Consider the following 57207-nt stretch of genomic DNA (forward strand, 5'->3'; position numbering starts at 1 on the left):
CCCCTGGCATGAGACGGCCGATGAGCGTTGCACATTATTACGAGACCATGGACTACGGCCCCGCTCCCGAGGCGGACGGCGAGGCGCGCGCGTGGCTGAAGACGCACGGCGCCGTGTTCGACCACTTCATCGCCGGCGCGTTCACGGCGCCGAAGGATGGCGTGCACATCCCGACCATCGAGCCGGCCACCGGCAAGCCGCTGGCGCGGCTCGCCCAGGGCTCCGCCGCCGACATCGACGCCGCCGTCGCTGCGGCGCGCCAGGCGCAGGTGCCATGGGCGAAGCTCGGCGGCCATGGCCGCGCGCGCCATCTCTACGCGCTGTCGCGAATGCTCCAACGACACGCCCGGCTGTTCGCCGTGCTGGAGGCGATCGACAATGGCAAGCCGATCCGCGAGACCCGCGATCTCGACGTGCCGCTCGCGGCGCGCCACTTCCTGCACCATGCCGGCTGGGCGCAGCTGCAGGAGCGCGAGCTGTCCGACCAGGTGCCGCTCGGCGTCGTCGGCCAGATCATCCCCTGGAACTTCCCGCTGCTGATGCTGGCGTGGAAGATCGCGCCGGCGCTCGCGGTTGGTAACACCGTGGTGCTCAAGCCTGCCGAATTCACTTCGCTTACCGCGCTGCTGTTCGCCGAACTGGCGGCGCAGGCCGGCCTGCCGCCGGGCGTCCTCAACGTCGTGACCGGCGATGGCGCGACCGGCGCCGCCCTCGTCGCCCATCCGGATGTCGACAAGATCGCCTTCACCGGCTCGACCGAGGTCGGCCGTCTGATCCGTGAGGCGACCGCTGGCACCGGCAAGTCGTTGACGCTGGAGCTCGGCGGCAAGTCACCATTCATCGTGTTCGACGACGCCGACATCGACGGCGCCATCGAGGGCGTGGTCGACGCCATCTGGTTCAACCAGGGCCAGGTGTGCTGCGCCGGCTCGCGCCTTCTGGTGCACGAAGGCATCGCCGAGGACTTCCGCCAGCGCCTCGTGCGCCGCATGGAAACGCTGCGGGTCGGCTCGCCGCTCGACAAGGCCATCGACATGGGGGCGGTCGTCGCCCCGGTGCAGCTCGAGCGTATCAAGGCGCTGGTCGAGACCGGCGTGAAAGAGGGCGCGCAGAAGTATCAGGCCGCGACAGCGCTTCCGGCCGATGGCTGCTTCTATCCGCCGACGCTGCTGTGGAACGTGCAGCCGGCATCGACGGTGGCGATCGAGGAGATCTTCGGCCCGGTGCTGGTGGCCATGACCTTCCGCACCCCGGACGAAGCGGTCGCCCTCGCCAACAACACCCGCTACGGCCTCGCCGCCAGCGTGTGGAGCGAGACCATCGGCCTTGCCCTCGACATCGCGCCGAAGCTGCTGGCCGGCGTCGTCTGGATCAACGCCACCAACCTGTTCGATGCTGCCGTGGGCTTCGGCGGCTATCGCGAATCCGGCTTCGGCCGCGAGGGCGGCCGTGAAGGCATTGTCGAGTATCTCAAGCCGCTCGCCTGGGCCGGGCGCAAGCCGCGGCAGGAACCCGCGGCGTCGACGCCCGCGGACGACAAGGCCGGCTTTGCCGTGCCCGCGCTCGACCGCACCGCCAAGCTGTTTGTCGGCGGCAAGCAGGTGCGCCCCGACGGCAATTATTCCCGCGCCGTGGTGTCAGCCAAGGGCAAGCCGCTCGGCGAGGTCGGCGAAGGCAACCGCAAGGACGTCCGCAACGCCGTCGCCGCGGCCCGCGCCGCCGAAGGCTGGGCGCGCGCCACCGCGCACAACCGCGCCCAGATCCTCTACTACCTCGCCGAGAACCTGTCGGCGCGCCGCGACGAGTTCGCCGCGCGGATCGCCGCCATGACCGGCATCAGCACGCCCAAGGCCAGGGCCGAGGTCGATGCCAGCATCAGCCGGTTGTTCAGCTACGGCGCGTGGGCCGACAAATACGACGGCGCCGTCCACGCCCCACCGCTGCGCGGCGTCGCGCTCGCCATGCACGAGCCGATCGGCGTGGTCGGCGTCGCCTGCCCGGACGAGGCACCGCTGCTCGCCTTCATCAGTCTGGTCGCACCGCTGATCGCCATGGGCAACCGCGTCGTCGCCATCCCGAGCGAGCGCCACCCGCTCGCCGCCACCGATCTCTATCAGGTGCTGGAGACCTCGGACGTGCCGGCGGGTGTCGTCAACATCGTCACCGGCGGCCGTCATGCCCTCGTCAAGACCCTCGCCGAACATGACGACGTCGACGCTCTCTGGGTGTTCGGCTCGAAGGAAGCGTCCGCCACCGCGGAGCGGCTGTCGTCCGGCAATCTCAAGCGCACCCTCGTCGACCACGGTCTCGCGCTCGACTGGAGCGATGCCCGCGCGGCCGAGGGCGAGATCCTGCTGCGCCACGCGGTGCAGGTGAAGAACATCTGGATTCCCTACGGCGACTAGCCGTCCGGGAAGCCCGCCGACTGGCGATCGCAACCCCGGCCACCGCGAGCCGGGGACGATCGCCCGACCAGAACGAAACAAGGAGGACACATGCTCAAGGCCATCGATCCGCTGCTCAATGCCGACGTGCTCTACGCCCTGCGCGCGATGGGCCATGGCGATCGCCTGGTCATCTGCGACACCAATTTCCCGGCCGATTCCATCGCCCGCCAGACCGTGTTCGGAGAGCTGCTGCGCATCGACAATGTCAGCGCCGCGCGCGCCACCGCCGCGGTGCTGTCGGTGATGCCGCTCGATACCTTTGTCGACGACGCCGCGGCCCGCATGGAGATCGTCGGCCAGCCGGCGGAAGTGCCGCCGGTGCAGCAGGAGGTTCAGGCCGCGATCGACCGCGCCGAAGGCCGCTCGTGGCCAATGGTCGGCATCGAGCGCCATGCCTTCTACGAACAGGCCAGGGGCGCTTACTGCGTCATCGCCACCGGCGAGCGCCGTTTCTATGGCTGCTTCCTGTTCACCAAGGGCGTGATTCCGCCGGCGGGAGAATGACCATGGCCGGCAACGGCGTCGCCATCCTCGGCATTTTCGTGGCGGACCTTGCGTTCCGCGCCGGCAGCATGCCCGCCATCGGCGAGACCATCGCCGGCTCCGGCTTCGCCATGGGGCCGGGCGGCAAGGGCTCGAACCAGGCGGTCGCCGCCGCCCGCGCCGGCGCCGGCGTCACCTTCATCTCGCGCATCGGCGGCGATGCCTTCGGCGAACTCGCGCGCGCCACCTGGGCGAACGAAGGCATCACGCCGCGCGTGACACAATCAGCTGCAGCGCCGACCGGCACCGCCTTCATCTATGTCCACGAGACGCGCGGCGACAACGCCATCATCGTGGTCTCGGGCGCCGCCGGCGAACTCGGCGCCGCCGATGTCGATGCCGCCGCCGACGCCATCCGTGACAGCCGCGTGTTCGTCACCCAGCTCGAGCAGCCGATCGAAGCCGCCCGGCGCGGCCTGCAGATCGCGCGCGGCGCCGGCAGCATCACCATTTTCAATCCGGCGCCCGCCGCGACCTTCGACGACGACCTGTTCGCGCTCAGCGACTACATCGTGCCGAACGAGAGCGAGGCCGAGATCATCACCGGCATCGCCGTCAGCGATCTCGACGCCGCACGCCGCGCCGGCGACGTGCTGCTGGCGCGTGGCGCCGGCACCGCGCTGATCACCCTCGGCGAACGCGGCTCGCTGTTCCACAGCCGCGAGCGCTCGGTGCATGTGCCGCCGTTCACCGCGGGCAAGGTGCTGGAAACCGCCGGCGCCGGCGATGCCTTCGTCGGCGGCTTCGCCGCGGCGCTGGCCGGCGGCGCCGATCCGCTGGAGGCAGCGCGGTTCGGCTCGGCGACCGCGGGCATCTCCGTGACCCGCGCAGGCACCGCACCAGCGATGCCGCGCCGAAGCGAGATCGAGGCCCTGTTGCGGGAGCGCGTCCCGTCGTGATGCGGAACGACCCGATCAAGCACTTTTTCATCTGGCCGGCCGTGCTGGTTGTGCTGGCGATCGCGATCTTTCCGCTGATCTATTCGCTGACCACGAGTTTTCTCAGCTACCGCCTGATCCCGCCGCTGCCGCCGCGCGTGGTCTGGCTCGGCAACTACACGACGCTTCTGCAGGAGCCGCGGTTCTGGAATGCGATCCTGACCACGACCCTGATCGCCTTCATTTCGGTCGGCCTGCAATATGTCATCGGCTTTGCGGTGGCGTTGGCGCTCAATGCCCGTGTCCCCGGCGAGCGGCTGTTCCGCGTCGCCTTCCTGCTGCCGATGCTGCTGGCGCCGGTCGCTGTCGCGCTGGTGGCGCGCATGATGTTCAACCCGACCATGGGCCCGCTCAACCAGTTGCTGACGCAGTTCGGCCTCGCAAACCTGCCGTTCCTCACCAATGGCCGCTGGGCGCTCGGCTGCATCATCGCGGTCGAGATCTGGCAATGGACACCGTTCGTCATCCTGATGCTGCTCGCCGGCCTGCAAACCTTGCCGGAGGACGTCTATGAGGCCGCCGCGCTGGAGAACGCCAGCGGCTGGCAGCAGTTCTGGGGCATCACCTTCCCGATGATGCTGCCGATTTCGGCAGCCGTCGTCTTCATCCGCCTGATCGAGAGCTACAAGATCATGGATACGGTGTTCGTGATGACCGGCGGCGGTCCCGGCGTCGACACCGAAACGCTGACGCTGTTCGCCTACCAGGAAGGCTTCAAGAAATTCAACCTCGGCTACACCTCGGCGCTGAGCTTTCTGTTCCTGATCGTCATTACCATCATCGGCGTCACGTATCTGGCGCTGCTGCGGCCCCACCTGGAGAAGCGGCGATGAGCGCGCCATCCCTCACCGGCCTGTCGGGCCGCGGTCGCTGGCTGGTGGCGCTGGGCTGCGCACTGTGGTGCGCGATCACCATCTTCCCGCTGTACTGGGTGGTGGTGACAGCGTTCAAGACGCCGCCGGGCGTGGTCGGCGGTCCCACCTACTTGCCGTTCATCGACTTCACCCCGACGCTGCAGCCGTTCATCGATCTCTATCAGGGCATCCGCGGCGAATTCTTCCGTACCTTTCTCAACTCGACCATCGTCGGCCTGTCCGCCGCTGTGATCGCCACCGCCATCGGTGCGATGGCGGCCTATGCGCTGGTGCGCTTCGAGTTTCGCGTGCGCTTAAGCTCCGGCCTCGTGTTCCTCGCCCTCGCGCTCGGTGGCTATCTGCTGTTCAACGCCACCCTCGGTCTGACCCGGCCGCAGGCGCTGCTGCTGGCGTTTCCGATCGCGCTGGTCATCGCGATCCTCGCCAACCGCGTGCCCGTGCCGGGGCCGGTGCTCGGCAACGAGGACATCCTGTTCTGGTTCGTCAGCCAGCGCATGTTCCCGCCGATCGTCACCGCGTTCGCGCTGTATCTGCTCTACAGCGAGATCGGCCGCATGGGATTTCAGCTCATCGACAGCTTTATCGGCCTGACACTGTGCTACGTCGCATTCTCGCTGCCGATCGTGGTGTGGCTGATGCGCGACTTCTTCGAGGCGCTGCCGATCGAGGTCGAGGAAGCGGCGATGGTCGACAACGTGCCAACCTGGCGGATCTTCCTCGGCATCGTCGTGCCGATGTCGATGAACGGCCTGCTCGCCACCTTCATGATCACCCTCGCCTTCGTCTGGAACGAGTTCCTGTTCGCACTGTTCCTGACCAATTCGAAGTGGCAGACGCTGCCGATCCTGGTCGCGGGGCAGAACAGCCAGCGCGGCGACGAGTGGTGGGCGATCTCGGCGGCGGCGCTCGTCGCCATCGTGCCGATGATGATCATGGCGGCCCTGCTCGGCCGCATGATGCGCTCCGGGCTGCTGCTCGGAGCCATCAAGTAGCAACGACAACAAGACGTGCAAGGGAGAGGACACCATGTTGAGACGAACGTTTCTGATGCTTGCGACATCGCTGGCCACCGTCTGCGCGGTCGGCCAGGCCGAGGCTGCGTGCAGCCCCGATTACTCCGGCGTGACGCTGACGGTCGCCTCGCAGACCGGCCCCTACATCGCCTCCGCGCTCAAGCTCGGCGCCGATGAGTGGAGCAAGAAGACCTGCGGCAAGGTCAATGTCGTGGAATTCCCGTGGTCGGAGCTCTACCCGAAGATCGCGACCTCGCTGACCTCGGGCGACGCCACCTTCGACCTCGTCAGCTTCGCGCCGGCGTGGCTGCCCGACTTCGTGCCGTATCTCGGCGAGATGCCCAAGGACATGCAGTCCGGCAAGGACTGGGACGATGTCGAGCCGGCGTACCGCGAACGGCTGATGGTGTGGGAAGGCAAGATCTACTCGCAGTCGATGGACGGCGACGTCCACACCTACACGTACCGCAAGGATCTGTTCGACGATCCCAAGGAGAAGGACGCGTTCAAGGCCAAGTACGGCTATGACCTCGCGCCACCCAAAACCTGGAAGCAGTACCTCGACATCGCCGAGTTCTTCCAGCGCCCGGACAAGGGCCTGTGGGGCACCGCCGAAGCGTTCCGCCGCGGCGGCCAGCAGTTCTGGTTCTTCTTCAGCCATGCCGCCGCCTACACCAACAACCCCAACTATCCCGGCGCGATGTTCTTCGATCCCGAAACCATGGACGCGCAGATCAACAACCCGGGCTGGGTCAAGGGACTTGAGGAGTACATCCGCGCCTCCAAGCTCGGCCCGCCGAATGCGCTGAACTTCTCGTTCGGCGAGGTCAACGCCGCGGTTGCCGGCGGCCAGGTGGCGGAATCGATCGGCTGGGGCGACACCGGCGTCATCGCCGCCGACCCCAAGCAGTCGAAGATCTCCGGCAAGGTCGGCTCCGCCGTGCTGCCGGGCTCGGACGAGATCTGGAATGCCAAGACCAAGAAGTGGGACAAATTCCCCGAGGTCCTGCCGGCGCCGTTCATGGCTTTCGGCGGCTGGCAGATCGCGGTGCCCAAGGCCGGCAAGAACCAGAAGGCGGCGTGGGACTTCATCAAGACGCTGACCAGCCCTGAGGTGTCGGGCCAGGCGGCGATCACGGGAGGCACCGGCGTCAACCCGTACCGCAAGTCGCACACCGCGAACCTCGAGCTGTGGAGCAAGATCTTCACGCCGGTCGAGGCGAAGGAGTATCTCGGCGCCCAGTCGGACTCGATCAATGGCAAGAACGTCGCACTCGACATGCGCCTGCCCGGCTATTTCTCCTACACCGAGGTGGTGGAGATCGAGCTCGGCAAGGCGCTGGCCGGCCAGACCACGCCGCAGGCCGCGCTCGACGCGGTCGCCAAGGAGTGGAATCGCCTGACCGACGAATTCGGCCGCGCCAAACAACTCGCGGCCTATCGCGCAGCGATGGGCCTGCCGCCGAAGAACTAAGTCCGCGACGAGACCGTCCCGGGTGGCGCCGCCGCGCCACCCGGGTATTTCCCTGCGAAGAGAAAGCCGAGCGATGGCGCACGTCGAGATCGACAATATCAGCAAGTCCTACGGGGCCTACAAGGTCATCGAAGGCCTCGACCTGACCATCGCAGACCGCGAGTTCGTCGTGCTGGTCGGCCCGTCCGGCTGCGGCAAGACCACGACACTGCGGATGATCGCAGGCCTCGAAACCACGACCGGCGGCGCGATCCGCATCGGCGATCGCGACGTCACCCACCTGCGCCCGGGGCTGCGCAACTGCGCCATGGTGTTTCAGAACTACGCGCTCTACCCGCACATGAGCGTCGCCGACAACATCGGCTATGGCATGAAGGTGCGCGGGGAGCCGCGCGCCGAGATCGACAAGGCGGTCAAGGACGTCGCCCGCGTCCTCGGCCTCGATCCCTATCTCGACCGCCGGCCCAAGCAGTTGTCGGGCGGCCAGCGCCAGCGCGTCGCGATCGGCCGCGCCATCGTGCGCAGCCCCGACGTCTTCCTGTTCGACGAGCCGCTCTCCAATCTCGACGCCAAGCTGCGCATCGAGATGCGCACCGAAATCAAGGCGCTGCACCGCCGGCTCGCCAAGACCATCGTCTATGTCACCCACGACCAGGTCGAGGCCATGACCATGGCCGACCGCGTCGTGGTGATGAACGGCGGCCGCATCGAGCAGGCCGCCGATCCCATCACGCTGTACGAGAAGCCCGACAACCTGTTCGTCGCCGCCTTCATCGGCGCGCCCAGCATGAACTTCCTGCACGGCGAACTCGTCTCCGGTGACGGCGGCCTGCAGTTCATCGGCCCTGCCGGCACGGCGCTGCGACTGCCCAAATCGCGCGAGGCGGCCTATGCGCGCGCCCTTGGCAGCGCCGTCGTCCTCGGCGTGCGGCCGGACCACATCCTGCATCACGATGCGCCGACGGGCCGAACCATCCGCATGATCGTCAGGGATGTCGAGCCGCTGGGACCGCACACCCTGGTGATCGGTTCTGTCGGCGGCACGCCGTTCACGGTGCAGATGCCGGTCGGCGTCGCCGCCGCGCCGGACCAGCCGTTCGACGTCGCGCTCGATCTCGATCGCGCGCATCTCTTCGACAAGACCACGGGACAGGTCATCACGCCCTGACAGTCATGCCCGCGGCGGCAGCGCCCTATCCCCGCACGCCGGCGAGCAGCGCTGTCGCGCCAAAAGCGCCTGCCGCGGCGGCGAGCATGATTCCGCCCCAGAACACGAGGTAGACGGCGACGGCGGACCGCCAGTTGCGGCTCTGGAACAGATAGACGGCCGAGCCGATCGGCACGAACGTCACGGTGAGGGTGCTGGCGACGCCGCTGCGCCGGATGCCACGCTGCCGCCCATCGGCGATCTGCCACCACGACGACAGCACGACCACGCCGACAAGCCGGATGGCATCGTTCCAGGTGAAGCGCGATGGCGTCCCCGCAGGCCACGCCCAGACATCGATGACGAACCCTGCGGCAATGAAAATGACCAATGCCAGATAGATCGCATTACGCTTCGTCATGCATTCCACTCACACAGCGTCCCGCCACCCGCATACCTCCATCGTGTCGTATCGCGCGTGCGAGGCTCAACATCATACCGGCGACCATCAGCCGCACATGTCTGCACAACATGGCGATGCCCTGCAGCAGATGACGAGGTGCGGCGCAGCGCGAAAGTGGTGCACACATGCGTCATCATGATGACCGCTGATGCAGACGTCACGTCGCGTGTCCGGCTCCCCACTTTCGCCGCGATCAAAACGCCAATGACAGGCCACCGGGGCGACTCCGGTTTCGACACCAGACATATTCAGAGAGTGAGGCTTCGCAAATGAAGACGTTCCTGATCGCCGCCACCTGCGGATTGTTGATCTCCTCGAGTTCGGCGTTCGCCGCATGCACCCAGGCGGACCTGACCAAGAAGGCCACCGACCTGCAGGCCGCGATGACCGCCTATTTGCAGAAGAACCCGGCCAAGGCCAACGAGGTCATGACCAGGACCCAGGCCATCAGCGCCAAATATCAGAGCGCGGCGAATGCCGAGGAGGCCTGCAAGGCCTATGACGAACTGACCGCGAGCCTCAAATAGCCTCCATCGGTTCCTCTTGCGTTTGCGCCGCCGGCTTCATGAGGCCGGCGGCGCAAATTTGTTGGAGGATGCGTCATGCCGACGACAAACCGTACTCAGACGGCGCCCGGCTCTGCCGCCACCACCGCCGTGAACTTCGTGAAGAACTCGCCGGCGAGCTTTTTCGCCGTCGAATCGATCAGCCGGGCGCCAAGCTGCGCCAGCTTGCCGCCGATCTGCGATTCGACCTCATAGTGCAGGATCGTCTCGGTCTCGCTCACCTTCTCCAGGCGCACGACGGCCCCGCCCTTGGCAAAGCCGGCGACGCCGCCGGACCCTTCACCGGCGATGCGATATCCGTTCGGCGGATCGAGATCGCTGAGGGTCACCCGGCCCCCGAAGGTCGCCTTGACCGGACCGACCTTGATCACCACCGTCGCCGTCATTTCCGTCGGCGACGCCATGTCCAGGCTCTGGCATCCGGGAATGCACTGGCGCAGCACTGCCGGATCGTTGAGGGCATGCCAGACCCGTTCAAGGGCGGCCGGAACGTGCTGGCTGTCTTTCATCTGCATGGCATCACCATCCCCTCGAATTCCGATAATCAAACCGCACAGTAGCGCTCCTGCATGGCCTTGTCGGCCAGCAACGCCGCGGCACTGCTCTCGTGAACCACCTCGCCCTGGTCGATGATGACGGCGCGATCGGCGAGCCGCAGCGCCCATTCGACATTCTGCTCGACGAGCAGCAGGGTGACGCCCGCATCACGCAGGCGGCGGAATAGCGCGCCCATCTCCTCGACCAGCACCGGCATGATCCCTTCCGACGGCTCGTCCAGCAGGATCATTTTCGGCTTCGCGATCATCGCGCGGGCGATGGCCAGCATCTGCTGTTCGCCGCCCGACATCGTCACCGCCTCCTGACCAAGCCGCTCCTTGAGGCGTGGAAAACTGTCGGCGATCTCGTCGATGGCGCGGCGCTCGTCGATCGCCGCGCGGCTCGCCACCAGACCGAGCTGCAGGTTCTCGCGAACGGTCAGCCCCGGCACGATGCGCCGTTCCTCCGGCACATAGGCAAGGCCGAGACCGAAGCGTTGATGCGCGCGCAACGCGGTCAGGTCGACGCCGTCGAAGCGGATGTCGCCGCTCGTCTTCGGCATCAATCCCATGATCGAGCGGATCGTGGTGGTCTTGCCGGCGCCGTTGCGCCCGACCAGCGCGACGATGGCGCCCCTCTCCACCGTGAGCGAAATCCCGTGCAGGATGTGGCTCGCGCCATACCAGGCGTTCAGCCCCTTGGTCTCAAGCATAGCCATCGTTCTGTCCCAAATAGACACGGCGGACCTCGGCATCCGTCTGAATGTCGCGCGGCGTGCCGTCGGCGATCAGGCGGCCGTGGTGCAGCACCAGAATCCGGTCGCTGAGGCCGAGGATCATCTTCATCTTGTGTTCGACCAGGAGGATGGTCCGTTCTGCGGCGAGCTTTTCCAGCAACGCCACCATCTCCTTGGTCTCTTCCGGGCCCATGCCGGCCGTCGGCTCGTCGAGCAGCAGCACCTCGGGATCCGAGACCAGCGCGATGGCGATCTCGAGCGACCGCTGCTGGCCGTGAGCGAGAAGCCGCGCCGCTTCTGCGCGCTTGCCGGACAGACCGACGGCGTCGAGCGCGGCGTCGGCCTTTTCGGCGAGATCTCGCAAGCGGTCGCGATGGGTCCAGATGTTGTAGCGCGACCGTCCGGCCTGCGCGGCGACGCGCACGTTCTCGTGCACGCTCAGCTCCGGGAAGATGCTGGTGATCTGGTAGGATCGGGCGATCCCGAGATGCACGAAGGCATGCTGCTTCGTTCCCGTCAGGTTGCGCCCCTTGAAGTGGATCGAGCCGCGCGACGGGGCCAGCGCCCCGGACAGGATGTTGAAGAACGTGCTCTTGCCCGCTCCATTTGGCCCGATGATCGACGTGACCTTGCCGGGCATGAACGCGGTGGTGACGCCCTCGAGCGCGACAAATCCGCCGAATGTGCGCCCCACTCCGTCGACCGCGAGAATCGGCTGCGTCATCGCGCGATCCTTTCCAGCAGGGTGCCCCACAGTCCCCGTGGCAGGAACAGCACGAACAGCATGAAGATCGTGCCCACGATCAACTGCCAGTGCGAGGTCCACAGCGAGAACACATCCTCCATCAGCAGAAAGGCGAGCGCGCCGACGAAGGGGCCGAAGAAGCTGCGCGCGCCACCAAGCAGCGTCATCATGACGATCATGCCGGAAGTCTGATAGTTCAGGACATCGAGCGGCACGAACGCGAGGTGAAGCGCCGACATCGCCCCTGCCAGCGCGCAGATCGATCCCGACAGCGCGAACGACAGCAGCTTGGTGCGCTCGACGTCATAGCCGCATGTCCGGGCCCGGCGCTCGTTCTCGCGGATCGCCTCGATCGCAGCGCCGAACGGCGACTGCAGGATGCGCGACACCAGCCACAGCGCCAGCGCGGCGAAGATCATCAGCACATAGTACTTGTTGACCGGATCGAGAAAGTTGATGTGGGCGCCGAACACATCGATATGGTCCACGGTGAAGCCGCGCAGGCCGTTCTCGCCGCCGGTCCAGGACGAGGCCTGCAGCGCGAGGTAATAGACGAGCTGCGCCAGCGCCAGCGTGACCATCGAGAAATAGATGCCGCGCGTGCGCGTCGACAGCACGCCGATGATCAGTGCCAGCAGGCCGCCGCCGAACACCCCGAGCGCAACCGCCATCAGCCAGGGCACGCCGAAGCGGCCGATGGCGATGCCGGTGATGTAGGCGCCGGCGCCGAAGAAAGCCGCGTGGCCGAACGACAGCAGGCCGGTGTAGCCAAACAGCAGGTTGTAGCCGACGGCGAGAACGCCGTAGACGAGCACGTTGACCGCGAGCGCCTGCGACGGCAGCAACCAGGGCAGCAGGCAGAGCGCCGCGATCGACAGGGGGACACGGCCCGCCGTGAGCGCGGCGCCGAGACCGGACGGCTTGCGTCCGTTGGCGGACAGGGAGGCCGTCATCGCCGGGGAGGTCATGAATCTGCTCCGTTATGCGAACTTGCCGAACAGGCCTTGCGGCCGGATCAGCAGGACGATGGCCATCAGTGCGAACATCACGATGGTCGCCATTTCCGGGGCGAACAGCGCCGTCATGCTGATGGCGACCCCGACCAGGAGGCCGGCGACCACCGACCCCAGCAGCGAGCCGAGACCACCGATCACCGTGACGACAAAGGCTTCCGCCAGCACCAGCGATCCCATTTCCGGGCTGACGCTGCGCATCGGTCCTGCGAGCACGCCGCCCAGGGCCGCGAGGCCGACGCCGAGGCCGAACACCAGCAGCCAGACCTTGCTGATATCGACGCCGAGCACGCGCATGATGGTCGGATCACGCGCGCCGGCGCGCACGACCAGGCCGAATTTCGTCTTCTCCAGCCCCAGCCACAGCAGCACCAGCACCACCATCACGACGCCGATGACGAACAGGCGATAGAGCGGGAAGAAGCCGACGCCGAGATCGACGACGCCGGTCAACTGCGACGGCGTCGGAAACGGAATGCCGTCGCTGCCGAAGATCATCCGCACCGCTTCCACCAGCACATAGCTTAGGCCGAAGGTCAGCAGCAGCGGATCGTCGATCGACCGGCCGTACAGCGGCCGGATCAGGACGAATTCGATCAGCATGCCGAAGGCGCCGATTATCACCGGCGCCACCACCAGACCCCACCAGAAGCTGCCGGTCAGGGACGCGACCCACAGGCCGGCATAGGCGCCAACCATGAACAGCGCGCCGTGGGCGAAGTTCACCACGCCCAGCATGCCGAAGATGATCGACAGGCCGAGCGCGGTGATCACCAGGATCGCGCCGAGAGCAACTCCGGAGAAGAGCTGCATCAGGATGAGTTCGGTATCCATCACAGGTCCAGTGTGTCAGGCCGGGAAGCCGAGCTCGGTGCAGCTGCGCAGCACGTCTTCGGACGGCGCATCGTTGGCGACGATCCGGAACAGGTCGGCATCGCCCTTCATGTCCGCCTTCTTCTTCGATTCCAGCACCAGCACGGACTGGACCGACTGATGATCGCACTTGCGATAGTGCTGCGCGCCCTTGGCGACGTCGTACTTCAGCCCCTCCAGCGCCGCGATCACCTTCTGCGTCTCGGTGCCGCCGGCCGCCTGCATTGCCAGCAGCAGCGCGCTCAGCCCGGTATAGGCATAGGCGCCATAGTCGGTCGGCACCGCACCGCCATTCGCGGCGCGGTAGGCATCGTTGAACGCCCTGGCGCTCGGCAGGCCCTCTTCCAGGCCCCAATAGTAGTTGGCCCCGCCGACCACGCCCTCGAACACGTCGGGGCTAACCGCAAGGCGCTGGTTGTGCAGCAGCACCGGCACGACGATCTTCATCTGCTGCTTCATGCCGAAATCGACCGCCTGCTTGATTGAGTTGGCCTGGTCGCGGCCGAAATTGCTGATGCACAGCACGTCCGGACGCATCGCGCGCAGCCGCGGCATGAAAGTGGAGTAGTCCGCTGCGCCGAACGGATGCAGGATTTCGCCGACGGTCTCCGCGCCGATCGCCGCCTGGGCCCGCTTGAAGCCGCGCAGCATCTCATGGCCATAGGCATAATCGGCAACGAGATGGGCGACCTTCGTTCCCTTCTTGAAGGCATACCGGGCGACCGCGCCCGCCGTCATGTGCGGGTTGAGCGCCTCATGGAAGGTGAATGGGCTGAAGTCCTTGACCTCGTTGATGGTGTCGGACTGGCTGATCGACACATAGATCATTCCGCGCGCCCGGGTCACTTCGTTGACCGCGAGCTGCACGGCGCTCGACAGTGAGCCGACGATGGCATGGACCTTGTCCTTCTCGATCAGTTCGAGGGTGCGGGTCGCCGCTTCGCCGCCATTGAGCTTGTCGTCCCGGACCAGCAACTCGATCTTGCGGCCGCCGATGCCGCCCTTGTCGTTGAACTGCCTGACCGCGAGCTCCGCGCTCTTGACCTGATCCTTGGCTTCGGCCGCGAACGGCCCTGTCAGCGGCATCGGAAAGCCGATGCGAATGCTGTCGTCGGCGGCGCGCGCGACCCACGGCGCCGCCAGGGCACCCGCCCCGACGCCAAGCGCGACCAGCGCATCGCGCCGCGAGATTTTCTGCCGCCCGATTGTCCGGATTACGTCCGTCATGGTGTCCTCCTCCATATGAGTTTCGGCTTTGTCTTGTTGGTCAGATGCGTCCAAGAGCCTTGAGGAGCCGCGCCGGTGTCATGGGCACCTGCGCGACCGATGCCCCGAATGGCGCCATCGCGTCATTCACGGCGTTGAGAGCAGCGGCGGCGGCCGCAGCCGTACCCGCCTCGCCGACGCCCTTGGCGCCCAGCTGGGTGTCGAGGGTCGGCGTTTCGACATGTCCGATCGCGATATCCGGCATCTCGCAGGCCATCGGCACGAGGTAGTCCGCGAGCGAGCCGTTGATGAGCTGGCCGTTGTCGCCGTAGAGGCACTCCTCGAAGAAGGCCGCGCCCAGTCCCTGCACGACGCCGCCGCGGATCTGCTCGTCCACCAGCAGCGGATTGATGATCCGCCCGCAGTCCTCGACCACCCAGTGCTTCAGGATCTTGACGAAGCCGGTGTCGACATCGAGCTCGACATGGCATCCCTGGATGCCGTTGGTGAAGGCGAACGGATAGCCCTCGGGCGCGAAATGATGCGCCACCGACAGCTGCGCCTGGGTGCCGGGCGGCAGCGTGTCGGACCGGAAATAGGCGATGCGGGCGATCTCGGACAGGGCGAGACGCGGCTGCGCCGTCGCGGCATCGACGATCCAGCCGGCATGAATATCGAGCCTGTCGGGCTGTTCCTGGAGAATGGCGCCGGCGACGGCCAGCACATTGTGCTTGAGCTTCTTCGCCGCCTGCAGCGCCGTCTCGCCGCCGATGCCGGCGCCGCGACAGGCCCAGGTGGCGCCGCCATGGGGCGTGACTTCCGTATCGCCGGTGATCACCCTCACCCGCTCGCGCTCGACGCCGAGATGTTCGGCGACGATCTGGCCGATGATGGTCTCGGTGCCCTGGCCCTGCTCGGTCACCGAAATCAGGCAGCGCACATCGCCGGACGGGGTGATCTTGATGATGGCGCCGTCCTGCGACGAGATGCGGGCGCCGCCGACGCCATAGAATGCCGGGCTCGGATTGGTGATCTCGACAAAAGACGCAATGCCGATGCCACGATGAATGCCGCGCCGGCGCAGCTCCAGCTGCTCCGCGCGCAGGCGGTCGTAGTCCATCATCGCCCGCAGCTTCGCAAGGCAGGCGTGATGCGACAGCGCCTCGAACCTGTAGCCGGTCGGCGAGGTGCAGGGATAGGCATCATCCGGAATGAGATTGCGCGCACGGATGTCGAACGCGTCGATGCCGAGGCGCGCGGCTGCCAGATCCACCAGACGTTCGGTGACCGTGCAGGCGATCGGATGCCCGACCGCGCGGTACTGGCTCATCTGCACCTTGTTCTGGAACACGACCTGCAGATCGGCGCGATAGTTCTGGAAGCTGTAGGGCGCCCCCATCAGGCGAAACACCTGGTTGCCTTCGACCACGCTGGTGCGTGGATAAGCCGAGAAGGCACCGATGCCGGTGACGTCCTCGACGTCCATGGCGAGGATCGTCCCCTCCGCATCCACCGCCATGCGAGCGCGGACGCGATGATCGCGGGCATGGATATCGGAGACGAAGGATTCGAGGCGATCGGCGACATACTTCACCGGGCGTCCCAGCAGCATGCTGAGCCCGACCACCGCCATGTCCTCATGATAGACATGCAGCTTCATGCCGAACGAGCCGCCGATATCCGGCGCGATCACCCGCACGCTCGCCTCGGGAATGCCGTAGTGGCGCGCGTAGAGGTCCTGGAATTGATAGGGCGTCTGTGTGGCGTGATGGACGGTCAGCCGCGGTTCGCCCGGATCATAATCGGCTACGATGGCGCGCGGCTCCATGGTGACCGCAGTATGGCGGCCAAACCGAAACTCGCCCTCGACCACATGGGCCGCGCCGGACAGGACATCGTCGACGCCGCCGGTGTCGAGACGGCCACGGAAGCAGACGTTGTCGCCGAGCTCCGGATTGATGACCGGGGCGTCAGGCGCGCGGGCGTCGTCGATATCGACGACCGCCGGCAGTTCCTCATACACGACATGCACGGCTTCAGCCGCATCCTCGGCCAGCGCGCGCGTCTCCGCGACGACGGCAACCACCGCTTGTCCAGCCCAGACCACCTTGTCGAGCGGCAGCGGCAGCTGCGGCGACGATTTCATGCCGTTGAAATGATCGAGCGCGCCGACCCAGGGCGTGCAGATGCGCGCAAGGTCCTGCCCGGTGGCGACCAGATGCACGCCCGGCATGCCGCGCGCCGCCGCCACATCGATGGAAACGATTCGCGCATGGGCATGCGGGCTGCGCACGAACGCCGCATGCAGCATGCGTGGCAGCACGATGTCGGTGACATACTTTCCACGGCCGTTGAGCAACCGCTTCGCGTTGGGGCGCGGCACCGAGCGGCCGATATAGGAGTTCGGCCGGTCGAGCGCGGTCAGCGGCTCGGTCATGCGCTCACCTCTTCCGTCGCGAGCTCTGGCGCGCCGGCGGCGCGGCGACGGGCGACCGTCTCGATCGCGTCGACGATCGCTTCATACCCGGTGCAACGGCAGTAGTTGCCGGACAGCGCGTCACGGATGTCGTCGCGGGACGGAATCTCTCCACGCGACAGCACGCTGTGCGCGGTCATCAGCACCCCCGGTGTGCAGAATCCGCATTGCAGCGCATTGCGCTGGTGGAATGCCGCCTGGATATCGGCGATGGCGCCGCGCTCGGACAGTCCCTCGATGGTCTCGACCGCGGCGCCATCGGCCTGCACCGCGAACATCAGACAGGCGTGGACGGCCCGGCCATCGACGAGCACGAGACAGGCGCCGCAGACGCCCATTTCGCAGCCGGTATGGGTCCCGGTCAGTTCGAGGGTCTGGCGCAGGAAATCGGCAAGGGTCTCGCGCGGCGCGACGCTGCGCGCCACCGCAACACCATTGACCGAGAGGCGGATGTCGATGGTATCGCTCATGCGGGCTCCATGATCTTTCCCAGCAGGCGGCCGAGCAGGACGCGCGCCAGATGCAGCCGCATCGCGGCCGGCACCTGCTCGTCATCCGGCGGCGCCAGATCCATGTCGATGGCGGCTTGCGCGTCCGTCAGCGTCGCGGAGACCAGGCTGCGACCGATCAGGGCGGCCTCCGCCTGTCGCGCCCGCACCGGCGTGCTGCCGACCGAAAAGAACACGATGCGGATGTCGTCGATGCGATCACCGGCGACATCAGCGAGAATCCCGCCGCCGACGATCGCATAGTCGCCGCGGCGGCGCGCCAGCTCGTCGAAGGCCCAGCGGTGGCGCGCGGTGACCAGTGGCACGTGAATCGCCACCAGCAGCTCGCCCGGCTCGAGCGCGGTCTGGAACAGGTCGATGAAGTAGTCGTCGGCGGCCACGCGGCGCGTGCCGCCCGGGCCGACGATTTCCAGCTCCGCCCCCATCGCCAGCGCCATCGCCGGAAACTCCGACGCAGGATCGGCGAGCGCGATGCTGCCGCCCAATGTGCCCTTGTTGCGAATGGCCGGATGCGCGACGAACGGCGCCGCCGCGCTGAACAGCGGCGCGTGGCGCGCGATCAACGGATCGGTGAGCGCTTCGAAGTGGCGCGTCAGCGCGCCGATCCGCAGCCAGCCGTCGCGGATCTCGACACCGCGCAGCGACGAAATATGGGCAAGGTCGATCAGCAGGCTCGGCGCCTGCAGGCGCAGCGCGAGCGCGGGCACCAGGCTCTGACCACCCGCGATGAAGCAGGCATCGTCACCGGCGTCGGCGAACGCAGCCAGCGCCCCCTCGACCGTCGAGGGGCGCGCATAGCTGAAGGCACGCGCTTTCAAGACAGCATCTCCCGACCGTTCCGTCCCAATTTATTTGTGACCATTTGGTCTCAAAACCAAAGCACGCCAGGGAATGGCGAGTCAACAAAAATGACCATTTGGTCACTTCTGTGCGTTGCGGTATGACAGCGCACGCGGCAGCGGGACACACGACGTTGGCAAAAAAGGCAGCGAAAACAGGAGCCAAACCACGACGGCGCAACATGCGGGCGCCCGAGCGCGAACGCGCGATCGTGGACGAAGCCATCCGCTTTTTCGCCGAGCAGGGCTTTGGCGGGCAGACCCGCGAGCTCGCCAAGCGCCTGGGGATCACCCACTCGGCGATCTACCGGCACTTTCCAAGCAAGGAAGCGCTGATCGAGCGCGTCTATGAGGAGGTCTATCTCAGCCGCTGGGCCCCTTCATGGGGGCCGCTGATTCGCGACAGGTCACAGCCGCTGCAGACGCGTCTCACGCGGTTCTATCTGGAATATGCCGAGCGGGTGTTCGAGTACAACTGGGTCCGGATCTTCGTGTTTTCCGGCATGAAGTCGTTCGACATCAACAAGCGCTATCTCGACATCATCAGGAAGGAAGTCGTCGAGCCCGCCTGCATCGAGCTACGTCATGAGCTGGCGTTGCCATCCCCCAGCGAGATTGCGCTGTCGGAGCGCGAGATCGAGATGTTCTGGGGCCTGCATGGCCGGGTGTTCTATCTCGCGATCCGCCGCTACGTTTACGACACACCGACGCCGGGCCGGCTCGACGGGATCATCGTCGACGCCGTTCGCGGCTTTCTCGATGGCGCCAAGGCGATGCTGCCCGGCATGGTCGCGCCCTGACCATCAGGCGCCGGCGCACCGCAGCCGCCCTCGTCGCCCGCCCGACGACAAAAAGTCAGCAATATCAACCGCTTTTATCATTAACGGGTGGTTGATGGTCTTGCTCTAGCATCCCCGACGTTCACGACCGGGGCTTCCTATGCAGCGCGCTCTTTTCATTCTTGCGGTTACCGCGACCGAACTCCTTGGCGCAGGCCTTGGTCATGGCGAAACCGCCTTGCCGAAAGCCGGCAACCCAGCGCCCGCCGTACAGGCCGGCTCCGCAACCGGACTGCCGGCAAGCCAGAGCGCCACCGCCGCGCAGAACACGCCGACGCCGCAGGTCAAAATCACCCGCGACCTGCCAACCACCACGGATCCGACCTTCGATGCGGGAACCGCGGGGCGCATCAAGGAGGCGATCCAGCGCCATGCAGCGATCGCCGCCCACGGCGGCTGGCCGCTCATCCCCAAGGACGCGAAGTTCAGCCCTGGCGCGGAAGGCCCGCATGATGCGCTGCTGCGCCGCCGCCTCATCGCGACTGGCGATCTCGCCGCCGACAGGACGGCCGGCGTGTTCGACGACACACTCACCGCAGCAGTGAAACACTTCCAGATGCGCCACGGCCTGCCGGAGACCGGCACCGTCGGCCCGCGCACCCTCGCCGCGCTCGACGTGCCCGTCGAGCAGCGCAGCAAGCAGTTGGAGGCATCGCTGCTGCGCACCTCCGCGATCAATTTCGGCTTCGGCCCGCGCTTCGTCGCCGTCAACATTCCCGCCGCCTATGTCGAGGCGGTGGAGGGCGACAAGGTGGTGCACCGCTATCGCGTCGTCGTCGGCAAGACCGAGAAGCCGTCGCCGACCGTCTCAGCCGAGATCACCGACATCAGCCTCAATCCACGCTGGACCGTTCCGGCCTCGATCACCAAGAACGAGGTCGCCGCCCACATGCGCAGCGATCCCACCTATCTCGCGCGCATGCACATGCAGCTCTATGACGAGCACGACGGCGTCGTCGATCCCGCCGGCGTCGACTGGAGCGAGGGCAAGACGCCGAACGTCATCGTCCGCCAGGACCCCGGCACGTGGAATGCGCTGGGACAGCTCAAGATCAACATGCCGAATGCCTATGCCGTGTACATGCACGACACCAACCAGAAGAGCCTTCTGAGCCGCGACTACCGCTTCGATTCCCACGGCTGCGTGCGTGTCGACCAGGTCCGCGATCTCGCCGCCTGGCTGTTGCAGGATACGCCGGGCTGGGACCGGGCGAAGATCGACGCCGCCATCGCCACCAACGAGCGCCAGAACGTTCAGCTGTCGAAGAAGGTGCCGGTGGCGTGGATCTACCTCACCGCCTGGATGACCCGGGACGGCACGGTGCATTTCCGTGACGACATCTACGAGCAGGACACCCAGTTGCTCGACGCCGCCGCGGAGGAGCGCAGCTTCTTCGAGCAGGCCCAGGGCGGCAAGAGCTGAATGCTGAGACAGGCTCTCGCGGCTGCCCTGGCGGCGGCTGCGAGACCTCACCTTCCTGCCATGCGGGACGTCTAGGGTGGCGGTCGCCGAATGACAGCCGTGCCGGCAAGACGATCGTAGACCGGATCCTGCTTGCGCGCGATCTGGACCACGAGCACGAAAACCCACGCCGCGTAGGCGATGAGCACGATCGGCAAGAATTCGAACATTCTTGCTGCTGCAGCATCGATGTCTGTGCTGCTCTGCCACAGGAAAAACGCCAGAAGCACGATCGCCGGTACCGCCCCGATCAACATATAACAGTACCGTGCAAAGGCCTTGAGGAGCGGGATCCCCCTCCGTTGCGGGTCGGACACATCAATGATCGCGATTTTCAACGCCTTGTCGCCGAGCGTTGCACCACGTCGCGCGGCCATCGCCAGCAGGTAGACCATGAGCGCAAGGCCGAAATAGCCATCGAGAGAAAACCCCTCAACAGGGTTTCCTTGCAGATCGACCATATAGGTACGGAAGACATTCTTGGTCGTGTTTCCCTGCTTCTCGCTCCGTCCGACGGTCAGAGACTGACCGGTCTGCAGACCCAGGAATGAAAACCGGCACTCTGTCGCGAAATTCGGATCCTTCGGTGGCACCGGCACGAGATGCGCGGGAACGCGGTGGATCGGCTCGCAAACCTTGAAGACGAGACCTCCGCCGGACATCTGGACGAAACCAGTCGTCGTCGCAAAGAGGATAGCGGCTGCGATCTGGAAGGGCGTCCCGATGATGATAAAATCGAGGAAGAGGGCGAGGAGCCTGCGCCAGACCCCGGCGCGCGGAATGTCCGTCACATCGACAGTTTCGGTCATCGGCGACCTTTAAAATACACTTCATTGAAAACGAGAGCCACGACGCGCTCGCCGCCGTGGCTCATTCAATATCCTCTAGTCCTAACAGACGGATTTCGGCGCGTCGAGAAACAACATCGCGCCGGCTGCCGGTCGTTTTCGACTTCGCATGAACGCTCGATGGAGAGCCATTTCAACGGCAGGCGATCGAAACGCTTACTCCTGACGCAAGACCTTGCCCGGGTTCATCAGACCGGCCGGATCGAGCGCGGCCTTGATGCGCCGCATCAGGTCGAGTTCGACCGCCGGCCGCAGCGTTTCCAGCAGGTCGGTCTTGGTGCGGCCGATGCCATGCTCGGCCGAGAACGTGCCGCCGAGCGCCGCGACGATGTCGTGCACGACGCCCGCGACCTCGCCCTCCTCGGGGTGCGGCGCGGCGCCGAGCGCGGCGGGACGCACGACATTCATGTGGATGTTGCCGTCGCCGAGATGGCCGAAGGGCAGCACCAGCAGATCGGGACAGCGTTGCGCGAGCGCGGCGCGGCAGCGCGCCAGCAGCTCGCCGACGCGCGAGATCGGCACCGCGATATCGTGCTTGTAGTTCACGCCGGCGCGCTTCTGCGCCTCGGTCTGGTCCTCGCGCAGCCGCCAGAAGGCCGCACACTGATCCTCATTCTGGGCGACGGCGGCGTCGGTGATGATGCCCTGCTCCAGCGCCTCTGCCAGCACGCCTTCCAGCAGGTCGCACAGGCCATCCGCGCTCGCGGCATTCAGTTCGACCAGCACGTGATGCGCGGCCCGCGCGACCGGCGCGCGCAGCCCCATCTCATGCATCACCAGCGCAAGGCCGTGCCCCGAGATGTATTCCGCCGCGCGGATCGCGCCGGCGCAACGCGCGCGCAATAGCGCCCAGAACGCACCGACCGCCGCTTCGTCCGCGAGGGCCGTGAACGCCACCGCACGTCCCGCCGGCCGCGGCACCAGCCGCATCGCCGCCGCGGTGACGATCCCGAGCGTGCCCTCCGAGCCGGCGAACAGATGGCGCAGCGCATAGCCGGCATTGTCCTTGTGCAGCGTGCGCAGCCCGTTCCAGACGCGGCCGTCCGCGAGCACCACTTCGACCCCGAGCAGCAGGTCGCGCGCGCTGCCATAGCGCACCGCGGCGGTGCCGCCGGCATTGGTCGCAACCGCGCCGCCCAGCGTGGCGCTGCCTTCGGCGGCGAACGACAGCGGAAACAGCGCGCCGGCGTCCCCGGCTGCACTCTGCAGCTCGGCGATGGTGATGCCGGCCTCGGCCACGATCGACATGTCGACGGCGTCGACGCTGCGGATCTGCCGCAGGCGCGTCGTGGAGACAACCACCTGCTGCCCGCTGCCATCGGGCACCGCGGCCCCGGCAAGGCCGGTGTTGCCGCCCTGGGGCACCACCGCGATGCCGTGGACATGACAATAGGCCATGACATCGGCGAACTCTGCGACACTTGCCGGACGCAGCACGCAACGCGCGCGTCCGCGATAGAGATCGCGCCAGTCGGTGACATAGCCCGCCATGGCGTCAGCTCCGGTCAGGCATCCGGACGGTCCGAGCAGGCGCAGGAAATGGTCGATGACGGTCACAGCAGTTTCCAGGTCGAGGTCGCATGCGCGATCGCTTCGCCGCCCGCGCCGGCCGCCGCCGACTGCAGGAAGAACAGCTTGCGGCCGCGCTTGAGGAACGTGGCGCGGCAGGTGACGATGCCGGCCCGCACCGGCGCGAAATACTGCACCTTCATTTCCAGCGTCGCGCCCGCCCCCACGGTGTGGTGCAGCAGATGGCCCATGGAGATGTCGAGGGCCGTCGCCAGCACGCCGCCATGCAACGAGCCCTGCGGATTGAACAGCAGGGGCTCCGCCACGAACGATACGGCGCAGGCGTCGTCCGGATAGTCCACCGCCATGCCGAGCAGGCGCGACAGGAAGAACGAGCCAAACGCCTGGCCGCCGTCGCCGACAGCCCGCGCCAGCAGCGCTGCGGCCGCGTCCGTCATGACGCCACCGTAGCCGGCTGCCGCGCGCCATCGGCGCCGAAGGCACCGCCCGCGGCAGGGCTCGCGATCTCCTGCGCGCTCCACCCCAGCCATTCGGCGAGGATCTCCACTGTGTGCTGGCCGAGTGTCGGCGGCGGCGCGGAGGCGGCCGGCGGCGCATCGTCGAACCGGATCGGCCGGGCGACGAACCGCACTGCGCCGGACACCGGGTGATCGACGGTCTGCACCATGCCGCGCGCGGCAAGCTGCGGCGCTTCGCAGACCTCGCCGACGGTCTTGATCGCGCCGCAGGGAATGCCGGCGTCACGCAGCACCGCGAGCCACTCGGCCCGGCTCTGCAGCAGGAACAGCGGCGCGAGCACGTCCACCAGCGCTGTGCGATGGCGCGCGCGGTCGGGCGCGGTGGCGAAGCGCGGGTCAGTGCGCAGGTCTGCGCGACCGATGACGTCGCAGAAGATCGCCCAGAACTTGTCGTTGGCGACACCGACATTGATCCAGCCGTCGGCGACGCGGAACGGTTCGTAGGGACTGATGGTCGGGTGCACGTTGCCGCGCCGGGTCGGGCTTTCGCCGGACGCAAAATACATACCGGCGTTGAAGGTGAGCAGCGAGGCCATGGCGTCCAGCATCGAGACATCGACACGGCCGCCCTCGCCGGTGCGCTGCCGCCGCATCAGCGCCGCCAACACCGCCTGCGAGGCATAGAGGCCGGTCACGAGATCGGCGATCGACGTGCCGACCTTCATCGGCGGTCCGCCGGGCTCGCCGGTGATGTCCATGACGCCGGATTCGCCCTGCAGAATGAGATCGTAGCCGGGACGGTCGGCGTCCGGGCCGCTGCGCCCGAACCCCGAGATGCCGCACAGGATCAGCTTGGGGTTGCGCGCGCGCAGCGCCTCGAAGCCGAGGCCCCACTTCTCCAGCGTGCCCGGACGAAAATTCTCGACGACCACGTCGGCGACGGCCGCAAGCGCGAGGATGACCTCGCGCCCAGCCGGCGATTTCAGGTCGACCGTGCAGCTGCGCTTGTTGCGGTTGACGGAGAGGAAGTAGGCGCTCTCGCCAGCGACGAACGGCGGTCCGTAGCGGCGACTTTCGTCGCCGTGACGGGGATCCTCGATCTTGACCACGTCGGCGCCGAGATCACCGAGATGCATGGTGGCGAACGGCCCCGACACCACGCGGCAGAGATCGAGCACCCGAACGCCGGACAGCGCCTCGCGGTCAGACGATCGCATCGGCGAGATCCTTCATGGTCGGCACCAGGATATCCGGCTGGTGCGGCGTGACGCCGAACGGACGGCTGCGCCGATCGATGAAGGCCGAGCGCATGCCGGCGGACTTGGCGCCGATGCAGTCGAAGGCATGGTTGGCGACGAACAGGATCTGCTCGGGCTTGAGACCCATGATCTCCGCCGCCTTGGTGTAGGTGGCGACATGCGGCTTGAACGAGTTTGCCTCGGCCACCGAGATCACGCGATCGAACGGCACCTTGTGATAGGCCTTCGCCGTCTCCAGCATGTCGGGATCGCCATTCGACAGCACCACCAGCTTGTACTTCGTCTGCAGCCGCGCCAGCGCCTCCGGCACTTCCGGGAACGTCTCGAGCTTCTCGATCTCGCCGACGAGCGCGCGCACCTCGTCCATGGTGTACTTGATCCCGGCGCGGTCCATGACATGGGCGACCGAGCGGTGGCCGATCTCGCGATACGGCGTGTGTTCGCGATGCAGCAGAGCGTCGATCATCGAGTTCTCGAAATGAGTGCGGCGCCACCAGGTGACGAAAGCGTTGGGATCGCCGCTCCAGCCCTTGTCCTTGAGGAACGGCGTGGCGATGCGGGTCAGCCCGCCCTGCATGTCGACGACCGTGCCGTACTGATCGAACATGCAGACCTTCACCTCAGACTTGATCGTGTCGTAGCTCACTGTCGCTCTCCCTGTGCGATGACTGATCGTCGTTGTAGGCCTCGGCCGATCATCCGTTAAATGGATTTGTCATCTCTTGTTATTTGCCATATGAATGATGGCCATGAACCTGCGCTCGGTCGATCTCAACCTTCTCGTCGCGCTCGATGCGTTGTTGTCCGAGCGCCATGTCACCCGCGCCGCCGATCGCGTCGGGCTCAGCCAGCCGGCGATGAGCAATGCGCTGAGCCGCCTGCGCGGCCTATTCGCCGACGAACTGCTGGTGCGCACCGCGACCGGCATGCAGCCGACGCCGCGCGCACTCGAACTGCTGGAGCCGCTGCGCCAGTTGCTGCGCCAGGTCGAACGCGTGCTGGAAAGCGATGCCGGCTTCGATCCCGCGGTCTCCGAGCGCGTGTTCACGGTGCGGATGTCGGACATTCTCGCCTGCCTGATCCTGCCGCTGCTGATGGCGCGACGCCCCGACGCCGCGCGCGTCGGCTACAACATCCTGCACCTGCCACCGGCCCAGACGGTCGAGGCGCTGGAGCGCGACGAGATCGACGTCGCCATCAGCATGGGCCTCGATCACGCCAATTCGATCCGCTCGCACAAGCTGGTGCGCGATCGCATGGTGTGCCTGATGCGCAAGGCGCACCCGGCGGCGCGCGGCGGCCTGACATTCGAGCGCTTCATCGCCCAGCAACACATGAAGGTGTCGATGAGCCCGACCGACCTGCGGTTCGTGGACGAGGCGCTCGCCGAGCGCGGCCACCGCCGTGTCATCGCACTGAACGTGCCGCACTGGCTGCTGGTGCCCCATGTGCTGAAGACCACCGACCTGCTGGCGGTGATGCCGGGCCACCTTGCCACCGCGCTGATCGACGACGGCCTGCGCATGGAAGAGTTGCCGTTCAAGTCGGCGCCATTCCATTGGATGATGTACTGGCACCGCCGCCACGACCAGAGCCGCGCCAACCGCTGGCTGCGCGAGGAGATCGGCACCGTGTGCGCCGGGCTCGGCTGACGGCCTCGTGTCAAAAGCGCGATGCCGTATGATCCGTCATCCTGAGGTGCGAGCGCCAGCGAGCCTCGAAGGATGGACGGCCCCGACGCGCGCCGCTTGCTCCCGGGCCGTCGCCCTTCGAGGGCCGCGCCAGAGCGCGGCCACCTCAGGGTGACGGATCACCATACGATCCGAGCTCGCGCTCGCTACACGCCCTGCCCGGCGATACCGCGACCGGCCGTGGCGGCCTGCGGCGTCGCCGCCGTGTTCGAAAGTTCGGAGACCTCTTCCAGCGCCCGCCCCTTGGTCTCGAAGCCGAACACCAGGAACGCCAGCGCCTGGAACACGAGCACGCCGGCCAGCGTCAGCAGCACGCCGGCGAGGCCCTGCCAGGCGAAGATCGCGACGACGACGAACTGCACCAGCGCCGTGGTGATCCGCCCCGCCGTGGCGCAGATCGCGGTGCCGCGCATGCGATAGCGCGTCGGGAACAGCTCCGGCACGTACATCGCAAAGCCGGTCGCCAGCATGACATAGATCGACGTCACCAGCAGGAAGCCGACGATCACCAGCGGCGCGCCGTCCGGCATGAACGGATAGGCGATGCCGAACACCACCGCGGCCAGCGACGAGCCGACGATCGATGCCTTGCGGCCGATGACGTCGGCGATGGCAAAGCCGATCAGCGAGCCGACCGGGCCGCCGAGCGACATCAGAGACGTATAGCCGAGCGATGACACCACGCTGTGGCCGCCCTTGATCAGGAAGGTCGGCAGCCAGCCGATGAAGCCATAGAGGCTGAAACCGACGACGATGTGCAGCAGGCTGCCAAGCAGCGTGCGGCCAAGATACGGCGGCTGGAACAGCTGCCACACCGATCCGTCCCGTGGGACCTGCGGCGGCTCTGGCGCGACGGGCGCGAGCGGCCCCTTGCGCGCCGCCTCGGCTTCGATCGCGGACAGGATCGCTTCGGCCTCGGCGGTGCGGCCTTTCGAGGCCAGCCAGCGCGGCGATTCCGGCATCGACTTGCGCATCACCCACACCACCATGGCGAGCACGCCGACGATGCCGAACATGTAGCGCCAGCCGAAGGTCGGAATGACCCACAGCCCGACCATCGACGAGGCAAACAGCGAGAAGTTGGTGATGACCGCGAGAAGCCCGATCCAGCGGCCGCGCGAGGCCGCCGGCACGAACTCGGTCAGGGTGGCGTAGCCGATCACGATCTCGGCGCCGAGGCCGATGCCGATCACCAGCCGCGCCGCGATCAGCGCGGTCATGGTCGGGGCGAACGCGGCGGCGATCGATCCCAGGCCGAAAATGGCAAGGTTGAGCTGGTAGCAGAACCGCCGGCCGAAGCGGTCGCCGAGAATGCCGGAAAACCAGGCGCCGAGCGTCATGCCGGCGAACGTCGCCGAGACGAAGGCCGCGTTGAGTTCAAGGGTCGACCAGCCCTCCTTGAGCACCGCGCCGAGGACGCCGCCGGCAAGGTAGATGTCGAAGGCGTCGAGGAACATGCCGGCGCCGATCAGCGCCAGGATGCGCCAGTGGAAACGGCCGATCGGCAGCCGGTCCAGCCTCGCCCCGGCGTTCACGCCCATTCCCTGCCACCCCGATTGCGCCTGCATGTCGTCCTCCCGATCGGGCCGCATGAGGCCCGTGACTTTGAAGCGAGAGAACGACGCACGGCGCGGTGCGTCCAATCGAAATCCGCTATCCGATTATTCGACGCGGTGATGGCGCGGCCGGCCGTGCGGACCACCGCCGGCGGCCATGACCAGGGGATCAGCGGGTTGCAGTCAGATAGGCGCTCTCGCAGAACGTGACGCTCGGCGGCGACGCCAGCAGCGTTTCGAACTGCGCCAGCGCATCCGCGATGACCGGAAGCTGCAGGTGCGCCTCCCAGTCGCCCCGGGTGCGGTAGAGCTCGTAGAGCAGAAACGTATCGGGCCGCTCGGCCGGACGGTTGACCGCATAGACCACGACGCCGGGCTCGGCGTCCGCCGTCGCGACCATGGCTCGCAGCAGATCGTCGACACGCTGATGCGTGTCGGGCTTCGTGTTCAGTTCGACGAACAGGGCAAACATTGTCATCATCCGGAAGCTCGGTTGCACGAGGCCTACGGCATATCCACCAACGACCGGCTGGGATTGTAAAAATGCGTCCTCGTGCGCGCCTCGGCGAAATAGGCCCGCGGCGGCCGGCCGACCCGGCGATGGAAATCGTGGATGAAATGCGACTGGTCGTAGTAGCCCCGCCCCAGCGCGATGCCGCCGGGACTGTCGGTGGCCGCGAGGGTGGCCCGGCGCACCGTGTGCTGGAAGCGGCTGAGTCCCCTGAATTCGGCGGCGGTCAGGCCGCAGACCTGGCGAAAGCGCCGTTCGAGCTGCCGCGGACCGAGATCGAGCGCTTTCGACATATCGGCGACGGAGATCGCAGCGGACCGGCGGTAGAGCATCGCCATGGCCTGTTCGATCAGCGGATCGTCCGCCCTGCCCCTCAGCAGGCCCAGAAGAAAATCCTGAACGAGCGCCGCCTTGTTATCGAATGTCGCGTGCTCACCCGCTGTCCGCAGCAGCGCGCGCCCCGCAGCGCCCCAGAGATCCTCGGCGGAGGGCGCGCCATCGATGACGTCGCGCTCCCTGACACCAAAGCGCGAGAGCATGCCGGCGCGGAAGCGTACCGCGATAAAGCCGATATCCGGCGTCGGCGCCAGCGCAACCGTCTCGCGCCGCAAGCAGGAGAGATGGCTCTGTGCAACACGGCCGCCGCCCCCATCGCCCGTATGGCGGCGAAATGGCTGGCCATGATGAATGTAGAGTTCGGCTCCCGTTCCCGGCAGCAGGATCGGCAGCGCGACGACCTCGCCGGCGTCTGCCTGCCAGCCCCAGATACGATCGATGAACGGCTGGAGCGGCGCGACCGGCGCTAGCTGGCGAATGCGCATGACGCCTCTCCAGCCGCAAACCTGTCACCGCCGGACGACCAGTGGCCGTTCATGCCACCGGTCCCGTCGAATGACGCACCACCAGCATCGCCGGCTGCAATTCCGGTGCGGCGGGGATTGCGCCGGCGCCGGTGACGGCCGCGACCGCGCGCGCGGCGATGGCGTCGAGCGGCTGGCGCACCGTGGTCAGGCGCGGCGTGACGAGACTCGCCAGTGAAATGTCGTCGAACCCGACAATGGAGAGATCACCGGGCACCGCGAGGCCGAGGTCATTGACCACGCGCAGCAAGCCGATCGCCTGCTGATCGCTGGCGGTGGCGATCGCCGTTGGACGCTTCGCCGCCGGCCGATCGAGCAGTGCGCGCCCCAGCGTCTCGCCGGAGGCGTAGTCGAACTGGCCTTCGACGACGAGCGGGGTGACGCCGCCGGCCGCGAGCGTATCGCGGAAGCCGGCGAGGCGTTGGCGCGACACCGGCGTATCGGCGGGGCCGGCGATATAGCCGATGCGGCGATGACCGAGATCAAGCAGATGCCGCGCTGCCAGCCCAGCGCCGCCATAGTGATCGACCGAGATCAGCGGATAGTCGGCGAACGGCCGGTCGAGCACCACGGTGGCGACATCGCTGGTCCATGGCCCGGCGCTCGGGCGATGGGTCGGCACGACGATGATCCCGGTCGGAAAGCTGTTGAGCAGGCTCTCCACCTGGGTACGCTCGCGCTGTGGATCGTCGTTGCTGACCGACAGCAGCACGGAAAAGCCGGCCGCGGAAGCGATCGCCTCGACATGCTTGGCAAGCTCGGCGAAGAACGGATTGGTGATGTCGGGAATGACGAGGCCGATCATGTCGCTGCGGCTGCGGCGCAGGCCGCGCGCAAGACCATTGGGGCGGAAGTTGAGTTCGCGGATCGCAGTCTCGACGATCTCGCGCAACTCCGGGTTGACCGTCTCGTTCTTCGCCAGCACACGCGACACGGTGCCGACCGACACGTTCGCCCGCCGCGCGACATCCTTGATTCCGGGCATCTCCGATCCGCTTCTCCTGCGCCCTGTCATGGCCGCTATGTCTTGCTCAGACGTTCGCGGTACTTGTCAAGGACGATGGCGAGGATGATCACCAACCCCGTGATCATCTGGCGCATGAAATCGTTGAGGCCGAGCAGGATCAGGCCGTTGGCCAGCACGCCAATGATGCAGGCGCCAAGCAGCGTGCCGATGACGCTGCCGCGCCCGCCGCTGAGGCTGGTGCCGCCGATGATGACGGCGGCGATGGCGTTGAGTTCGAAGCCGATGCCGATGATCGGGCTCGCGATGTTGAGTCGCGCCATGTAGATGATGGCGCCGATGCCGACGGTGGCGCCACCGATCGCGAACGCCGCGACCTTGTACGCGAACACGTTGTGGCCGGCGAGGCGCACCGCCTCCTCGTTGTTGCCGATGCCGTAGAGCACACGGCCGAACACCGTCTTCATCAGCACGAACCAGGCGATCGCCACCAGCACCAGCGCGATCAGGAACAGCACCGGCACGCCATGGATGGTCTGCGATCCAAACGCGTTGAACGCTACCGGAAAGGAATAGATGGTGTTGGCGTTGGTGACCTGCAGCGCCGCGCCGCGCGCGATGTTGAGCGTGCCCAGCGTGACGATGAACGAGGGAATCGACCAGAACGCGCTGATGAAGCCGTTGAGCAGCCCGAACGCGACGCCGGCGGCGACCGCGCTGAGGATGGCGAGGATCACGCCCACGGCCGGATCGAGCCCCGGCAGCGTCATGACCGTGCCGGCGACGACCGCACAGAAGGCGAGCACCGAGCCCACCGAGAGATCGATGCCGCCGATCAGGATGACAAAGGTCATGCCGATCGACAGCACGAGGTTGATGGTCACCTGCGTGAGCACATTGGTGAGATTGCTGGCGCTGAGGAAGTGCTGCGACGTGACGGAGAACACGGCGATCAGCACGATCAGCGCGATGCCGATGCCGGCTTCGCGCAGCACCGCCCTCGCGGCGGCGCCGAGGCCGGCGGCGCGCGCCGGCGGCGGGGTCAGGTCAGTGGTGTCCATGGCGAGGCTCGTTCCGATAGGCGAGGTTGAGGATGCGCTCCTCGGAAAACTCCGTGCGTGCGAGCTCGCCGGCGATACGATGCCTGGACATCACCAGGATGCGGTCGCACAGCGTGATCAGCTCGGGCAGCTCCGACGACACCACCAGCAGCGCGAGACCCTGTTCGGCGAGGCTGCGCAGCAGCGCGTAGATCTCCGCCTTGGCGCCGACGTCGACGCCGCGGGTCGGCTCGTCGAGCAGCAGCACCCTCGGGCCGTTCGCCAGCCATTTGGCGAGCACGACCTTCTGCTGGTTGCCGCCGGACAGCGTCGCGGCGGGATCGTCGGCCCGGCCGTATTTGAGCCGGATCTCCTTGCCGATGTCCCGCGTCAGCCGCGCTTCCGCTTCGCGATCCAGCAAACCGAACCGCGACACGCGCTTGAGGCTGGCGAGGCTGATATTGGCGGAGATCGCCATGTCGAGGATCAGGCCCTCGTCCTTGCGGTCCTCGGTCACGAAGCCGAGGCCGTCGCGGATCGCGTCCTTCGGGCTGCGGTAGCGGCGCGGTTCGCCATCGCGCGCCAGTGTGCCGGACAGCGGCAGGTCGGCGGCGAAAATCGCCCGCAGCAACTCGGAGCGGCCGGAGCCGACAAGGCCGGCGATACCGAGGATCTCGCCGGCGTGCAGGTCGAACGACACGCCGTCGGGATCGGGCGAGGTCGGCGGTCGCAGGTTGCGCACCGACAGCGCGGTGCGGCCCCCGGTCTCGATAGCGCGCGGCGCCGCCATCGCCGCGGCGAGCTGGCGGCCGACCATGCTGGCAACGAGACGATCGGGCGTGGTGTCGGCAATATCCGCGGTCATCACCGACTCGCCATTGCGCAGCACGGTGACGCGGTCGCAGATCGCGAACACCTCGTTGAGATGGTGCGACACGAACACGATGGCGACGCCCCTGGCCTTGAGGCCGGCGATGATGGCGAACAACAATTCGGTCTCGCGCGCCGTCAGCGTCGCGGTCGGCTCGTCGAGGACCAGGATACGGCTGTCGTCCATCAGCGCGCGGGCGATCTCCACCAGTTGGCGATGGGCGACGCCGAGGGTCTCGACCGGCCGTCGCACGTCGACGTCGTTGAGGCCGATGGCATCGAGCGCCCGCCGCGCCCGCGCTTCGAGAACGGCCCGGTCGACGCGGCCAAAACGCTTGCGCGGCAGGTTCTCGAAACAGATGTTTTCGGCCACCGACAGATACGGCAGCAGGTTGAACTCCTGATGCACCACCTGGATGCCGCACGCCTTGGCCTGCGCCGGACCGTGCGGATCGTAAGGCGCACCGTCGAGAATGATGGTGCCGGCGTCGCGCGCGACGATGCCGCAGAGGATCTTGATCAGGGTGGACTTGCCGGCGCCGTTCTCGCCAACGAGGGCGTGCACCTCGCCAGCGCGCAGGGCAAAGCTGACGCCGTTGAGCGCCACGACGCCACCGAAGCGTTTCCGCACGCCGGTCAGCGCCAGCAGCGGTGCCGCTGTGACCTGTCCATCGGACGCATCGGCCGGCGCATGGGGATCGGGAGTGGTCACGGCGTCTCATCCGACCGCAGGGAGGGGAACGATGATCGGCGCGGCGGCCGCGCGTCCCGGCGCAGCCGCCGCCCGCCGGTCACTTCACGTCGTCGGCGGTCACCAGCTTGATGTCCGTCTTGACCCAGCCCTCGAGCGGCTTCTTGGTCGCGAGCACGCCGAGCGCCTTGTCGATGGCGTTGGCCGCCATCTGCTGGCCGAACTGGTCGATGGTGGCGAGCAGCTTCTTGTCCCTGAGCAGCGGCTGCACCGCCGGGATGTTGTCGAAGCTGACGACCTGGATCTTGCCGGTCTTGCCGGCGGCATCGATCGCCTTGATCACGCCGAGCGCCATGGAATCGTTCGCCGCCATCACGCCCTGGATATCCGGATGGGCGGTGAGCATGTTGGCGAATACGGTGTTGGCCTCCTCGGTCTCCCAGTGCGCGGTGCGCGAGTCGATGAGGTCGAGCTTGCCGGCCTTGACGACGTCCATGAAGCCGAGCTTGCGCTGGGCGGCGTTGTCGGCGCCGGGATTGCCTTCGATGATGACGACCTTGCCGCCCTCGCCGAGCTTTTTCGCCAGCACCTGCGCGGACAGGCCCGCGCCCTCGCGGTTGTCCGGGCCGACGAAGGCGAGCGTCACGCCGGCTTCCTTCTTGGCTTTCTCGTCGAGCGCGACGTCGAAGTTCACCACCGTGATGCCAGCCGCGATTGCCCGCTTGAGCGGCGCCACCAGGGCGCGCGAATCCGCCGGCGCGATGACGATGGCGTCGACCTTCTGGGTGATGAAGCTCTCCACCGCGTTGATCTGGGTCTCGACGTCGGTCTCCGACTGCATGCCGACGGCCTTGAGGACATAATCGCCCCGCTTGGCCTCATGCGCCTTGGCGCCTTCGAGCATGTTCTTAAAGAATTCGTTGGCCAGCGACTTCATCACCAGGCCGACCACCGGCTTGTCGGCGGCAAAGCCTGGCACAGGCAACGCGATCGCGGCTGCCAGGACGCCGGCAGCAAGCATCGTTCCGAGCTTCATGGGTTTCCTCCGGAGATCTTTTGTTTGTTTCGCAGCGTGGTCGCACACGATGAATCGTTTCATCAACCGCCGGCAGTCACCCGGGTCGGACGATGAGCCCGCATTGCATGCCCGTGACCGCTGTTTGTCAATATGAAACGTTTCATCGAACGCAGGCCGTCTCGTGGGATCCGCAAGAGGATCACCCCGCAACGCAACACATTCCGGGATCAGGCTGGCAGTTTCGCCGCGATGGCTTCGCCGAACAGGGAGGCCAGGGTCTGTGCGATGCGTGTGCGCCCGTTCGGCAGGAACGCGGCAACCGCGATGTCGCGCAGCGGAGGCAGCCCATGCGGCCCGCTCGATGTCGGCAAGCGGGACAGGGACGCCGGGATGCCCAGGGAGGTTCTCGCGGTGATGCCGAGCCCGGCCTCGACACCGGCCCAGACGCTCGCGAGGCTGGGGCTCGTCATGGCGAGGCGCCACGACCGTTGCGCGTCATCGAGCGCCTGCGCCGCCATGATGCGAAAATAACAATCGTCGCCGAGCATCACGAGCGCCTGCGGCTCGCCGGCCGGCGGCGCGCGCCAGTCAGGGCGCGCGACCCAGCATACTGGCATGGTGTAGCGCCACTGCGGCTTTCGCGCGAAGCCGCCGATATCCCATGCGATCGCCAGATCGACACTCTGGTTCGTCACCAGTTTCTGCAGATCGGCGTTGCCCGCGACAATGACGTCGAGCTGCACAGATGGATGCGCCCGCGTGAAGCGGCGCAGCACCTGCGGCAGCATCACGTCGCCGAAATCCTGCTGGATCGCCAGACGGCAGCCTCCCCCGCTCCTGATCTGACGCATCGCAATGGCTGCTTCGTCGTTCAGATCGAGCAGGCGGCGGGCATAGGACAGCATCGCCGTGCCGGTCTCGGTCAATTCGAGGCCGCGGCCCTGCTTTCGGAACACCGCCAGCCCGACGCTGTCCTCCAGACGCTTCATCTGCGCGCTCATCGCCGACGTCGACCGCCCGAGGCGCGATGCCGCTTCGACCAGGCTTCCGGACTCAACGGCAGCGACAAAGCTTCTGAGAACGTCGAGGTCGAAGACGGCGGCCATTCGATAGTCCCATATTTGTGGTCTATTCGTCCATATTAATTCGCTTTTCGGGATCATCAACCGTTCGTATGTCTGCCGCCTCATCGGAAAGGAGCTGACATGACAAGCGATACGGGCAAGCGGGCACTGGTCACCGGCGGCGGCACAGGGATCGGGCGGGCGATCGCGCTGCGGCTCGCCCATGCCGGATTTGACGTCGCGATCGTCTATTCCAGGAGCCAGGCGGACGCCGAGGAGACCGCCGGCGCGATCACAGCGCTGGGGCGACGTGCCCTCGCCATCAAGGCGGATGTGTCCCGGTCGGACGAGGTCGCTGGCGCGGTCCGGACCACCGTATCCGCTTTCGGCGGCCTCGACTGGCTCGTCAACAACGCCGCGATCACCTACCAGCTTCCATTCTCGGACCTCGCGCGGGTCGAGGATGCGATGTGGGACGATCTCTTTGCCGTCAATGTCAGGGGCGTGTTCGATCTCTCCCGCGCAGCGGCCCCCTTCCTCGCGGAGAGCAGCGACGGCGCCATCCTCACCGTCGGAAGCATCGCCGGCGTCACGGGGTTCGGATCGTCGCTGCCCTATGCCGTGTCCAAGGCGGCGGCCCACGGGCTGACGCGCTCGCTCGCACGGGCTCTTGCACCGAAGATCAGGGTCAACGCCGTCGCCCCCGGCGCGGTCGAGACGCGCTGGTGGGCCGGCAACGAGGACAAGATGAAGCTGCTGGCGGGCCACGTCGCGCTGGGGCGGTTGTCGAGCGTCGAGGATGTCGCCGACACCGCCTTCATGACGCTGTCGGCGAAATCGATGACCGGCCAGATCGTCATCATGGACAATGGCCAGACACTGTGACGACCAGGCACGTGCCCCGGGGCATAACGACGATGGCGCCGCCTGCAGCCTGACGCCATTTCCAGGCGCGCCGAAGACATCGTGCGCCTGGGTCTCGTGGCGCAGGCACAGCGGCAGGATGTCGACGGGCTGTGGCCAACGAACAGCCTGTGCTGGCGATGATGCAGCAGTTCTACCAGCGCTACCTCGACGTCAAGAGCTCGCTGTTCGGCGTGCGCGACGGCTATCAGGCATCGTACTTCCATGGGGCGCTGCAGCCGTCCTCGGTCAATCCCCGGATCATGGATCCCGTCTGCAAGATCAGCGTCGGCCTGTCGGATCTCAGTGGGCCGATGTCGCCGGCGCCGCCGACACCTATCGCGTCCACGCCTATCTCGGGAATTCAGGCGATCCGGCGCAGAGCATGCAGGCATGGCGGGTGCGGACGCTGATGGCGTCGCGGCGCGCGGCGTGATGCGCGGGGTCAAGGCGCGACGATCTCCCTGTCCGGCCCGACGCGCGCCTGTGCGCCGGCAATGATGCCGCGATAGAGCGCACGCCCGGCCGGCGACAGATCGCGTCCGGCGCGCTTGATCAGATAGAGCTGGCGTTGGACATGGGGAGCGACGAGGCTGCGGAACGTCAGTGACGGATGGCTCTCCGCAGGCAGCGCCAGTGTCGGCAGCGGCGCAACGCCGACGCCGGCCTCGACCATCGCCAGCAATGTCGCGGGATGCTCCGCTTCATAGAGCGGCCCGCTGCGGGCGGGACCCGACATCGCCCGCTCCATCTCCAGACGAATGCCTGTCCCGACGCCCATCGCGATCAGGCCTGCCGTCGCCGCCTCCTGCCACGTCACCGACGTCTGGCCGGCCAGCGCATGATCGCGCCGCATCACCAGCGCGAAGGTATCGGTCAGCAGCAGCCTGGCATCGAGCTCCGGATCCTCGCCGGGCATGTTGGCGATGCCGAGCTCGACGTCGCCGCTGCGCAGCGCGCCGAAGATCGAATGCCGCGAGATTTCCTTCAACGTCACGTTGACCATCGGATGCTCGCGCTGGAACGCGGCGAGCACGCCCGGCATCAGGCGCAAGGCCACGGAGGGCACGCAGGCGATGGTGACATGACCGCGGCGATATTCGCGGAGGTCGCGCAGGTCCTGGAGCTGATGATCGAGATCGGCGAGCAGCCGCTGGATGCCCGGCAGAAATTCGCTGCCGATCTTGCTGAGCTGCAGGCTGCGGGTGGTGCGATCGAGCAGCCGGACGTTCAGTTCGTCCTCGAGCTGGCGCACCGCCTGGCTGACGGCCGATTGCGACATGCCCAGCGCCCGCGCCGCCCGGCTGAAACTGCCGGTCTGAACGACGCTGACGAAGGCCCGGAGCTGCCGAAGATCCATATTATGCGGCATTGCTAATATATTTATCTATTTTCACCGTATTGCTAATAAAAATCACCCTGATAGCATTTTGTGCAAGGCTAATTATTGTGCAATCCGCTATTCGGCCGGGACCCGAAAGCCCAATCGAGGACGGAAGACGTGATCAGCAGACGTAACCTGGTGAAGTATTCCCTTGTCGGCGCTGCCATGGCGCCCCTGACCGGGCTGCGCACGCCCGCTTTCGCTGCCGGAAAAGTCCTGGTGTCGGAGGCGGTCCGGCTGGGCATGTACGCCTCTCTCTATGTTGCCGCCGACAAGGGCCTGTTAGCCAGGCATGGCCTCGACGCCGAGGTTTCGACCGCTGGCGGTATCGCACTGCCCGTGCCGATCCTGCTGTCGGGCCGCGGCCAGATCGGCGTCACCAGCCCCGGCATGTCGGTGAACGCCGTGCGCGAAGGCGGGCGCATCAAGAACATCGCCAAGATCGTCGGCGGCGTCTCGATGTGGGGCATGGCACGCCCCGACAGCAAGATCCGCACGATCGACGACCTGCGTGGCAAAACCATCGCCACCCTGAAGTTTCCATCGTCGACCATCCAGGTGCCGACCTTCGCCATGAAGACCGTCGGCAAGTTCGATCCCGCCGAGGCCGGCGTGAAGTTTCTCGAACTGCCCGCCGGCGCGCAGGCCGCCGCGGTCAAGGACGGCCGCGCCGACATCGCCACGGCGTTCGAATGGGACATCAGCATCGGCGCGGAGCAATTCGGCCTCGTGCCGGTGCTGTCCTTCGCCGATGTTCTGGGGCCGGTCTGCTTCACCACGGCAATGGCGACCGATGACGTGATCGCCTCGAATCCGACTGCGATCCAGGGCTTCTGCAACGCCATCGCCGAAGCGCAGAAGATGATGCACCAGGACAATGCGGTGTTCACGGAAGTCGCCGAGAAGTATTTTCCGAAGGTGTCACCCTCCGTCGTGGCCAACGCCACCAGGAACTTCTTCGGCACCAGGACCGCGATCCCGCGCAACCCGACGATCTCCGAAGCCGAGTGGGATCGCGCCATGGAGCTCGAACAGGGCGGCGGCGCGATCAAGTCGACGCTGCCCTACACGCAGATGGTCGACAACCGCTTCGCCGACAACGCCACCCGTCAGTTCGGACTCGCGTCATGACCATCGACACCGCAGCCGCGCGCGAGCGGCGCTACGTCACCCTGCCGGCGCGGCCGGAACCGCTGCGCCTCGCGGTCGAGGAGACCGCGGTGGTCGTCGTCGACATGCAGAACGCCTATGCCACCGCGGGCGGCTATCTCGATCTCGCCGGCTTCGACATCTCCGGCGCGAAGGCCGCGATCGGCGAGATCCGCCAGACCCTCGACGTCGCTCGCAGCGCCGGCCTGTCCGTGATCTTTTTCCAGAACGGCTGGGACAAGGACTATGTCGAGGCCGGTGGCCCGGGATCGCCGAACTGGCACAAGTCCAATGCCCTGAAGACCATGCGCAAGCGGCCCGAGCTGCAGGGCCAGTTGCTGGCGAAAGGCGGCTGGGACTACGCCCTGGTCGACGATCTCCAGCCGCAGGCCGGCGACATCGTCATCCCCAAGACGCGCTACAGCGGCTTCTTCAACAGCCAGTTCGACAGCACGCTGCGCGCCCGCGGCATCCGCAACCTCGTATTCTGCGGCATCGCCACCAACGTCTGCGTCGAGTCGACCCTGCGCGACGGCTTTCATCTCGAATATTTCGGCGTGATGCTGGAGGACGCGACCCACCAGGCCGGTCCCGACTATCTGCAGAAAGCGACTGTCTTCAACGTCGAGACGTTCTTCGGCTGGGTGTCCTCGGCCGCCGATTTCCGCCGCGCATTCGCCCAGACCGAAACATCAGCAACCTGAGGCTCCCATGACCGATCGCGCCATCATTCCGCCCGGCACCCATCCGCCGCTCGCGCCGTACTCACCCGGCATGATGGCCGGCGACGCCATCTACGTCTCCGGCACGCTGGCCTTCGACAAGAACAACGACGTCGTCCATGTCGGCGACGCCGCCGCCCAGACCCGCCACATCCTCGAAACCATCAAGAGCGTGCTGGAGACGGCGGGCGCGACGATGGCTGACATCACTTTCAACCAGATCTTCATCACCGACTGGGCGAACTATGGCGCGGTCAACAAGGTCTATGCCGAGTATTTTCCCGGCGAGAAGCCGGCGCGCTACTGCATCCAGTGCGGCCTGGTGAAGCCCGACTGTCTCGTCGAGATCGCTTCAACCGCGCACAAGAGGCGCTGACGTGACCGTGGCCGACGCCGGACAGATCAGCACGGACACAGCCCCGCGACGGCGCGGGCTGCCGCCCTCGCTCCGCATCGCCCTGCTGCAGGTCGGCCTCCTCGTCGCCCTGCTCGCAGCATGGGAGATTGCGATCCGCTTCGAATGGATCGCGGTCTATATCTACGGCCAGCCCAGCGGCATCCTCGCCAGGGCGGCGACGCTGATCGCCAGCGGTGACCTGCTGCGCGATGCCGGCCTCACCGCATGGGAGAGCGTCGCCGGCTTCGCGCTCGGCACGGTGCTCGGCAGCACGGTCGGCCTCGCATTGTGGCTGTCGCCGACCAGCGCGGCGACGCTGCGGCCCTACCTCATCGCGCTCAACGGCCTGCCCAAGATCGCGCTGGCGCCGCTGATCATCGTGTGGTTCGGCATCGGCATCTCCTCCAAGATCGCCATCGCCGCGATCATTACCTTCATCGTCGCTGTGATCACCGCGATGCAGGGCACCAGGGAGGTCGACGCCGATCTCGTCCGCCTGATGCGCTCGCTCGGCGCCGGGCGCTGGAAGACCTGGCGCACGGTCATCATTCCCGGCGCGATGCCGTGGATCGTCGCGGCCTTCCGCCTCAACGTCGGCTTCGCGCTGATCGGCGCGGTGGTCGGCGAGTACATCGCCTCGAAAGAGGGCCTCGGCTACATGATCTACTACGCCGGTGTGCTCTATGACCTCAACGCCGTCTGGGTCGGCATCGCATCGCTGATGATCGTCGCCCTGCTGATGTACGGCGCCATCGACCTGCTCGAACGCTACCTCCGCCGCTGACGACCAGCCGCGCTCCCGACACGACAGAAAAGACGATATCATCATGCCTTTCGCACGCGGCGACGGAGCCGACATCCATTACGAAGTCCATGGTCAGGGAACGGCGATCGTGCTGTCCGCCGGCATGGGCGGCAGCGGCTCCTTCTGGGCACCGCAGATCGCCTCCCTGTCCCACCATCACCGCGTCATCGTCTACGATCACGTCGGCACCGGTCGCAGCGGCCGCAGCGAACGCACCATCGCCGGCATGGCGGACGACATTGCCTGCGTGATGAACCATGCCGGCATCGACCGCGCCCATGTCGTCGGCCATGCCATCGGCGGCATCGTCGGCCTTGAACTGGCGATGCGGCATCCGCGGCTGCTGCGCAGCCTTGTCGTCGTCAACGGCTGGGGCAAGGCCGATCCGTTCCTGCGGCGCTGCTTCGAGATCCGCAAGCAGATCCTCAACCAGTCCGGGCCGCGGGCCTATGTCCGCGCCCAGCCGCTGTTCCTCTATCCGCCGGCCTGGATCTCCGAGAACATCGACCATCTCGAGGCCGAGGAAGAGCGCATCCTCGCGCATTTTCCGCCGGTGCCGACCATGAATCAGCGCATCGACATGTTCCTGGCGTTCGATGCCGGCGACCGGCTCAGCGCCATCGACGTACCGACGCTGCTCGCCTCCGCCCGAGACGACAGTCTCGTGCCGGCCTACCTGTCGTCGCGCCTCGCCGCCGCGATCCCGCATGCGCGGCGCGAGGAGGTCGGCTGGGGCGCTCACGCCTTCACGGCGGTGACGCCGGACGTGTTCAACCGTTCCCTTCTCGATTTCTGCGGAGCCGTGGACAAATGATGACCAATGACATCGCCGGGACCGCGACGATCGCGCGCGCACCGGCTACGGCCCGCAAGGTCGTGCTGCGCGCCGATAATCTCGGCGTCGTGTTCGATGACGGCCACCGACGTGTCGAGGCGATCCGCAAGGTCGACTTCGAACTCTACCAGGGCGAGACGCTGGCGATCGTCGGCCCGTCGGGATGCGGCAAGTCGACATTGTTCAATGCCATCGCCGGCCTGCTGCGGCCCACGCGAGGGCATGTCGAGGCCGCCGGGCGGCGCGTCGACGACGCTACCGGACATGTCGGCTACATGCTGCAGAAAGACCTCCTGCTGCCCTGGCGCACGGTGATCGACAACGTCATCCTCGGGCTCGAGGTGCGCAAGGTGCCGAAGCCGCGCGCCTATGCCATCGCGCAGGAGCTGATCCGCGCCTACGGCCTCGCCGGATTCGAGCACGCCAAGCCCGCCTCGCTGTCGGGCGGCATGCGCCAGCGCGTCGCGATCATGCGCACGCTCGCGTTCGATCCGGAGGTCATCCTGCTCGACGAGCCGTTCTCGGCGCTCGACTTCCAGACCCGCCTGCTGCTGCAGGCCGACGTCTCCCGCATCATCGCCGAGCGCCGCAAGAGCGCGATCCTCGTCACCCACGACATCGGCGAAGCCATCGCGATGGCCGACCGCATCCTGGTGCTCAGCGGCCGCCCCGCCACCGTGCGCGCGCTGCACACCGTCGACCTGCCGCGCGTCGGCCGCGATCCGGTGGCGCTGCGCACCGATCCGGCCTTCCAGGACTATTTTGCGCGAATCTGGGCGGACCTCGAAATGCCATCATAAGGGACGGGTCGCGGGCCGAGGCGGCTGCAGCAGCGCGATCGGCCTGCCCGCGGCAACGCCGTCTTGTCCTGCAGGCTGTGCTGTCGAGCCCGTCTTTGCGACGCAAGATGGAATCGCGGAAAAATGGCGAAAGACCTCGACGCAGATATTGCCGCTCCGAAGATGCACGGGCCCGGCGGAAGGCTTGGACGCGAGATCCATGGCGATGTCGGCCCGGCGGGGTTCGAACCCATGACCGGACCGACCAAAGCGGAATCGCAGGGCGGCGTCTCTGCGGCGCCGCCCGCAGTTGTCAGGCCCCCGCGAGCGCCAGCGCCGCCTTGAAGGTCGGGCTCGGGCGCATCACCGCCGCGCACTTGTCCGGATCGGGCAGATAGTAACCGCCGATATCCGCCGGCTGTCCCTGGACGGCGGCGAGCTCAGCGATGATCTTCTCCTCGTTATGGGCCAAAGCCTCGGCCATCGGCTTGAACTGCGCCTGCAGGTCCGGATCCTCGGTCTGCGCCGCCAGCTCCTGCGCCCAGTACATCGCGAGATAGAACTGGCTGCCGCGGTTGTCGAGTTCGCCCGTGCGCGGCGACGGCGACTTCTTGTTGTCGAGCAGCTTGCCGGTGGCGGCATCGAGCGTCTTCGCAAGCAGCTTGGCCTTGGGGTTGCGCGTCTTCAGGCCGAGATCTTCCAGCGAGACGGCGAGCGCGAGGAATTCGCCGAGCGAATCCCAGCGCAGGTGGTTTTCTTCAACCAGCTGCTGGACGTGCTTGGGCGCCGAACCGCCGGCACCGGTCTCGTACATGCCGCCGCCGGCCATCAGCGGCACGATCGACAGCATCTTGGCCGAGGTGCCCAGCTCCATGATCGGGAACAGGTCAGTGAGATAGTCGCGCAGGATGTTGCCGGTGGCGCTGATGGTATCCTGGCCGCGGATCACGCGCTCCAGCGTGTAGCGCATCGCGCGCACCTGGCTCATGATCTGGATGTCGAGGCCCGTGGTGTCGTGCTCGTGCAGGTACATCTTCACCTTGGTGATGAGCTGCGCCTCGTGCGGACGGTAGGCATCGAGCCAGAACACCACCGGCATGCCGGAATGGCGCGCGCGCGTCACGGCGAGCTTGACCCAGTCGCGGATCGCCGCGTCCTTGACCTGGCACATGCGCCAGATGTCGCCCTGCTCGACATTCTCGCTGAGCAGCACTTCGCCGGTGGCGAGGTCGGTGATGTTGGCAACGCCGTCCTCGGGGATCTCGAACGTCTTGTCGTGCGAGCCGTATTCCTCGGCCTGCTGCGCCATCAGGCCGACATTGGGCACGGTGCCCATGGTTCTGGGATCGAACGCGCCATGCCACTTACAGAAGTTGATCATCTCCTGATAGATGCGGGCGAAGGTGCTCTCCGGCATCACCGCCTTGACGTCCTTGAGCCGGCCGTCGGCACCCCACATCTTGCCGCCATTGCGGATCATCGCCGGCATCGAGGCGTCGACGATGATGTCGTTGGGCGAGTGGAAATTGGTGATGCCCTTCGCCGAATCGACCATCGCCAGTTCAGGCCGGTGCTCGTGACAGGCATGCAGGTCGCGCTTGATCTCGTCCTGCTGGCTCTGCGGCAGGGTGGCGATCTTGTTGTAGAGATCGACCATGCCGTTGTTGACGTTGACGCCGAGCTCATCGAACAGCTGGCCGTGCTTGGCGAAGGCATCGCGGTAGAAGATCCGCACGCAGTGGCCGAACACGATCGGGTGCGATACCTTCATCATCGTCGCCTTGACGTGCAGCGAGAACATCACGCCGGTCTTGTAGGCGTCCTCGATCTGCTGCTCGTAGAAATCGAGCAGCGCCTTCTTGCTCATGAACATCGAGTCGATGATCTCGCGGTCCTGCAGCGCCACCTTCGGCTTGAGCAGGATGGTCTTGCCGCTGGTGGTGATCAGCTCCATCTTGACGTCGCGCGCCTTGTCCAGCGTCATCGACTTCTCGCCATGATAGAAATCGCCATGATGCATGTGCGACACGTGCGAGCGCGACGCCTGGCTCCACTCGGCCATGCTATGCGGGTTCTTGCGCGCGTAGTTCTTCACCGCCAGCGGCGCACGGCGGTCGGAATTGCCCTCGCGCAGCACCGGGTTCACCGCACTGCCGATGCACTTGGCATAGCGCGCCCGGATCGCCTTCTCCTCGTCGGTCTTCGGCGTGTCCGGATAATCCGGCAGCTTGTAGCCCTTGTCCTGCAGCTCCTTGATCGCCGCCTTCAGCTGCGCCACCGAGGCGCTGATGTTGGGAAGCTTGATGATGTTGGTGCCGGGCAGAAGCGTCAGCCGGCCGAGCTCGGCGAGGTTGTCCGGCACCCGCTGCGCCTCGGTCAGGAACTCGGGAAACTCGCCGAGGATGCGGGCCGCCACCGAGATGTCGCTGGTGGTGACCTCGATGCCGGCCGGCGCCGTGAAGGCCTGCACCACGGGCAGGAACGCCGCGGTCGCCAGCGCAGGCGCCTCGTCGGTCAGGGTGTAGATGATGGTCGAGGGCGTCGTGGTCATGCGCTGGATTCCTGAAGTTCGGGCGGGAGGGCGATCGGAGTGATGGCCGGTATCAAGCCGAAAACTGGCACTTCTGACGCCCTTCGGCAATCGATTTATGCCGTTGAAAACGGCCATCCAGACCGGGAATCCGCAACCGCTGCGAAGCGCATCGCGCAAGCAGCGACGACAGGCTTTTCGGCTGTTTCGCCGCACCGGATCTGCTGGCGACACAGGCACGGTCGCCGCTGCACGGGCGTCTCGACCAACCATCCCATCACCGGCGATCGCCGGCGCTGGCGACGCCTTGCGCGCCGCGCATGCTGGTCGCGAGCCGCACTTGAATTCGGTCGCGGCCATGCGATGTTGGGGCTCAGATGCGCGCGCGGCCCCCGGCCGTCCGCCTGCTGCGATCGACGCCGACGATGGGACGGCGCGACCGATCACAAGCTCTTCCCGTCGACGAAAGCCTGTTCGATGACCGCCGCGGCCAACGCCCTTCGAGACTATGCCCAAAGCATCCTGACCGCCCGTGTCTATGACGTCGCGATCGAAACGCCGCTCGAGGCGATGCCCCGCCTGTCGGAGCGGCTGTCGCGGACCGTGCTGCTGAAGCGCGAGGATCTTCAGCCGATCTTCTCGTTCAAGCTGCGCGGCGCCTACAACAAGATCGTCAGGCTGCCCGCGGACCAGCGCACGCGCGGCGTCATCTGCGCATCGGCCGGCAATCATGCGCAGGGCGTGGCGCTTTCGGCGCGCAAGCTCGGCATTCCCGCCACCATTGTCATGCCGCGAACGACGCCGGCGATCAAGGTCGAAGCCGTCCGGCGCCTCGGCGGCGACGTCGTGCTGCATGGCGACGCCTTCGACGACGCCCAGACCAAGGCGCGCGAGATCGAGGCCGCGCGCGGCCTGACCTTCGTGCATCCGTTCGACGATCCCGACGTCATTGCCGGCCAGGGCACCGTCGGGATGGAGATCCTGCGGCAGCATCCCGATCCGATCGAGGCGATCTTCGTGCCGATCGGCGGCGGCGGACTGGCGGCGGGCGTCGCCGCGTTCGTCAAATTCCTCAATCCCGCGATCAGGATCATCGGCGTCGAGCCGGAGGACGCAGCCTCGATGGCGGCGGCGCTGGCGCAGGGCCAGACCGTCGCGCTCGATCAGGTCGGGCTGTTTGCCGACGGCGTCGCGGTCCGCAAGGTTGGCGCTGAGACCTTCCGCCTGTGCCGCGACCTGCTGGACGAGGTCATCACCGTGACCACCGACGCGATGTGCGCGGCCATCAAGGATGTCTTCGACGATGTCCGCTCGGTCGCAGAGCCCTCCGGCGCGCTGGCGCTCGCCGGCCTGAAGGCCTATGCCGAGCGCGGCGCGCCGGGTGGCGGCAGCCTGATCGCGGTCAACAGCGGCGCCAACCTCAATTTCGATCGGCTGCGCACCATCGCCGACCGCGCCGAGGTCGGCGAGCATCGCGAAGCGCTGCTGGCCGTCACCGTGCCGGAGCGGCCGGGCAGCTACCGGCATTTCATTCGCATTCTCGGCGCGCGGGCGATCACCGAGTTCAACTACCGCTTCGCCGACACCTCGGCGCCCGCGCAGCTGTTTGTCGGCATCGCGCTGAGCCGCGGCGAAGCCGAGAAGCGCGAGGTGATGGAGCTGCTGCAGCGCGAGGGCTATCCGATCCTCGACCTGACCGACAACGAGATGGCCAAGGACCATGTCCGCTACATGGTCGGCGGCCGCGCGCCGCTTCTGAGGGACGAACTGATCTATCGCTTCGAATTTCCCGAGCGGCCCGGCGCGCTGCTGACGTTCCTCGAGAGTCTGGCGCCCGACTGGAATATCTCGCTCTTCCACTACCGCAATCACGGCGCCGACTATGGCCGCATCCTGGCCGGCATCGAGGTCAAGCCGGAGGAGCGGGCGCAGTTCGTTCAAGCGCTGGATGCGCTCGGCTATCCCTACTGGAACGAGAGCGAGAATCCGGCCTATCGGCTGTTCCTGTCCGCGGAGCAAATGCAAAGCGGCTGACACGGCGAGTGACGACATCACCTGGCAAGACCGCGCCCATTTGGCGGCGGCCCCGACAAACAAAACGCAGCGACGGCGCCTCGGCCGCGGTTGGGAAGCCGACATGACCTTGCCCGGGCGGCCCGTCGAACGGCGTCCGAACATTGTCTGCGCCATCCGAGACCGTTGCCAACACAAGATCGGATGACTACGCTTTGGCCTCAGCCCGCTCGAACGGCTTTTTCAATCGGCCCCACGTTTCATGCCCAAATTCCTTCGCATCGGCATCCATCAGTCGAACGTCTCCGGCTACACCTCGAAGGCCTGGTGTGTGCGGCGAGTCGGCACGGCGGTCTTCCTGAAGTGGGGCGCGGTCGAGGTCCATGGCGCCGGCGCCGGGCGCAAGGTGTTCTGGACGCTGCCGCCGCGGGAGAAGACGGTTCGCTGCGGCACGGCGCAGCGCGCGATGGACTATACCAAGGCCGCAATCGCGCGGCGCCGCAGCCATCGCTATGAGCCGCTGACCGGACCGATCGTCAGTCAGCGCCGCGCCGCCAGGCGTGACGCCGACGTCAAGCAGGCCCTCGCTACCATCCTCATCGTCGACATCGTCCGCTCCACCGAAAAGGCCGCCCGCCTCGGCGATGCCCGCTGGACCAAGGTGATGGGCCACTACTACGCCGCCGTCCGCAAGGAGCTGAAGAGCTCGCGTGGCAAGGAAGTCGTGACCACGGGCGACGGCTTGCTCGCGACCTTCAAGGCCCCGGCCGCGGGCGTGCGCTGCGCGAGTGCGATCCGCGAGGCCGTGCGCACGCTCGGCCTCGATATCCGGGTGGGCCTGCATGCCGGCGAGTACAAGGTGAGCGGCGGCGAGGTCGTCGGCCTCGCCTTTCACATCGGCGCCCGCGTCGCCGCCAAGGCGCGCGCCGGCGAAGTGCTGGTGTCGAGCGCCGTCCGGGATCTGATGTCGCAATCCGACATCCGCTTCAAGGACCGCGGCGTTCACCAGCTCAAGGGCGTGCCGCAGAAGTGGCGGTTGTATCGGGTTGAGCATGAGGCGGCCGGCAAGAACTGACACTGGCCCGTGCGCGTGGTGCGCTCGGCTGGTTTCAGGGCATCGGCTCTCACTGCCGTGATGTCATGCCCATATTGGAGAGCGCTGCCTATTTCATCCAGGCCTTGTAAGAATCGGTGAGCCAAAACGCCTTGCCGTCCTTTTCGCATGCCGGAGGTCGGGGATATGCGCTTGCCCTTGTCCCCTTCAACGCCTCGCCGGTGAGCCGTCGGGCGTCATTCACGCGATGTGGACAGACCGGCGAGAAGTGGAGCGTAGGCGGCAAGCCTTTTGGATGCGAACTCTGTGAACAGCCGCACGCGTTTCGTCTTGCGCGTCTCTCCTTGCGTCAGAAGCCAAAGCCTGCCGTACAGGTGTGGATCGGTGCCCGGCACCCTCGTCAATAACGGGTCGGCGTCTCCGACGAAGCATGGCAGCCTCGTCATCCCGATCCCTTGTTGTGCCGCTGCGATCTGAGCACCGGCGTCCGGGGTCTTGAACGGAGCTTCGGTGGAGCTGACCTTCCCCTTGCGAGCCCAAACGGGGATTTCTTCGTCGTCGACGACGATCCACCGAAGCGGGTCTGTCGCGCCCTTTCGCCACGCGGCCAGTCGATCGCGGGACATATAGACGCCGCCGTACATCTCCGGACCCTTGAGGCCGTGAAGATTGAGCGCCAGGTTCTTGCGGTCGCCGACGTTGCGGACTGCGACGTCGGCTTCCCTGTTGGTGAGGTTGGCCACCTCGCCGGTCGAAAGGACTTCAATCTCGATGTCGGGATGCAGGCGCGCGAACTCGGCAAAGTCCGGCATCAGAAGGTGCGTCGCGAGGAACGGTGGAAGCGTCACTCGTAACAGACCGCGCACGCCTTGGTCTCGGCCAAAGACGCGGGTCTCAAGCTGTTGCGACGACGCCTTCATCTGGTCGGCGAACTCGAGAACATCCTCGCCCGCATCCGTCAGGCGGTAGCCCGACGGCAGCTTTTCGAACATCTGCGCGCCGAGGCGTTCCTCCAGTTGCGCGACGCGCCTGATCACGGTCGAATGGTTGACCCCGAGTTGTTCGGCGGCCGCCCGGACCGAACCGCCGCGCGCGACGGCGAGAAAATAGCGAACGTCGTCCCAGTCGATCATGGTGCCATCCATGCACCACAAGGGTGCGCATTTCGAGGCCGTATCCCGCACAACACGCCACCATATAAGCAGCAATTTCAGATTAAAATGCCCATGACGGTAACGACGCACGTCGATCAGCCTCAACCACCGAACCGGATGATATACGCACCACCGATGTGCGTTTTTCTGGACTGACCTCCGGACAGTTGCAGGCCTAGGTCGGGTCCATCGGGAATGTCCCCGGACGATTTCGAAGGACAAGATCATGGGTAAGCTTGAAGGTAAGGTTGCGGTCATTACGGGCGGATCGAGCGGCATGGCGCTGGAGAGCGCCAAGCGGTTCGTCGAAGAAGGCGCGTACGTCTTCATCACGGGCCGGAGGCAGGAGAAGCTTGACGAGGCCGTCAAGCTGATCGGCCGCAACGTGACCGGCGTGCGCGGCGACGCGGCCGATCTCGACGATCTCGACCGCCTGTTTGAAACCGTTAAGCGGGAGAAGGGAAAGATTGACGTTCTATATGCGAGCGCCGGCATCGGCGATGCCGCCCCCTTGGGCCAGATCACTGAGCAGCTTTTCGACTCGACCTTCGGCTTGAATGCACGCGGCACCCTGTTCACGGTCCAGAAGGCGCTGCCGCTGCTCAAGGATGGGGGCTCGATCTTCATGACCGGCTCGGTCGCCTCGCTCAAGGGTTTTCCCGGCTACAGCGTCTATGCGGCGAGCAAGGCGACGCTGCATGCGTTCGCCCGCGGGTGGCTCAACGAATTGAAGGACCGCAATATCCGGGTGAACGTGCTGCACCCGGGGCCGATCGCCACGCCAATGCAAGACCAGGTCCTCACTCCGGAGGCGAAGAAGATGTTCGAATCCCTGATCCCGCGGGGCAAGATGGGGCGTCCCGAGGAGATCGCTGCGGTCGCGGTTTTCCTGGCTTCCGACGATTCCAGCTTCGTGAACGGGTTGGAGCTGTCCGTCGACGGCGGCTTTTCGGCCATCTGAAATCGCTGGATCCCGGCTCCCGCGCATCGTCGTCGCGCGGGCGCCGGGACTGGATTGCGGCCCGTGTCCGGCTTCGACGACGTGGACCACGCCGATCCACCTTCATCAACCGAGAAACAAGAGAGATGCGTCAATGAGCATCGAACGGAGTTCTGCGGGGGTATCTGAAGTCTTCAGTTCAAAAGGACCCGCTTCCCAACGTGGGTGGCGCCAAGTCGAGGCGCGCCGATCTGGTTCTAACGCCAAGTGGCCGCAGCTGAAGACGCTCATTTTCCTCGTGTACAACTCCGGCGATCTGCGGGATTCCGATGAACTCGACAAGCTCGGAGTCATGCAGGAAGTCGCTGGGCTCCGCTTCAAAGTCGAAGTCGTGCTGGCGTAAGGCTTATTTGAAGTCTCGCTAAGCCAAAAAAGACTCCCTCGGCTGCTTCGCGTTTCGCGATGGGCGCCAGAAAAAATCAGGCGAGATATCTAAGTGGTGTCAGCGATCTATGGAATCGAGTCACTCTTAAGGACGGAAAGCGAGTCGGTCGGCAACCGAGTCACTTTTAGAGCATCCCCACTCGCCTGAGGTACTTGGTGGGCCCGGCAGGACTCGAATCTGCAACCGGACCGTTATGAGCGAGGCTATAGGCTTACGCGATCGAGATAAATCAGAGAGTTAGCTTCCCTTCTGGTGCGTTTAGAGCCACTCGATACCGCTATTTCGTTGGTGAAACATTGGTCGGAGGGGCGACCATGCCCTTCCGGGAGCTCTGACCCCACGCCTCCCGAATGTAGCCACGGCGAACTGCTCTCCGTCCCCCATAGGAATGTAGTCGGATCGACCTCCTCGAAATCGCCGCGCAACTACTCGACGACAGCCTCGCGAGCGACATTTCCTCCACGCGCTCGACGAAGCCAATGTCCCAGACGATCGAGATAAATATAGACGACCGGCGTCGTGAACAGTGTCAGTAGTTGCGAGACCAGGAGACCCCCTACCATAGCGAACCCCAGTGGCTGGCGCAGCTCGGAGCCAGTGCCGGTGCCGATCATCAGCGGCACGCCGGCGAGCACCGCGCACATCGTCGTCATGAGGATCGGACGGAATCGGATTCGGCACGCCTCGAACACCGACTGCTCGGCGTCGAGGCCGCGATGGCGCTCGGCCTCCAGCGCGAAATCGATCAGCATGATGCCGTTCTTCTGCACAATACCGATCAGAAGAACGATACCGATCAGCCCGATCACGTCGAGACCGAAGCCGAACGCCATCAGCGTCAGCAGCGCGCCGATGCCCGCCGAAGGTAGCGTCGAGAGAATGGTGATCGGGTGGATGATGCTTTCATAGAGCATGCCGAGGATCAGATAGACGGCGACCAGCGCCGCGACGATCAGGATCGGCGTGCTGCTCAGCGACGCCTGGAACGCCTGCGCGTTGCCCTGGAAGCTCGCGACCACCGTGCCCGGCATCTGCAGGTCCGCGGTCGCCCTCTGGATCGCGGCCACCGCCGTGCCGACCGCGGTGCCCGGCGCCAGGTTGAAGCTCAAGGTGACCGATGGAAACTGACTCTGGTGGTTGACGGCCAGCGGCGCGGTGCCGGTTTCGACCTTGGTGAATTGCCCGAGCGGCACCATTGTTCCATTCGCCGAGCGGACATAGATGCGGTTCAAGGCAAACGGCCCAAGCTGAAACGATGGATCGACCTCCAGGATGACGTAATAGCTGTTCAGCGTCGTGAACAATTGGGCCACGTGGCGCTGGCCAAATGCGTCATAGAGCGTGTTGTCCACGGTCGCCGGGTCGATGCCGAGCCGTGATGCCGCATCGCGATCGATCTGCAGCTTGAGCTGGCGCCCCGCATTGGCTTGGTCGGTAGCGACGTCCGCGAGCTGCGGCAACGTCTTCAGCTTGGCGTAGAGCTTCGAAGCCCACTGGTTGAGCTCGTCCTGGTTCACGTCGGTGAGCGTATACTGGTACTGCGTCTTGGACAGCCGGCTCGCCAGGTTAATGTCCTGCGTCGCCTGCATGAAAACCGAAATCCCCTGCAGCTTCTGCAGATTCTCGTCCAGCCGGCGGATCACCCGATCGGCGTTGAGATCACGCTGGTCGCGCGGCTTCAGCAGGACGAACAGACGACCATTGTTTTCGGTGACGGTCGGACCGCCCGGTCCGATGTACCCGGTGGCATTGGCGACGGCCGGATCCTTCGCGACGATGTCGATGACAGCACGCTGCAGGCTGGCCATCTGTGCCGGTGACACGTCTGAGGCCGCCTCGGTGATGCCGGTGATCATACCGGTATCCTGCTGCGGGAAGAAGCCTTTCGGGATCATCACGAACAGCGCAACCGTGATAGCGATGCTGCCGAGCATGACACCGAGCGTCGCCAGCCTGAAGCGCAGCGCCAGGTGCAGCACAGCCTCGTAGCCAGCCTGCAGCGCCAGAAAGCAACGCTCCAGCAGATGGGACAACCGCCCCGCCTCTCCGTGGTCCGGTGACAGCAGCGTGGCGCACATCATCGGCGTCAGGGTCAGCGACACGATGACGGAGACCACAATCGCGGCGCAGACCGTCACCGCGAACTCCTGGAACATGCGGCCGACGACACCTCCCATCAGCAGCAGCGGGATGAACACCGCGACCAGGGACACCGAAATCGAGAGAATAGTAAAGCCGATCTCACCCGCCCCCTTCAGCGCGGCATCGAGCGGCGAAAGTCCCTCCTCAATGTGGCGGGAGATGTTCTCGATCATCACGATGGCATCGTCGACGACGAAGCCGACCGCGATCGACAGCCCCATCAGCGACAGGTTGTCGAGGCTGTAGCCGAGCAGATGCATCACGCCGAACGTACCGATCAGCGAGATCGGAACGGAAATTCCGGGAATGATCGTCGCCCAGAACTTGCGCAAGAACAGAAAGATCACGCCGACAACGAGCGCAATGGTCAGAAGCAGCGTGAACTGGACATCGCTGACGCTGGCGCGGATGGTCTGCGTGCGATCCGAGGCGATCTCCACCTTGATGTCGGACGGCAGGCTCTTCTCCAACTGCGGTAGCACGGCCTTGATGCGATCAACAGTGTCGATCACGTTGGCGCCGGGCTGGCGCTGGATCGCAAGTACGACCGCCGGCTTGTTGTTGAACCAGCCATGCAACGTGATGTCTTCAGCCCCGGCGACCGCCTGGCCGATGTCGCGCAAGCGCACCGGCGCGCCATTGCGGTAGGCGATGATCAGATTGTCGTATTCGTTAGCGGCGAGCACCTGATCGTTGGTGGCGAGCGTATAGGCTTGCTGCGCACCATAGAGCACTCCCTTCGGCTGATCGACGGTCGCGGCAGCCAGCGCTGTGCGCAGCTGCTCGAGGTCGAGATTGGCCGCTGCGAGCTTGGCTGGATTGACCTGGACGCGGACGGCTGGCTTCTGGGCGCCCCCAATCGAGACCAGCGACACGCCCGGGACCTGCGACAGCTTCTGGGCCAGGATGCTGTCGGCGTAGTCGTCCACCTTGGTCAGCGGCTCGGTGTCGGACATCAGTGCAATCAGCAGCACTGGCACGTCCGCTGGATTCAACTTGCGGTAGGTCGGCGGCGACGGCATGGTCTTCGGTAGTTGGCCTGACGCGGCGTTGATGGCGGTCTGCACATCCTGCGCAGCCGCATCAACGCTCCGGCTTGGCGCGAACTGCAGCGTGATCTGGGTGTTGCCGAGACCACTGCTGGAACTCATCTGGGTGAGCCCTGCGATCTGCCCGAACTGCCGCTCCAGCGGGGTCGCCACCGACGAGCCCATGGTCTGCGGATCGGCGCCTGGCAGCTGCGCAGTGACCTGAATGGTGGGCGTATCGACGGTCGGCAATGCCGAGACCGGCAATTGCCGATAAGCGAGCAGACCGAGCAGCGTGATGCCGATCGTCAGAAGCGCCGTTGCGATCGGCTTGCGGATGAAGCCTGCGGAGATGTTCATGGCAGCATTCCCGAACTGGCGGTGGACGCGTTCTGAACCTGGCTCGCCGCGGCGCCTCGGGCGATCTCGACCCGGGCACCTTCGAACAAACGATACTGTCCGGCGAGCACGACGGTATCTGTCGCGGCGATCCCGGACTCAATCATCGCCTGGCCGTCGCGTGACTGACCGATGGTGACCGGCTTCGCGGTGACCGTTTCGCCCGTGTTGCTGAACTTGATCACATAGACGTAGGGCCCGTTCGGCCCCTGCTGCACCGCTTGCAGCGGCACCGTCAGAGCGTTGTGCCGTACGGCGATCACGAGGTGGATGTTGACAAAGGCACCCGGCCACAGCGTGTTCTGGGCGTTGGGAAATGTCGCCTTCAGCTTCACGGTGCCGGTCGACGGATCGACCTGATTATCGACGAGCATCAGCCGGCCCTGGTCGAGCTTGACCTTGTTGGCGGCGTCATAGGCCTCGACATTTGCCTCGCCCTTTGCCAACCCCTGCTGCACTCGCGGGATATCCGCCGACGGCAGGGTGAAGATCACCGAGATTGGTTGCATCTGGGTCAGGACGACAAGTCCCTCGGCATCGGTCGGATGTACGATGTTGCCAGGGTCGATCTTGCGAATTCCGGTCACGCCGTCGAACGGCGCGGTAATCGACGTGAAGCCGAGCTGCACATGCGCGCCCTCCAGCGCGGCTTCGTCGAGCTTGACGGTGTTCTCGAGCTGACCGACCTGCGCTTTTTGGGTATCGACCTGCTGCGGCGTGGCGAAGCCGCGCGCGAGCAGGGGCTCGACACGGCCGAGGTCAGCTTGCGCATTGGCAAGCAACGCCTTGTCGCGGCCGAGTGCGGCCTTCGCCTGGTCGACCTGCGCTTGATAGACGCGAGGATCGATCTGCGCCAGCAACTGCCCCCGCTTGACGGGCTGCCCCTCGACGAAATCGACCGTGTCGAGGGTACCCTGCACCTGGGTATGCAGAGTCGCATTGTTGAGCGCCTGCACGGTGCCGAGCCCTTCCAGCACGATCGGCACGTCATGCTGCTGCACTTTCGCGGCCGTGACCGGCACAGGCGGACCTGATGGTGGCACGGTCTCCTTCGAGATGACCTGTTCGTCGGGATTGACCTGCGGCGCAGCCGCCATCCCCACCGTGGCAGGCTCCCGATGTTGATGACGGTAGACCGCAACCATGCCTCCGGCGAGGTTGGCAACCAGGACGACGGCACCGAATTTGACGACATTAAACATGATGGTTGGATCCCTGTTCCGTGACCTGCGCACTGGCGATGGCGATGAGTTCGAACAGGAAGCTGCTGGCTGCGCGCACCATGGTTTCCACCGCATCGCCCGCGCGCGACGGTAGCCTCATGACCCTGATGTCGATATCGGCGCGGCGAAGCGCATCAACGAGACGGAGACTGCCGGCGGCTTCTGCGTCATCCGCGTGCGAAATCAGGCGGATGCGCGCCATTGTTGGTTGGAGCAAACCTGGCGGTGAGGCGCAGGAGACATCCACTCCCATCACGCCGACACAGGACAGAGCGCCCGAGAGTACGAGATCGAGCGCGAGCCGACCGGCCTCGCCCTGTCCCAGCAGCACAAGCCGGCTGGCGTGCAACTGGCGAAGACCGAGCAGATCGGTCAGCCGGCGCGCGAGCCACGCCCGACCGTCCGGCTGCGGCGCCTCCCGCACATCGATCCTCACCCATCCCACCGCCGGACTGATCTGCCTCCACAGGGTGAGCTCGGCAGCGGCGCCTGCAGTCACGACCGCGACCACCACCTTGCGGCTCCGGCGAGGCGCACCGTGGAAGGTGGCGGGGAATGCCCCGGCAGGTGGACGGGCAAAAGGCTTGGTCATGCGCTCTGTCTCCCGGCAGCACTTTCGCTCGGCACCTTTAATCAATCAAATGCATTGATTTCACACTCCAATTCATGAAATGAATATTGCGGAGAGCATCGATGAACCTGCGAACGTTCGACCTCAACCTGCTGCTGGCATTTGATGCCGTGTTGCGCGAGCGCAGCGTGCTGCGGGCCGCGAAGGCGCTCGGGCTGAGCCAGCCGGCGTTGAGCCACGCCCTCAACCGACTGCGTCATCTCCTCAAGGATCAACTCTTTGTCCGCACCCCGGCGGGGATGACTCCGACGCCGCGCGCCGAACAGCTGGCGCTGCCGGTACGCAAGGCACTGAACGACCTGCAGCTGGCGCTCGAGGCAGAGATCTTCTCACCGGCAACCGCCGAGCGACACTTCAGAATCGCGGTCAACAATTATGCGGCCGTGGTCCTCGCCGCCCCGATCATCGCCGCATGCCGGGCGCTCGCACCACGCATCCGCCTGTCGCTGCGACCGAGCGGCACGCTGGACCTTGCCGACCTGCTGGAGCGCGGCGAGCTCGATCTCGTCGTCTCAGCCCGTGACGCGCCGTTCGAACGCTTCGCCGCCCAGCCGTTGATCACGGATCACTATGTTGCTGTGCTGCGGCGCGGACATCCGGCCCTGCGCCGAAAACTGACGCTCTCCGTCTTCGCCGAGCTGCCGCACCTGGCCATCTCATCGAGCGGAGAGGACATCAGCTTCGTTGATACAATACTCGCGGCGCATGCACGCTCACGCATCGTGGCACTGGACGTGCCATATCTGTCCGCCGGCGCCGCGCTGGTGCAATCGAACCTGGTGGCGGTGCTCGGCCGACAGATCGCCGAGGAGTTTCGTCGCGCCTATCCGATCGAAATGCGCGACCTGCCGTTTGATGCGCCTCGGTTGCGGAGCAACATGATGTGGCATCGTCGCTTCGACGACCAGCCCGCGCATCGATGGCTGCGCGATACAATTGCTTCAACCGCGGCAGCGATCTGAGAATGCGGTCCCTCGACGAGCCCCCTCAACCATCGACATACGGAAGTACGTCCTCGGAGAGTTCCGAAAGGATCTCCGGCACCGGTCGCCCAGTGCCGTTCAAATTAAATAGAACATGCTGCGCGCCTATCCTGCGCAACTGCCGCACTCTTCTATCAAGGCAAGCGCGCCAATCTTCATCCCAAAACGTCTGATAAGAGGATCCGATAGCAACCATCGGAATCGAGCCCTGCACCAAATGCGGACGCAACTCGAATGACTGCGAGGCCGGTTCTGCGACGTCAGCGCGTTGAAGTGAAGCAAATCCTTGCAGCAGTCCTTTTAAGCGAGCCAGCTGCTGCAGGTATGACAACGTCCAGCGTCACTCTCAACCGCCTGATCGTTCTATAGAAACACGATAGGAAGGCGAATGAGTCTTCAGCGCACGCCAACTGATAAGAAAAAACGAATTTGCTTATCAGCGCGCAGACTGACTCCATTTCTTCGATTTTCCTATCGGTCGACAGACTGACTCTGACTGCGACCAAACCCTATCATAAAGCCCGATTTCGGAGTCGCCTCGTCCCTTGCCGCTCAGTTGCTTCGGCATTGGCCGGAGAGACCTTGGCAATCAAGCGCGCGGTTCGTTGTTCTCCGGGCAACCGCGATCAG

54 protein-coding genes (1 of these 54 running past the window's edge) are annotated in these 57207 nt (G+C 65.9%); 25 read left to right on the forward strand and 29 right to left on the reverse strand.

The window, feature by feature from the left end:
- From deoC to JQ639_RS14590, 8 genes are all read left to right on the forward strand, one after another.
- Positions 1–12: the 3' end of a deoxyribose-phosphate aldolase gene (deoC, locus tag JQ639_RS14555; protein ID WP_211967036.1), read on the forward strand. Its footprint begins 1017 nt before the window's first position; 12 of the gene's 1029 nt are visible here — the last part of the coding sequence; the start codon falls outside the window, past its left edge; the stop codon is at positions 10–12.
- 8 nt (positions 13–20) lie between these two features.
- Positions 21–2405: an aldehyde dehydrogenase family protein gene (locus tag JQ639_RS14560; RefSeq protein ID WP_211967035.1), complete on the forward strand. Its 2385-nt coding sequence runs from the start codon at positions 21–23 to the stop codon at positions 2403–2405.
- Between the two features lie 90 nt (positions 2406–2495).
- Positions 2496–2951, forward strand: a complete 456-nt coding sequence (locus JQ639_RS14565; protein ID WP_211967034.1) for an RbsD/FucU family protein — start codon at positions 2496–2498, stop codon at positions 2949–2951.
- Positions 2952–2953: 2 nt separating this feature from the next.
- Positions 2954–3889 (forward strand): ribokinase, encoded by a 936-nt coding sequence (locus JQ639_RS14570; protein ID WP_211967033.1) that lies wholly within the window; start codon positions 2954–2956, stop codon positions 3887–3889.
- A complete protein-coding gene (locus JQ639_RS14575; protein WP_211967032.1) occupies positions 3886–4761 on the forward strand; it encodes a carbohydrate ABC transporter permease in 876 nt (291 codons plus the stop codon). The genes JQ639_RS14570 and JQ639_RS14575 overlap by 4 nt, the downstream gene beginning before the upstream one ends.
- Positions 4758–5795: a carbohydrate ABC transporter permease gene (locus JQ639_RS14580; RefSeq protein WP_211967031.1), complete on the forward strand. Its 1038-nt coding sequence runs from the start codon at positions 4758–4760 to the stop codon at positions 5793–5795. Before JQ639_RS14575 ends, JQ639_RS14580 begins: the two co-directional genes overlap by 4 nt.
- 55 nt (positions 5796–5850) lie before the next feature.
- Entirely contained in the window at positions 5851–7290 is a 1440-nt protein-coding gene (locus tag JQ639_RS14585) for an extracellular solute-binding protein (protein ID WP_249123258.1), read from the forward strand.
- A 73-nt stretch (positions 7291–7363) separates the two neighbouring features.
- The gene (locus JQ639_RS14590; RefSeq protein WP_211967029.1) at positions 7364–8458 is read left to right on the forward strand and encodes an ABC transporter ATP-binding protein; all 1095 of its coding nucleotides are present in this window, start codon (positions 7364–7366) and stop codon (positions 8456–8458) included.
- A 25-nt stretch (positions 8459–8483) separates the two neighbouring features.
- On the opposite strand, the gene JQ639_RS14595 is transcribed toward JQ639_RS14590, so the two are convergent.
- On the reverse strand, positions 8484–8858 hold the full coding sequence (locus JQ639_RS14595; RefSeq protein WP_211967028.1) for a hypothetical protein: 375 nt from the start codon (positions 8856–8858) through the stop codon (positions 8484–8486).
- Positions 8859–9169: 311 nt separating this feature from the next.
- Here JQ639_RS14595 and JQ639_RS14600 point away from each other — a divergent pair, with 311 nt between their 5' ends.
- Complete coding sequence (locus JQ639_RS14600) at positions 9170–9427, forward strand: hypothetical protein (protein WP_211967027.1); 258 nt, start codon at positions 9170–9172, stop codon at positions 9425–9427.
- A 95-nt stretch (positions 9428–9522) separates the two neighbouring features.
- Here JQ639_RS14600 and JQ639_RS14605 read toward each other — a convergent pair whose 3' ends face one another.
- Genes JQ639_RS14605 through JQ639_RS14645 form a run of 9 tightly spaced genes read right to left on the reverse strand, consistent with a single transcriptional unit; the run spans position 9523 to position 18379 of the window.
- Positions 9523–9981 (reverse strand): SRPBCC family protein, encoded by a 459-nt coding sequence (locus tag JQ639_RS14605; RefSeq protein ID WP_211967026.1) that lies wholly within the window; start codon positions 9979–9981, stop codon positions 9523–9525.
- A gap of 29 nt (positions 9982–10010) precedes the next feature.
- Positions 10011–10715 (reverse strand): ABC transporter ATP-binding protein, encoded by a 705-nt coding sequence (locus JQ639_RS14610; RefSeq protein ID WP_211967256.1) that lies wholly within the window; start codon positions 10713–10715, stop codon positions 10011–10013.
- Entirely contained in the window at positions 10708–11463 is a 756-nt protein-coding gene (locus tag JQ639_RS14615; RefSeq protein WP_211967025.1) for an ABC transporter ATP-binding protein, read from the reverse strand. Before JQ639_RS14615 ends, JQ639_RS14610 begins: the two co-directional genes overlap by 8 nt.
- Positions 11460–12452, reverse strand: a complete 993-nt coding sequence (locus JQ639_RS14620; RefSeq protein WP_211967024.1) for a branched-chain amino acid ABC transporter permease — start codon at positions 12450–12452, stop codon at positions 11460–11462. The genes JQ639_RS14615 and JQ639_RS14620 overlap by 4 nt, the downstream gene beginning before the upstream one ends.
- A gap of 12 nt (positions 12453–12464) precedes the next feature.
- Positions 12465–13331, reverse strand: coding sequence for a branched-chain amino acid ABC transporter permease (locus tag JQ639_RS14625; RefSeq protein ID WP_211967023.1), 867 nt, complete (start codon positions 13329–13331; stop codon positions 12465–12467).
- A gap of 15 nt (positions 13332–13346) precedes the next feature.
- Positions 13347–14597, reverse strand: coding sequence for an ABC transporter substrate-binding protein (locus tag JQ639_RS14630; protein WP_211967022.1), 1251 nt, complete (start codon positions 14595–14597; stop codon positions 13347–13349).
- A gap of 40 nt (positions 14598–14637) precedes the next feature.
- Complete coding sequence (locus JQ639_RS14635; protein WP_211967021.1) at positions 14638–17013, reverse strand: xanthine dehydrogenase family protein molybdopterin-binding subunit; 2376 nt, start codon at positions 17011–17013, stop codon at positions 14638–14640.
- Positions 17010–17522: a (2Fe-2S)-binding protein gene (locus JQ639_RS14640; protein WP_211967020.1), complete on the reverse strand. Its 513-nt coding sequence runs from the start codon at positions 17520–17522 to the stop codon at positions 17010–17012. The genes JQ639_RS14635 and JQ639_RS14640 overlap by 4 nt, the downstream gene beginning before the upstream one ends.
- Entirely contained in the window at positions 17519–18379 is an 861-nt protein-coding gene (locus JQ639_RS14645; protein WP_211967019.1) for an FAD binding domain-containing protein, read from the reverse strand. Before JQ639_RS14645 ends, JQ639_RS14640 begins: the two co-directional genes overlap by 4 nt.
- 203 nt (positions 18380–18582) lie before the next feature.
- On the opposite strand from JQ639_RS14645, the gene JQ639_RS14650 reads away from it, so the two are divergent.
- Together JQ639_RS14650 and JQ639_RS14655 are read left to right on the forward strand one after the other, a co-directional pair.
- Positions 18583–19200, forward strand: a complete 618-nt coding sequence (locus tag JQ639_RS14650; RefSeq protein ID WP_211967018.1) for a TetR/AcrR family transcriptional regulator — start codon at positions 18583–18585, stop codon at positions 19198–19200.
- Between the two features lie 139 nt (positions 19201–19339).
- Positions 19340–20662 (forward strand): L,D-transpeptidase family protein, encoded by a 1323-nt coding sequence (locus JQ639_RS14655; RefSeq protein ID WP_211967017.1) that lies wholly within the window; start codon positions 19340–19342, stop codon positions 20660–20662.
- 71 nt (positions 20663–20733) lie between these two features.
- Here the strand turns inward: JQ639_RS14655 and JQ639_RS14660 are convergent, their stop codons facing one another.
- The 5 genes from JQ639_RS14660 to JQ639_RS14680 all read right to left on the reverse strand — a co-directional run bounded on the left by JQ639_RS14660 (position 20734) and on the right by JQ639_RS14680 (position 25442).
- A complete protein-coding gene (locus JQ639_RS14660; protein ID WP_211967016.1) occupies positions 20734–21510 on the reverse strand; it encodes an RDD family protein in 777 nt (258 codons plus the stop codon).
- A 195-nt stretch (positions 21511–21705) separates the two neighbouring features.
- Positions 21706–23106, reverse strand: coding sequence for an FAD-binding oxidoreductase (locus JQ639_RS14665; protein ID WP_349644711.1), 1401 nt, complete (start codon positions 23104–23106; stop codon positions 21706–21708).
- Positions 23103–23516 (reverse strand): PaaI family thioesterase, encoded by a 414-nt coding sequence (locus JQ639_RS14670; protein WP_211967015.1) that lies wholly within the window; start codon positions 23514–23516, stop codon positions 23103–23105. Before JQ639_RS14670 ends, JQ639_RS14665 begins: the two co-directional genes overlap by 4 nt.
- Positions 23513–24754, reverse strand: coding sequence for a CaiB/BaiF CoA transferase family protein (locus tag JQ639_RS14675; protein ID WP_211967014.1), 1242 nt, complete (start codon positions 24752–24754; stop codon positions 23513–23515). The genes JQ639_RS14670 and JQ639_RS14675 overlap by 4 nt, the downstream gene beginning before the upstream one ends.
- Positions 24741–25442: a haloacid dehalogenase type II gene (locus JQ639_RS14680; RefSeq protein ID WP_211967013.1), complete on the reverse strand. Its 702-nt coding sequence runs from the start codon at positions 25440–25442 to the stop codon at positions 24741–24743. The genes JQ639_RS14675 and JQ639_RS14680 overlap by 14 nt, the downstream gene beginning before the upstream one ends.
- Before the next feature lie 103 nt (positions 25443–25545).
- On the opposite strand from JQ639_RS14680, the gene JQ639_RS14685 reads away from it, so the two are divergent.
- Entirely contained in the window at positions 25546–26448 is a 903-nt protein-coding gene (locus tag JQ639_RS14685; protein WP_211967012.1) for a LysR family transcriptional regulator, read from the forward strand.
- Between the two features lie 185 nt (positions 26449–26633).
- Here JQ639_RS14685 and JQ639_RS14690 read toward each other — a convergent pair whose 3' ends face one another.
- From JQ639_RS14690 to JQ639_RS14725, 8 genes are all read right to left on the reverse strand, one after another.
- The gene (locus tag JQ639_RS14690; protein WP_249123198.1) at positions 26634–28055 is read right to left on the reverse strand and encodes an MFS transporter; all 1422 of its coding nucleotides are present in this window, start codon (positions 28053–28055) and stop codon (positions 26634–26636) included.
- Positions 28056–28212: 157 nt separating this feature from the next.
- Entirely contained in the window at positions 28213–28521 is a 309-nt protein-coding gene (locus JQ639_RS14695; protein ID WP_211967011.1) for a putative quinol monooxygenase, read from the reverse strand.
- Positions 28522–28547: 26 nt separating this feature from the next.
- Complete coding sequence (locus JQ639_RS14700; protein ID WP_211967010.1) at positions 28548–29375, reverse strand: helix-turn-helix domain-containing protein; 828 nt, start codon at positions 29373–29375, stop codon at positions 28548–28550.
- Between the two features lie 49 nt (positions 29376–29424).
- Complete coding sequence (locus JQ639_RS14705) at positions 29425–30399, reverse strand: LacI family DNA-binding transcriptional regulator (protein ID WP_211967009.1); 975 nt, start codon at positions 30397–30399, stop codon at positions 29425–29427.
- Positions 30400–30434: 35 nt separating this feature from the next.
- Entirely contained in the window at positions 30435–31439 is a 1005-nt protein-coding gene (locus JQ639_RS14710) for an ABC transporter permease (protein WP_211967008.1), read from the reverse strand.
- A complete protein-coding gene (locus JQ639_RS14715; RefSeq protein ID WP_211967007.1) occupies positions 31426–33000 on the reverse strand; it encodes a sugar ABC transporter ATP-binding protein in 1575 nt (524 codons plus the stop codon). Before JQ639_RS14715 ends, JQ639_RS14710 begins: the two co-directional genes overlap by 14 nt.
- A 79-nt stretch (positions 33001–33079) precedes the next feature.
- Positions 33080–34015 carry a sugar ABC transporter substrate-binding protein gene (locus JQ639_RS14720; protein ID WP_211967006.1) on the reverse strand — a complete coding sequence of 312 codons (936 nt, stop codon included), beginning with the start codon at positions 34013–34015 and terminating at the stop codon, positions 33080–33082.
- A 209-nt stretch (positions 34016–34224) separates the two neighbouring features.
- On the reverse strand, positions 34225–35286 hold the full coding sequence (locus tag JQ639_RS14725; protein ID WP_211967005.1) for a LysR substrate-binding domain-containing protein: 1062 nt from the start codon (positions 35284–35286) through the stop codon (positions 34225–34227).
- On the opposite strand from JQ639_RS14725, the gene JQ639_RS14730 reads away from it, so the two are divergent.
- A complete protein-coding gene (locus JQ639_RS14730) occupies positions 35203–35946 on the forward strand; it encodes an SDR family NAD(P)-dependent oxidoreductase (RefSeq protein WP_211967004.1) in 744 nt (247 codons plus the stop codon). The two genes, JQ639_RS14725 and JQ639_RS14730, sit on opposite strands and share 84 nt — an antisense overlap.
- A 131-nt stretch (positions 35947–36077) precedes the next feature.
- Positions 36078–36377: a hypothetical protein gene (locus tag JQ639_RS14735; protein WP_211967003.1), complete on the forward strand. Its 300-nt coding sequence runs from the start codon at positions 36078–36080 to the stop codon at positions 36375–36377.
- Positions 36378–36409: 32 nt separating this feature from the next.
- Here JQ639_RS14735 and JQ639_RS14740 read toward each other — a convergent pair whose 3' ends face one another.
- On the reverse strand, positions 36410–37324 hold the full coding sequence (locus JQ639_RS14740; RefSeq protein WP_211967002.1) for a LysR family transcriptional regulator: 915 nt from the start codon (positions 37322–37324) through the stop codon (positions 36410–36412).
- A gap of 141 nt (positions 37325–37465) precedes the next feature.
- Between JQ639_RS14740 and JQ639_RS14745 the strand changes: the two genes are divergently transcribed.
- From JQ639_RS14745 to JQ639_RS14770, 6 genes are read left to right on the forward strand one after another with little or no spacing between them, the layout of a single operon-like run.
- Positions 37466–38479: an ABC transporter substrate-binding protein gene (locus JQ639_RS14745; RefSeq protein ID WP_211967001.1), complete on the forward strand. Its 1014-nt coding sequence runs from the start codon at positions 37466–37468 to the stop codon at positions 38477–38479.
- A complete protein-coding gene (gene rutB, locus JQ639_RS14750) occupies positions 38476–39201 on the forward strand; it encodes a pyrimidine utilization protein B (RefSeq protein ID WP_211967000.1) in 726 nt (241 codons plus the stop codon). Before JQ639_RS14745 ends, rutB begins: the two co-directional genes overlap by 4 nt.
- A 7-nt stretch (positions 39202–39208) precedes the next feature.
- Positions 39209–39595, forward strand: coding sequence for a pyrimidine utilization protein C (rutC, locus tag JQ639_RS14755; RefSeq protein WP_211966999.1), 387 nt, complete (start codon positions 39209–39211; stop codon positions 39593–39595).
- A gap of 1 nt (position 39596) precedes the next feature.
- A complete protein-coding gene (locus JQ639_RS14760) occupies positions 39597–40400 on the forward strand; it encodes an ABC transporter permease (RefSeq protein ID WP_349644710.1) in 804 nt (267 codons plus the stop codon).
- A gap of 43 nt (positions 40401–40443) precedes the next feature.
- On the forward strand, positions 40444–41235 hold the full coding sequence (gene rutD / locus JQ639_RS14765; RefSeq protein ID WP_211966998.1) for a pyrimidine utilization protein D: 792 nt from the start codon (positions 40444–40446) through the stop codon (positions 41233–41235).
- Positions 41235–42056: an ABC transporter ATP-binding protein gene (locus tag JQ639_RS14770; RefSeq protein WP_211966997.1), complete on the forward strand. Its 822-nt coding sequence runs from the start codon at positions 41235–41237 to the stop codon at positions 42054–42056. The genes rutD and JQ639_RS14770 overlap by 1 nt, the downstream gene beginning before the upstream one ends.
- Before the next feature lie 292 nt (positions 42057–42348).
- Here the strand turns inward: JQ639_RS14770 and JQ639_RS14775 are convergent, their stop codons facing one another.
- The gene (locus tag JQ639_RS14775; RefSeq protein ID WP_211966996.1) at positions 42349–44586 is read right to left on the reverse strand and encodes an NADP-dependent isocitrate dehydrogenase; all 2238 of its coding nucleotides are present in this window, start codon (positions 44584–44586) and stop codon (positions 42349–42351) included.
- Positions 44587–45042: 456 nt separating this feature from the next.
- Between JQ639_RS14775 and ilvA the strand changes: the two genes are divergently transcribed.
- Both ilvA and JQ639_RS14785 read left to right on the forward strand, forming a co-directional pair.
- Positions 45043–46599 carry a threonine ammonia-lyase, biosynthetic gene (ilvA, locus tag JQ639_RS14780; protein WP_211966995.1) on the forward strand — a complete coding sequence of 519 codons (1557 nt, stop codon included), beginning with the start codon at positions 45043–45045 and terminating at the stop codon, positions 46597–46599.
- A 241-nt stretch (positions 46600–46840) separates the two neighbouring features.
- Positions 46841–47653 carry an adenylate/guanylate cyclase domain-containing protein gene (locus JQ639_RS14785; RefSeq protein WP_211966994.1) on the forward strand — a complete coding sequence of 271 codons (813 nt, stop codon included), beginning with the start codon at positions 46841–46843 and terminating at the stop codon, positions 47651–47653.
- A 215-nt stretch (positions 47654–47868) separates the two neighbouring features.
- Here the strand turns inward: JQ639_RS14785 and JQ639_RS14790 are convergent, their stop codons facing one another.
- A complete protein-coding gene (locus JQ639_RS14790) occupies positions 47869–48765 on the reverse strand; it encodes a LysR family transcriptional regulator (RefSeq protein WP_211966993.1) in 897 nt (298 codons plus the stop codon).
- 247 nt (positions 48766–49012) lie between these two features.
- On the opposite strand from JQ639_RS14790, the gene JQ639_RS14795 reads away from it, so the two are divergent.
- Together JQ639_RS14795 and JQ639_RS14800 are read left to right on the forward strand one after the other, a co-directional pair.
- On the forward strand, positions 49013–49747 hold the full coding sequence (locus tag JQ639_RS14795) for an SDR family NAD(P)-dependent oxidoreductase (RefSeq protein WP_211966992.1): 735 nt from the start codon (positions 49013–49015) through the stop codon (positions 49745–49747).
- A gap of 133 nt (positions 49748–49880) precedes the next feature.
- Positions 49881–50129, forward strand: coding sequence for a hypothetical protein (locus tag JQ639_RS14800; RefSeq protein WP_211966991.1), 249 nt, complete (start codon positions 49881–49883; stop codon positions 50127–50129).
- Between the two features lie 467 nt (positions 50130–50596).
- Here JQ639_RS14800 and JQ639_RS14805 read toward each other — a convergent pair whose 3' ends face one another.
- Genes JQ639_RS14805 through JQ639_RS14815 form a run of 3 tightly spaced genes read right to left on the reverse strand, consistent with a single transcriptional unit; the run spans position 50597 to position 55555 of the window.
- Positions 50597–53701 carry a multidrug efflux RND transporter permease subunit gene (locus tag JQ639_RS14805; RefSeq protein WP_211966990.1) on the reverse strand — a complete coding sequence of 1035 codons (3105 nt, stop codon included), beginning with the start codon at positions 53699–53701 and terminating at the stop codon, positions 50597–50599.
- A complete protein-coding gene (locus tag JQ639_RS14810; RefSeq protein WP_249123197.1) occupies positions 53698–54885 on the reverse strand; it encodes an efflux RND transporter periplasmic adaptor subunit in 1188 nt (395 codons plus the stop codon). The genes JQ639_RS14805 and JQ639_RS14810 overlap by 4 nt, the downstream gene beginning before the upstream one ends.
- A gap of 49 nt (positions 54886–54934) precedes the next feature.
- Positions 54935–55555: a hypothetical protein gene (locus JQ639_RS14815; RefSeq protein ID WP_211966989.1), complete on the reverse strand. Its 621-nt coding sequence runs from the start codon at positions 55553–55555 to the stop codon at positions 54935–54937.
- A gap of 101 nt (positions 55556–55656) precedes the next feature.
- On the opposite strand from JQ639_RS14815, the gene JQ639_RS14820 reads away from it, so the two are divergent.
- A complete protein-coding gene (locus tag JQ639_RS14820) occupies positions 55657–56556 on the forward strand; it encodes a LysR family transcriptional regulator (protein WP_211966988.1) in 900 nt (299 codons plus the stop codon).
- The last annotated feature ends 651 nt before the right edge of the window (positions 56557–57207 follow it).

The organism is Bradyrhizobium sp. U87765 SZCCT0048, assembly GCF_018131225.1.
Lineage (GTDB): Bacteria > Pseudomonadota > Alphaproteobacteria > Rhizobiales > Xanthobacteraceae > Bradyrhizobium_A.

Coding starts and splice junctions, on each gene's coding strand:
- JQ639_RS14560 (WP_211967035.1), top strand. CDS start 21: ATGAGCGTTGCACATTATTACGAGACCATGGACTACGGCCCCGCTCCC.
- JQ639_RS14565 (WP_211967034.1), top strand. CDS start 2,496: ATGCTCAAGGCCATCGATCCGCTGCTCAATGCCGACGTGCTCTACGCC.
- JQ639_RS14570 (WP_211967033.1), top strand. CDS start 2,954: ATGGCCGGCAACGGCGTCGCCATCCTCGGCATTTTCGTGGCGGACCTT.
- JQ639_RS14580 (WP_211967031.1), top strand. CDS start 4,758: ATGAGCGCGCCATCCCTCACCGGCCTGTCGGGCCGCGGTCGCTGGCTG.
- JQ639_RS14585 (WP_249123258.1), top strand. CDS start 5,851: ATGCTTGCGACATCGCTGGCCACCGTCTGCGCGGTCGGCCAGGCCGAG.
- JQ639_RS14590 (WP_211967029.1), top strand. CDS start 7,364: ATGGCGCACGTCGAGATCGACAATATCAGCAAGTCCTACGGGGCCTAC.
- JQ639_RS14595 (WP_211967028.1), bottom strand. CDS start 8,858: ATGACGAAGCGTAATGCGATCTATCTGGCATTGGTCATTTTCATTGCC.
- JQ639_RS14600 (WP_211967027.1), top strand. CDS start 9,170: ATGAAGACGTTCCTGATCGCCGCCACCTGCGGATTGTTGATCTCCTCG.
- JQ639_RS14605 (WP_211967026.1), bottom strand. CDS start 9,981: ATGCAGATGAAAGACAGCCAGCACGTTCCGGCCGCCCTTGAACGGGTC.
- JQ639_RS14610 (WP_211967256.1), bottom strand. CDS start 10,715: ATGCTTGAGACCAAGGGGCTGAACGCCTGGTATGGCGCGAGCCACATC.
- JQ639_RS14615 (WP_211967025.1), bottom strand. CDS start 11,463: ATGACGCAGCCGATTCTCGCGGTCGACGGAGTGGGGCGCACATTCGGC.
- JQ639_RS14620 (WP_211967024.1), bottom strand. CDS start 12,452: ATGACCTCCCCGGCGATGACGGCCTCCCTGTCCGCCAACGGACGCAAG.
- JQ639_RS14625 (WP_211967023.1), bottom strand. CDS start 13,331: ATGGATACCGAACTCATCCTGATGCAGCTCTTCTCCGGAGTTGCTCTC.
- JQ639_RS14630 (WP_211967022.1), bottom strand. CDS start 14,597: ATGACGGACGTAATCCGGACAATCGGGCGGCAGAAAATCTCGCGGCGC.
- JQ639_RS14635 (WP_211967021.1), bottom strand. CDS start 17,013: ATGACCGAGCCGCTGACCGCGCTCGACCGGCCGAACTCCTATATCGGC.
- JQ639_RS14640 (WP_211967020.1), bottom strand. CDS start 17,522: ATGAGCGATACCATCGACATCCGCCTCTCGGTCAATGGTGTTGCGGTG.
- JQ639_RS14650 (WP_211967018.1), top strand. CDS start 18,583: ATGCGGGCGCCCGAGCGCGAACGCGCGATCGTGGACGAAGCCATCCGC.
- JQ639_RS14655 (WP_211967017.1), top strand. CDS start 19,340: ATGCAGCGCGCTCTTTTCATTCTTGCGGTTACCGCGACCGAACTCCTT.
- JQ639_RS14660 (WP_211967016.1), bottom strand. CDS start 21,510: ATGACCGAAACTGTCGATGTGACGGACATTCCGCGCGCCGGGGTCTGG.
- JQ639_RS14670 (WP_211967015.1), bottom strand. CDS start 23,516: ATGACGGACGCGGCCGCAGCGCTGCTGGCGCGGGCTGTCGGCGACGGC.
- JQ639_RS14675 (WP_211967014.1), bottom strand. CDS start 24,754: ATGCGATCGTCTGACCGCGAGGCGCTGTCCGGCGTTCGGGTGCTCGAT.
- JQ639_RS14685 (WP_211967012.1), top strand. CDS start 25,546: ATGAACCTGCGCTCGGTCGATCTCAACCTTCTCGTCGCGCTCGATGCG.
- JQ639_RS14690 (WP_249123198.1), bottom strand. CDS start 28,055: ATGCAGGCGCAATCGGGGTGGCAGGGAATGGGCGTGAACGCCGGGGCG.
- JQ639_RS14695 (WP_211967011.1), bottom strand. CDS start 28,521: ATGACAATGTTTGCCCTGTTCGTCGAACTGAACACGAAGCCCGACACG.
- JQ639_RS14700 (WP_211967010.1), bottom strand. CDS start 29,375: ATGCGCATTCGCCAGCTAGCGCCGGTCGCGCCGCTCCAGCCGTTCATC.
- JQ639_RS14705 (WP_211967009.1), bottom strand. CDS start 30,399: ATGCCCGGAATCAAGGATGTCGCGCGGCGGGCGAACGTGTCGGTCGGC.
- JQ639_RS14710 (WP_211967008.1), bottom strand. CDS start 31,439: ATGGACACCACTGACCTGACCCCGCCGCCGGCGCGCGCCGCCGGCCTC.
- JQ639_RS14720 (WP_211967006.1), bottom strand. CDS start 34,015: ATGAAGCTCGGAACGATGCTTGCTGCCGGCGTCCTGGCAGCCGCGATC.
- JQ639_RS14730 (WP_211967004.1), top strand. CDS start 35,203: ATGACAAGCGATACGGGCAAGCGGGCACTGGTCACCGGCGGCGGCACA.
- JQ639_RS14725 (WP_211967005.1), bottom strand. CDS start 35,286: ATGGGCGAGCCGCAGCGCGATCGCCCGCCCGATCCCTGTGCCGCCGCC.
- JQ639_RS14740 (WP_211967002.1), bottom strand. CDS start 37,324: ATGGATCTTCGGCAGCTCCGGGCCTTCGTCAGCGTCGTTCAGACCGGC.
- rutB (WP_211967000.1), top strand. CDS start 38,476: ATGACCATCGACACCGCAGCCGCGCGCGAGCGGCGCTACGTCACCCTG.
- rutC (WP_211966999.1), top strand. CDS start 39,209: ATGACCGATCGCGCCATCATTCCGCCCGGCACCCATCCGCCGCTCGCG.
- rutD (WP_211966998.1), top strand. CDS start 40,444: ATGCCTTTCGCACGCGGCGACGGAGCCGACATCCATTACGAAGTCCAT.
- JQ639_RS14770 (WP_211966997.1), top strand. CDS start 41,235: ATGACCAATGACATCGCCGGGACCGCGACGATCGCGCGCGCACCGGCT.
- JQ639_RS14775 (WP_211966996.1), bottom strand. CDS start 44,586: ATGACCACGACGCCCTCGACCATCATCTACACCCTGACCGACGAGGCG.
- ilvA (WP_211966995.1), top strand. CDS start 45,043: ATGACCGCCGCGGCCAACGCCCTTCGAGACTATGCCCAAAGCATCCTG.
- JQ639_RS14785 (WP_211966994.1), top strand. CDS start 46,841: ATGCCCAAATTCCTTCGCATCGGCATCCATCAGTCGAACGTCTCCGGC.
- JQ639_RS14790 (WP_211966993.1), bottom strand. CDS start 48,765: ATGATCGACTGGGACGACGTTCGCTATTTTCTCGCCGTCGCGCGCGGC.
- JQ639_RS14795 (WP_211966992.1), top strand. CDS start 49,013: ATGGGTAAGCTTGAAGGTAAGGTTGCGGTCATTACGGGCGGATCGAGC.
- JQ639_RS14800 (WP_211966991.1), top strand. CDS start 49,881: ATGAGCATCGAACGGAGTTCTGCGGGGGTATCTGAAGTCTTCAGTTCA.
- JQ639_RS14805 (WP_211966990.1), bottom strand. CDS start 53,701: ATGAACATCTCCGCAGGCTTCATCCGCAAGCCGATCGCAACGGCGCTT.
- JQ639_RS14810 (WP_249123197.1), bottom strand. CDS start 54,885: ATGGTTGCGGTCTACCGTCATCAACATCGGGAGCCTGCCACGGTGGGG.
- JQ639_RS14815 (WP_211966989.1), bottom strand. CDS start 55,555: ATGACCAAGCCTTTTGCCCGTCCACCTGCCGGGGCATTCCCCGCCACC.
- JQ639_RS14820 (WP_211966988.1), top strand. CDS start 55,657: ATGAACCTGCGAACGTTCGACCTCAACCTGCTGCTGGCATTTGATGCC.